Source organism: Suttonella indologenes (genome assembly GCF_900460215.1).
Lineage (GTDB): Bacteria > Pseudomonadota > Gammaproteobacteria > Cardiobacteriales > Cardiobacteriaceae > Suttonella > Suttonella indologenes.
Genome location: NZ_UHIA01000004.1, coordinates 332711 through 375000, shown reverse-complemented (window position 1 = coordinate 375000; position 42290 = coordinate 332711). Strand labels below are relative to the sequence as shown.

Below are 42290 nucleotides of genomic sequence, written 5' to 3'. Positions count from 1 at the left end.
AGCCTCCGCCGATTTAGCAGCCCTCGATCAGCTGCTTGTCAGCCGCGAAGGCATGAACGGCAACATTGACGAAGAAGATTTCTACATCTTCCCTATTTTGCGCTCATTAAGCGTCGTCAAAAACCTTCCCTTCCCCGAGCGCGTACAAAGCTATATGCAAAACATCAGCGAAAAAACAGCTATTCCGCTCTTTTTTGACCGCGCCGTCTAATGAAAACATACAGCCAAAAACTGCTGCTGAAAATTTGCGGCATACTCGCCTTGATTGCGGGCATCATCGGCTTCGCCCTGCCCGTTATGCCGACCACGCCATTTGTGATTCTCGCCTCATGGTGTTTTGCGCGCAGTTCGCCGCGTTTTCATCAATACCTATTGAATCACAAACACTTCGGCGAAGCCCTACAGCGCTGGGAAAATCACCGCCAAATCAGCCGCAAGGCAAAATGGCTTTCCAGCAGCATGATGTGCCTATCCATCGTTTCCTGCTCAATTCTCTTAGGCGTGAAATTTTGGTGGATTAGCGCCGGCGTGGCATTGATTTGCGCGGCGGTCATCTATTATTTATGGCAACTACCTGAATACCAATGAAAAAAGCAGCTTAAACAAGCTGCTTTGAATAATGGTCGGGGTGACAGGAATTGAACCTGCGACCCCTTGCACCCCATGCAAGTGCGCTACCAGGCTGCGCTACACCCCGACGAAGAACGGCTATTATATTAGGATAAACAGAATATGCAAGAAACTTTATGGCTGCCTGCCGATTGGCAAGCGCCCTCAGGCATTATCGCCGGCACTAGCCTCAGCAATTCCCCGCTTTGCACACAAGGATTTAACCTTGCCCGCCACGTTCAAGATCAGCCCGAACGCGTGGAAAGACACCGCCAAAAGTTGGCTCGGCACAGCGGATTAGAGGCGCAGCGCTGGCTGTGGCTCAATCAAATCCACAGCAATATCGTCGTCAGCGATGAGAATTACCAAACAGACATTGATGCCGATGCCGTCATTAGCCGCAGTCCTGATGCCGTGGCAGTCGTGATGACCGCAGACTGCCTGCCCATATTGTTGTGCAATGCCGCAGGAACGGAAGTTGCCGCGATTCATGCCGGCTGGTCCGGACTGTATAAAGACATCATCCGCAATACCATCATGCAATTTCATAGTCCCGCACAGCAGTGTTACGCATGGATTGGTCCCTGCGCCACACAGGCGCGATATGAAGTCGATGAGGCTTTTTATGCACGTTTTATAGAGAAAAACCCCGATTTTGTCACTTATTTCCGCGCCAATCGAGAAGGACATTATCTTGCCGATTTACCCGCAATCGCCCGACATCAATTAAGCGAACAGGGTATTGCCGCCGAAAATATCAGCGGCGGCGAGTTATGCAGCATCGGCGATGCGCGCTTTTTCTCATACCGCCGCGATGCCGGCTCCGCCGGACGCATGGCAAGTTTTATCGCACCCATAAAAAGCCCGTCTAAAACGGGCTATGATTTAATCATTCAAAAAACTTTTCAGTAATTCCGAGCGATTGGGATGGCGCAATTTCCGCAAAGCCTTCGCCTCAATCTGGCGGATACGCTCGCGCGTAACATCAAACTGCCGCCCCACTTCTTCCAAAGTATGGTCGGTATTCATATCGATGCCGAAACGCATGCGCAGCACCCGCTCTTCGCGCGGCGTCAGTGATGCCAACACTTCATTAGTGGCTTCCGACAAACCGCGCGTGGTTGCCGCTTCCAAAGGCGACATGACATTGCCGTCTTCGATAAAATCGCCTAAATGCGAATCTTCGTCATCGCCGATCGGGGTTTCCATAGAAATCGGTTCTTTGGCAATTTTCAATACCTTGCGGATTTTCTCTTCCGGCATATCCATAGCAATCGCCAATTCTTCAGGTGTTGGGTCGCGACCGTTTTTCTGCACCAAATTGCGTGAAATACGGTTCAATTTATTAATGGTTTCAATCATATGCACAGGAATACGAATTGTGCGCGCCTGATCGGCAATCGAGCGCGTAATCGCTTGGCGAATCCACCATGTGGCATAAGTGGAAAATTTAAAGCCGCGGCGGTATTCGAATTTATCCACCGCTTTCATCAAACCGATATTTCCTTCCTGAATCAAATCAAGGAATTGCAAGCCGCGATTGGTGTATTTTTTCGCAATTGAGATGACCAGACGCAAATTCGCCGCCACCATTTCTTCTTTGGCTTTTTTCGCCTGCTCTTTGCCCACAGACAATTGGCGATAAATATCTTTGATATGCATTGCCGTCATGCCGTATTGCTTTTCAAATTCTAGGAATTTTTCCTGCTCCGCCTGCACATCGGCAATCATATCCTTCAACCTTTCCGCATATTTGCGGCGGTGCTTGCTCTGCTCGACCACCCATTGCAAATCCGTCTCATGGCCGGGAAATTCCGTCACATAATCCTTGCGCGGCATGCCCGCTTTATCAATCACCAAGTGCATCAAACGCCGCTCGATTTCGCGAATCGCCTCGACCGGCTCGGCCAATCTTGCTTCCATCAAATCAAAAGTGCGTTGCGGGAAAGAAAAAGCGCACATATAGAGTTTAATCTCTTCATGCATTTTCTGCGTTTTCTTCGCGCTTAAGCCCTGTCCTTTTTTCAATGCGGCTTGGAATTTTTTAAAGACTTCGGCTAATTCCAATAATTTTTCGCGCGTTTCTTCCAAATTATTGCCATTATTTACCGCAGGCGCAGCGCCTTCGCCGTCCTCGTCTTCTTCATCGCCGTCCATACGGCTGATGCTTTCGTCGTCTTCATCAAAATCGGCATCGCCTTCTTCCGCCGCCAATTCATCGCTATTATTTTCCGCATAAGGATCACCGTAGCCGTTGACCAAATCGCCTAAACGCGCTTCGCCGCTTTCTGTTTTTTGGAATTCTTCAATGAGCGCGGCAATGGCGGGAGGGAAATCCGCCAAAGTTTGCTGCACCGCACTTAAGCCGCTTTCAATTCGCTTGGCGATCGCAATCTCGCCTTCGCGCGTCAGCAAATCGACCGCGCCCATCTCGCACATATACATGCGCACAGGGTCTGTCGTGCGCCCAATTTCATTATCGCTGAGCAATACATTATTGGCGAGCTCTTCTTCGTCTTCGCCGCTGACCACATCGCCTTCTTCGGGCGGCGCTTCCACGACGTCAATGCCCATTTCCGCCAACAGCGCCACGATTTCTTCAAACTTATCGCCCTCTGCCGCGCCTTCCGGCAAGGTTTCGTTTATCTCTTCGTAAGTCAAAAATCCTTGTTCGCGACCGCGCTCGATGAGTTCTTTCACCTCATCTTGAAAATCTTCATCTTCTTGTGTACGCACAAAAACACTCATTAGAACTCCCTCAACAAATCAACAGGCACAAACCGCTATATGCTGCTACATGCCCAATTTTTCAAGCCGCGCGCGCAACTTTTCTTGCTCCGCCTGCATTTGCGCCACCGCATCCTGCCATTCGCGCTGCAAATCTTGCGCCGACAAGGCCTGCAGATTCAAGCGTGCCTGCGAAACCTGATCCAAGATCTGCCAGTCCTGCAAACAATCGCGCAACATTTCCTCATCCGCACCCGCTCGCGCTAAATAACACAGCTGCGCCAAATGCGGCATTTTCTGCGTCATGATTTCAATCACCTGCGCAGACAATGCCGTATGCAGGCACGGAAACTGCCACAAAATCGCCAATAAACGCCATTCGCCTTTTTGCGGCAAACCCGACTGCTGCACGGCAGCACGGCGGGAGGTGCGCAGAGACGGTATGCCCTGCGACTGCGCCGCTACGCTTTGTTCCACATGCACAGGCACCGATAATGCCGCCTGCAACTCCTGCTGTAAAATTTCCCGATAGCCGCCGCTGGGCAGCAAACCCAGCCATTGCGCCGCCGAAGCCGCTCTTTGCGCACGCTCTTCCACCGTCAATTGCCGCTCGTCAGTACCTAAAATCTGTTGCAAAAACTGCGACGGCGTCAAGCTGGCATCCATCGCCTGATGAAAAGCCTCTTTTCCCTCGCGGCTCAGCAAAGAATCGGGATCTTCGCCTGCCGGCATAAACATAAACCGCCATTCGTGCTGCTCGTCATAAGCGGCAAAAATCGCCTGCAAAGCCTTCTGGGCGGCAGTTTGCCCTGCTAAATCGCCGTCAAAGCACACATAAATTTTATTCGCCCGCTTTTTTAATTGCTGCACATGTGTCTCGCCGAAAGCAGTGCCCAATGCGGCGACCGCATTCTCAAAACCGAACTGTGCCAGCTTGACCACATCCATATAGCCTTCTGTAACAATCAAAGCCTTGGCTTTTACCTGCATCGCATGATGCAGACCATATAATTCATGACGCTTGTTAAACCAAGACGAATCGCCGGAATTCAGATATTTCGGCTGCGCATCGCCCATCGCCCTTGCGCCGAAAGCAATTACCTGCCCCCTTGAATTATGAATGGGAAACATGATGCGATCGCGGAACCAGTCATAATACTGCCCGTCGCGCTCGGCGATTAAGCCCGTTTCTTGCAGCAAATCCAACGCATAATTCTTTTCTAAATGATACAGCAAAGCATTATGGCGCGGCGCATAGCCGATCTGATACTTCTGCACCATGACATTCTTAACGCTGCGCGAACGTAAATAGCCTCGTGCAACTTCTGCCTCATCTTGATAAAAACACTGATGATAAAAATCCGCCGCTTTTTGCAAGGCTTCCAGCCCTAATTCCACACGCGCTTTCTGTTCCATGCGCACTTCATATTGCAGTTGGCTTTCTTCTTCATAGCGCACTTCCATGCCATTAAAGCGCGCCAGATATTCCACCGCTTCCACAAAAGGCAAATGGTCATAATCCATGACAAAGCGCAAAGCATCGCCGGACGCCTTGCAGCCGAAACAATAATAAAATTGTTTTTGATGATCAACGCAGAACGAAGGCGTTTTTTCATTATGGAAAGGACAACAAGCCCAGCTGTTATGACCGCTGGACTTTTTATAAGACAGTTTAGAACCGATTAAAGCAACGATATCGGTTCTTCTATTTATTTCGTCGATAAACGACTTTTCAATGCGCTTCGCCATCGCTGCTCCGGCGTATCAGGCAAAGCCTAGGCTTGCAATTGCTGACGCAAATATTTGCTTACCTCGCTCATATCCGCGCGACCGTGCAACTGCGCTTTTAATTGCGGCATCAATTTTCCCAAAGAAGCGGCTTCACGCGGCAATCCGCTCTCGCCAATCAGCTTATCGACAGCAGTCTGCCATTCGGCTTGGCTCATTTGCTGCGGCAGAAAGCCTTGGATGATGAGGATTTCCGCTTCTTCTTTTTCTGCCAAATCTTCGCGCCCTGTTTCATGAAATTGGCGCGCCGCCTCTTGGCGTTGTTTTACTTGGCGCACCAATTCATTCAGCGCAACTTCTTCGCTAATCTCAATTTGCTTGTCAATTTCGATTTGCTTCAAAGCGGCGCTTAACATACGCAAGGTCTGCAATGTCAGCTTATCCTTTGCCAACATTGCTTGCTTGGTTGCGGCTTTCAGATTTTCTTGAATCGACATTAGTACAGACGCTCGAAACGACCGCGCTCTTTTTTCAGACGACGTGAATTGCGTTTTACCGCGGCAGCCAATTTACGCTTACGCTCAAGCGTCGGCTTTTCATAGAATTCACGCGCGCGCACTTCGGCAATCACACCTGCTTTTTCGCAAGCGCGTTTAAAACGGCGCAGAGCAACATCAAACGGTTCATTATCACGTACTTTTACACTTGGCATTCGTTCCTCGTTGTTTCATTGAATAAAAAAAGAAGCGCGCATTTTACGCGCAGAACAATCTGTTTGCAATTCAATAATCGGAATATTTTTATCTAATCCGCATCGATTCTGCGTGCCTGTCTTGCTTGGGCGGCAAGCTGTACATAATGTACGGCGCTATATTTAAAGAAGGTTTTTTCCGTCGCGCTTAATTCGCGCAGACGTTTGGCGGGATTGCCCGCGTACAAGCCGCCCGATTGCAAAACCTTATTCGGCGGCACCAATGCGCCCGCCGCCAGCAGCACTTGCGATTCAATTACCGCTCCGTCCAGCACAGTAGCATTCATGCCGATTAAGACTTCATTGCCAATCGTGCAGCCATGCACCACCGCGCCATGGCCGATAATCACATCTTCGCCGATAGTCGTAGCATAGCCCTTCGGCGCATATTCGCTAACATGCGTGGCGTGGACTACCGCGCCGTCTTGCACATTCGAGCGCGCGCCAATCGCAATCGGCATCACATCGCCGCGAATAACCGCCATCGGCCACACGCTGGCTTGCGCCCCCAAAGATACATCGCCGCTGACATAAGCCGCTTCCGCCACCCAAACGCCTTCCGCTATCTGCGGACGTTTTCCGTTTAATTCATAAATCGCCATTAATGCTCCCGCTCGAATCTGACCATACTTTCCACATGTGCGGTTTGGGCAAACATATTTGCCACAAGACCGGCTTTGGCGACAAAGCCCTTCTGCGCCAAAATCTGTGCATCGCGCGCCAAAGTCGCGCTGTCGCAAGAAACATAAATCATCCGACGCATTTTGTCCTTATCCATCGCGCGCAATAATTCTGCCGCCCCCGCCCGCGGTGGATCTAAAAACCACAAATCCTGCTGCTGCCATTGCTTCAGGGCTTTTTTACTCGGTTTAAACAAATCCTCGCGCCGCGCCGCCAATCTTTCCTGCACCGCATTTTGCGCCGCCACCGCCTGCATTCGCTCCACCATTTCCCGCACGCCTTCCACCGCCTGCACCTGCAAACCGCGCTTTGCCATCGGCACGGAAAAATTCCCCAAGCCGGCGAAAAAATCCACTACCGATTCCGCCTGCGACTGTGCCACCCATGCCATTGCCTGCGCCACCAATGCCCGATTCACTACAGGATTGACCTGCGTAAAATCCTGCGGTGCAAAAGCAATCCGCACCGCCTCGGCGGGCAAATCATAAAACAAACCCTGTGCATCGCCTGCCACGCATTCTGCATTCAGCCATAGCGCCCAATTGCCCTGCTGTCTGCGCTGCCAATCTTCCAGCACATCTAGCGGCAACACTGCATCGCTTTCCAACTGCAAAGCGCAAGCCGCTTCGCCGCGATGCAAAGACAGCGATTTAATCCGCTTGGGCAACAATGCCGTCAATAAATCGCGCACACCGGGAAGCACCGCAGCCAATTGCTCATCCATAATTAAACAATCCGACACATCGACTACCTCATGTGAAGCGCGTGCAAAATATCCCAAACGCACCGCATTATCATGATATTGCACCGCCAAACGTGTTCTCGTCCGATAACGCCAAGGCTTTCCCGCAATTGGCGGCAACAACTCCTGCACCGACGTCTGCCCGATTCTCTGCAATTGCTGAGTGAAAAACCGCTCCTTAGCCTGCACCTGCGCCTCAAAAGCGAAATGCTGCAAAGCACAGCCGCCGCATTGCTCATAATAAGGACACAGCGGCGCGATACGCGCAGGCGATTCCTCGTAAATCCGCCCGACCTTCGCCTCAAGAAAACGCTTTTGCCGCTTCAGCGGCTGATAATCGACCAATTCATCGGGCAAAGCGCCCTCGATAAACACAATCCGCCCCTCATCGCGCGCCACCCCGCGTCCGTAAACATCAATATCCTGTACTCGAACCGCCATCATCACCTCAAACAATTAAGCCGTAAATTTTACACAAAAGCAGGCAAAGCATCTGGCAAAATCAAATAAAAGATGCTTTTACCTTACTCATTGCAACTATTTAAAAACACAAGAAATAGACATAAAAACCCAAACAAACACAAAATATAGTGCAAAAACCCAAAACAAAAGAAAGCATTGCTAAGCAAAGGATTTTTATATAGAATTCCTCGTTTTCAATCAATCAACAAGCCGATGAAAACCAAAAACTCCCTTTTATATTCGCTCATTACAATGAGCTGCCTCTATGGCTGCGGCATGGGAAAAGTCCCTGTTGAAATATGGGAAGATTTCTCTCACACCCCGCCCACGGAATACGTGCCACCCAATCTGGCCGGCGTTATTTTCTACCGCTCGCCCGATATTCTGCCGGGCGATGCCGTCAATATTTATGCCAACAATGAATACATTGCCTCTTTGCTTTCAGGCGCTTATCAGCAAGTTGCGCTTTGCCCTGAAAATCAGCTGATTAATGCGGAATACGCCAAACAAGATCCGGCTTATGTGCGCAAACACAATCAAGGCATCAGCTACAATCTTGCGCCTGAGCAAATCGTCTTTTTCGAAGTTGTGCCTGATGCGGATTATGGCGTTGCAGTACGTCCGATTGACGCACAAACAGGATTGCAAGCTGTGATTGGACAAAAACTCCTGCGGCAAAACCACACCCTGCCGCGCCTAGACCGTCAAAGCACTTGCGGACAAAAAATACTCAAGCAATACACTTTAGAAGCCTCGGCATTATTCAAATTCGATAAATTCGACTATGCCAATATGCTTGAGCGCGGTAAGGCGGAAATCCAAGCCATCTCGCAAGACATGCGGCAGTATATGAACCAAATCACCAATATCGCCGTTATCGGGCATACCGATCCCGATGGTTCTTATGCCTACAACATGAAGCTCTCCAGAGATCGTGCCGATACCGTTAAGCAAGCCCTGCAGTCTAACGGCATCAACGGCAACCTCATCAGCACGGAAGGACGCGGCAAAAACGAACCGCTCATAACCGACTGCGCCGCCCGCCATCCGAATAACCGCGAATCGCGCCTTGCTTGTAACCAACCGAACCGCCGCGTGCAAATCAACGTTTACGGCTCACAAACCATTATTAATCAATAAAATAGAAGGAATTCCATATGAGTATCGCATTACAAATCCTAAAAGCCAATGGCGAAATTGCCAACCCGGCTGCCAGACTCTCAAACGCACAAGCCACCGTCATCAAAGCAGAATCAGGTCAAAGATTCCAATTAATCGACGAAATCACAGGCTTTGCCCCTGAAAACATCGAAGTCCAACGCGCCGGCAACGACCTTCTTGTAGCCTTTGAAGGACAAACCACTGAGCAACCCGGACTCATCATTCAGGACTATTACGCCACCGCGGGCAATAAAACGGATAATCTCCTCGTCGGATTGCATGAGAACGGTGCTATTTATCCATACGTACCTGAAACCGCGCAAGCCGGTGCCGCCATTCACCAATTGGCGGAAGGCGTTGTCGCCACCCAAGCCGTCGGCGGAAGCGTCGCCACTGCTGCTGCAATGGCGCTCCCCCTATGGCCATTAGCTCTAATTCCATTGGCCGGGCTAGCAGCTCTTGCCGGTGGCGGCGGTGGCGGCGGTGGCGGAGACGACAAACCTGCCCTGCCTAAAGCCTCCATCTCAGGTCTGGAAAAAGTCAATGAAGGCATCGGCACTGTGGAATACACCGTCACGCTCGATAAACCTGCCGCAGAAGACGTCACCATTAAATACACCATCACGCCTAACGCCCCGACCAGCGTAGAAGATTTCACCAAAGATACGCCCATGACAGGTACGGTAACCATTCCTAAAGGCAAAACCACCGCCACCATCCCTGTCGGCATTGAAAACGACCACATCTATGAAGGTGAAGAAAGCTACACCGTTAAAATCTCCGACCCAACTAATGCCACTATCGGCAAAGACAGCATAACCACTACCATCTATGACAATGGCACTACCGATGGAAAAACACCCGGAACAGATCCGGTACCGAGCGATCCGAAAATACCGCATGATAGCGATGATGACCGCCCGACTGTTTCTATTGAGGGACCAAAAAATGTAAATGAAGGCATCGGTCAAGCGAAATACACTATCAAATTGGATAAAGCCAGCGGCGTAGATACCGAAATCACCTACACCGTCGCCCATGCTGCCGATGATCCTAAAACAGATGACAAAGATTTTGGCACAAACGGTGCGGGCACCAGAACCGTGATCATCAAAGCCGGACAAACTAGCGCCGAAATCTCTGTTGATATAGAAAATGACAAAAAATATGAAAGCGCAAACGGAGGCGAAAAGTACACCGTTAGCATTGATAAAGCGGTAGGCGGTCAAACTGACAATACCGACAAATTTACCGCTATCGATAACGGCGAAACCAAATACGGCAATAAATCCGTAACCACCGCCATTTGGGACAACGGCACGACCGACGGCACAACACCCGGCAATAATCCGCCGGCTGATCCGAAAAACCCTGATGCAACACCGCATAACACAGATGACGACCGCGATTTAACATTGGGAATTAGCGGACCTACTGCTGTCAATGAAGCTGTTGGTAAAGTGACCTATACCGTTACGCTCAATAAAGTAAACAATACGGCAGACACTACCGTAGATGTTATTTTGAAGCACGGTACAACAGATGCGAAAGACTTTTCGTCCAAAATCGCTGATGGCGATATCGTTAAAAAAGTTACCATCCCTAAAGGTTCAACAACTCTCAAAGTAGATTTTGATTTAGGCATCCATAACGATGATATCTTTGAAGGCAAAGAAGACTATACCGTTACATTAGTAAATCCCAAAAATGCCGCCATCGACAAAAACAAAGGCAGCGTTACTACGGTCATTTGGGACGACGGTACGACAAACGGCACAGACCCTGCCGATCCCAAGAATCCTGATAATCCCAGCAATGTCTATGATGACCGCCCGACCGTTTCTATTGAGGGACTGAACAGCGTAAATGAAGGTATCGGTCAAGCGAAATACACTATCAAATTGGATAAAGCCAGCGGCGTAGATACCGAAATCACCTACACCGTCGCCCATGCTGCCGATGATCCTAAAACAGATGACAAAGATTTTGGCACAAACGGTGCGGGCACCAGAACCGTGATCATCAAAGCCGGACAAACTAGCGCCAAAATCTCTGTTGATATAGAAAATGACAAAGAATATGAAAGCGCAAACGGCGGCGAAAAGTACACCGTTAGCATTGATAAAGCCGAAGGTGTTAAAACTGAAAACGGCGAGACTATCAAAAAAGAACTCAAGTACGGCAATAAATCCGTAACTACCGAAATTTGGGATGACGGCACAACCGACGGAAAAACCCCCGGCAATAATCCTCCTGCTGATCCGAAAAACCCTGATGCAACACCGCATGACACGGATGATGATCGTCCATTAAGCATCACTGGCGATGGAGACGAAGTGGAAGAAGGTAAGGAATATGCAGGAACCTTTACAATTGGTCCGAAAACATCATTTACCAGCATTACGATTAATGGAAAAGAGCTTGGTTTGAATAAAATAATCAATGCCAGCAATGAATTCCCGATTGATTTAGATCCTAATAGCGATAAAGACGGCGCTATTAGATTAAAAATCACAGGGTATAATCCTGAAACAGGAGAACTTAGCTACACTTATAAAAGTAATGCTCAAGACCATAGCAAAAATGATCCTATCATCAATGAAATTCCATTTACCCTGCTGGGAACAGACGGCAATAAGCACGATGGTAAATTTACCGTTAAAATTACTGATACTGCACCTGAAGCTGTTGATGATGAGAATAAAGCCAATATTGAATCTGCAAGCGGAAGCGTTTTAGAAAAGACGGCAAGCGGAAATGTATTAGATAATGATAAAACTGGTGAAGATACGCCGACAACCGTTATCGGCGCTCAATCAGGCGTGCATGATAAAGTCAGCAATGGTGTTGGCACAGAAATTCAAGGTGAGCTTGGAACACTTAAAATTCAAGCAGACGGAAGCTATACCTATACGCCTAATCAAGGCAAAACCGGTAAAGATGTCTTTACCTATACCATTAAAGATGCAGATGGAACTATTAGTACTGCAAAATTAACTATTACAGTAAACTCTCCTGCGGATATCTCCACAACATCAAGTAATCAAATAATTAACTTGATAAACAGTTCAATCTCTAGTGTAGTAGACAGTAGCGTAAGCGTAACAATTACAGATAAAGATACAAACGAGCATTATCTCAAAGCAATCGGAGAAACGGAAAAACTTAGTAACGGAAATATTATTTCAGGTGCTTATGGAAATTTCAAAACAGTTCAAGAGCAAAAATTAGGAGAAAATGATAATTTCTATAAATTTGAATATAAACTCGACACAGAAAATACGGTAATTAAAGCCTTAAGCAAGGGGTTGGATCTTACTATTTATGATAATCTGAATATCCATTCTTATGACGGTATGACCGCAAATTCCTATGCCGCGCTTTATGTAGCCATTAATGGCAACGTAAATCCTGTTACATTTAAAAATCAGATTACAAAACATGATGATATCTATCAAGAAGCTGATGTGTCAAATGCCACAATCAACACCTTAGCTGGAAACGATGTCGTTGTGATTAATTCGGCAAAAAAAGCCACTATTAGCCTAGGCGAAGGAGATGATTATTTTTATGCCAAAGACAATATCTCCAATACTTCAATTCAAGGCGGAGACGGCGATGATGTCATTACTTTATATGGCACAGCAACAAATGGTAGCAAAATCAATGGTGGTTCAGGCAAGGATACGCTTGTTTTAGCTCAAGATACAACAATTGACGGCAATCAATTAAGTATTACCAATATTGAAATCATTGATTTACGTAGTGGCAATGGCAAAGATGCGAACATGGCGCCAAATACCGTTACCTTAACGCAATCCGCATTAGTAGATAATGGCGTAAAAAATATTAGCCTATTTGCTAACAAAACAGATGCATCAAATAAAAATCCTTTAGATGTGTTTACTCTTGATGTTGATGATGAGAGCAGCGTCAGCCGAGACGGCAATGTTTATACGGTAAACCTTGGCGCTCAAGGAACTTACACCATTACTGACGAGCTGAATATCGGCATCAATATTGTCTAAACGGCAAACAGTACAAATCCCCGCTCTGCGGGGATTTTTTATGCGCGGATTTTCGCGTATCATAAGCCCTTCAAAATAATTAGGAGAAAAAAATGCCAAATTTTCTATCCGATATGGTTGCCCATTGGTGGCAATACAAAGGCAAGCGCAAGCAGGAAAAAGGGCAGCGCAGCGGTAACTCTCAATTAATCGTAGAAGGCAAGCGCGATGAATTGGCGGGCATGATTAAGGCGCGCAGCGGCTGTCCAATCCGTCAAGCAATTAAAGAAGCAGATGAAAATAATGTCTAATCGTCTGTCATTCATTTCAAAATAGGAGCTGATATGAAGAATAAAAGACAATTAAACCGCGATTTACTTTTAAGCGGCACATACCGACAGCGGGTCGTGAAAGCGCAGAAAGGTAAAGGCAGTTATCAACGCCAAGAAAAACACCGTCGTCTTAATCAAGAACGCGGTGTTTTTTGTTTTTACGGCAATTTTTTCTGTGCAAGCTTAGCTGCATTTTAACTTCAAAAAGCCGCAAACAATATTTTCTTCCTTTACTCTGCAATTTTCTTTGCCAATGTTTCCCAAAAACGTCCTGCAATATCCTGCCCTGTGGCATTTTCGATTTCGCGCATGCAGGTTGGGCTGGTTACATTGATTTCGGTTACATGACCGCCGATGACATCCAGCCCCACCAAATGCAGACCTTCCCGCTCAATCAAGGGCTTAACCTGTTCGACCAACCACCATTCCCTTTCTGTCAAAGGCTGCACCACGCCGCGACCGCCAGCGGCAAGATTAGCGCGGAATTCGCCTTCTTTGGGCAGTCGTGCCAAACCGTGATCGACCGCTTCGCCGTTAATAATCAAAATCCGCTTATCTCCTTCCGTTACCTGTGGCAAAAAGCCCTGCACCATCAAGGTTTCCAATCCGTCGGGATTCATCGCGTCTAAAATTGCGCTGATATTTTTATCGCCCAAACTCAATTTGAAAATGCCCATACCGCCCATGCCGTCCAAAGGCTTCAGCACCGCTTCTTTATGCTCGCGTAAGAAATCCAAAATATCCTCGCGCGATTTTGTGATTAAGGTCGGCGGCGTGCATTGCGGAATTTGGCTGATGGCAAATTTTTCATTGATATTGCGCAGCGCGGCAGGCGGATTGATGACGGTAACGCCTTGACCGACCAATAAATCCAGCATATAGCTGTCGTAAATATAGCGCAGGTTAAACGGCGGATCTTTGCGCTGCAAAACCACGTCCGCACTGGTCAAATCGATTTCTTCCTCATTTAAGACGCGGCAATACTCTTCGTCGCGGTCAAAAAGCTCCACCGTACGCACATAAGCGCGCACCTCGCCGTCGCGCACGCGCCAGTCCTGCTGCTCAAATATCATCACTTGCATACCGCGGCGCTGCGCCGCCAGCATCAGGGCGAAAGTCGTGTCTTTATACGGCTTAATCTCATCAATATTGTCCATTAAAACGGCTAATGTCTGCATTGCTTTCTCCTTGTTTTACTAGCTGCCATCATAACCAAGAATGCGCTATTATGCTCAAATTCTTGAGAGGAGCAGATTATGCACATTGAGACGCTACCGCTGTCAGGCGGCCATATCGGCATCGAACGCGAAACCCTGCGCAGCAATGCCGACGGCGAACTGGCAAGCAGCCGCCATCCCGAAGCCCTTGGCAATGTTTACACTCACCCCAACATCACAATCGATTACGGCGAAGCTCTGCTGGAATTTGTCAGCGACCCGCATCACAGCCCGCAAGCCGCCTATCAGCAACTCTTGCAGCTCCAGCAATTCAGCGCGCAGCATCTCGGCGCAGAACGGCATTGGCCGCCGAGCATGCCCTGCCGTCTGCCCGACAATCCCGAACATATCGACATCGGCTATTTCGGCGAAAGCAACGGCGGCAAACTGCGCCGTCTTTACCGCATAGGCTTGGCATACCGTTACGGACGCCCCATGCAAATGATTGCCGGCGTACATTTCAACTACTCGCCGCCGCCCGCCCTTTGGCAAGCCCTAGCCGATAGAGAGGGCGTAGCGCTTAGCGACGACTGGAAAAACGTCCGCTATATGAGCATGCTGCGCAATATTCAAAAACACGGCTGGCTCATCTGTCACCTCTTCGGCGCCTCCCCCGCCGTTGACGAAAGCTTCCAGCCGGCACAAAACTTACTCGACCGTCTGCACCGTCGCAGTCTCTCATGGCGCAATGCTACCACCCTGCGCATGAGCCAGCTCGGCTATCAAAACAAAGTCGATTTCAGCGTCAGCTTTAACCATTTGTATGAATACATCCGCGATCTAGGCACCGCCGTCCTTACCCCTGCGCCCCAATACGAATATTTCGGACTCAAAGATCCTGCCGGCAACTACCGCCAAATCAGCACCCACATCCTGCAAATCGCCAACGAATACTACAGCGGCGCGCGCCCCAAACAACCGCTGAAAAAAGGCGAACTGCCAGTCATCGCGCTACACAATCGCGGCATCGCCTACATCGAACTGCGCCTATTAGACAGCAACCCCTACGACCCTGCCGGCATCAGCCTCGAACAAATCCGCTTCCTCGAATGCTTTATGCTCTGGTGTCTTATCAACCCCTGCTCCCCCTTTGACAACAGCGATTACAACGAAGCCAACCACAACCGCCTGCGCACCGCCTGCTGCGGACTCTCGCCCGACTTCCAACTCTTCAGAGAACAGCGACAAATCCTTGCCCGCGACTGGGCGGCGGAAATCCTACAAGCACTCCTGCCTGTTGCAGAGAACCTAGACCACGCTGCCGGCAGCACAGACTATCAAGACGCCATTGCTCGACAAATCGCCGCCAATCAGGGACAGAGCCTGCGTCTGCCCGAACAAGTGCAGGCGGAACTCGCCGAACAGGAATTTCTTGACTGGGGCATCGCATTACAAAATCGCCACCAAACTGCCCTATCCGCGCCAATCCCTGCTAACATAGCCGCGCAACTTCAGCAGCAAAGCCGACAATCCTTGCAAGCCTTTGCTGATATTGAAGCGCAGGCGGCGCAGCAAATCGCATTTGACGACTATCTCGCCCATTATTTCGATCCGCTCGCCGCATTATTTTCTAAAAATTAAGGAGCTACTATGAGCCAAGTCACATTTCACGAAGACCCTGTTACCCTAGCAGGACAACTTCCGCAAAACGGAGAAACCGCACCCGATTTCCACCTCGTCGCCCAAGACCTCAGCGAAAAAACCCTAGCCGACTACGGTGACAAATTCAAAATCCTCAACATCTTCCCCAGCGTTGATACCGGCACCTGCGCCAAAGCCGCACGCCAATTCAACGAAAAAGCCGCGCAACTCTCCAATACAGTCGTGCTGTGCATCTCCGCCGACCTGCCCTTCGCCCAAAAACGCTTCTGCGCCGCCGAAGGCTTGAACAACGTAGAAATGCTTTCGGCATTTCGCAGCAAAGACTTTGCCGACCAATACGGCGTCGCCATTACCGACAGCCCGCTCGCCGGACTCTGCGCCCGCGCCGTGATTGTGCTTGACGGCGATAATCGTGTGATTTACACGCAATTAGTGAAAGAAATCAGCGACGAACCCGATTACGACAGTGCGCTGAAAGCCATTCAAGCCTAAGCGGCAAATGCTAAAAAGCCGGCAGACGCCGGCTTTTTATATGCCCATAATCGAGCAATTAAACAAGTACCTAGGAATTTATAGTCGGAGAAGTAAAAAAGTATAGTCGGAGGAGTGGAAAAGTAGTACAAGGCGGCGAGCCGCAGACAGCACAAGAGCGTACAGAAAGGCAAACCAAGTCCGTAATACTTTTTTAATTCTTTGACTATACTTCTCCCTGCATGACTTTCCGCTTCTGCAAGTAAGAAGTGTGACAGCTTCCTATTTTTCAATTCTTTCTTATCCCTAAAAACAGATTTCAATCTTGCTCGCATAGCATAATCAATTATTTTTACATAACAATCAGAAACTAATCCCATTTTCTATGTCATTTTTTAGCATTTGCTGAAAAAATGTTTTAACATGAGAAAAACATCAAGATAAAGAATGTAGCCATGAAAAAAACCACGATTTTAAACGCAAAACTCTCGCATACTATCGCAACTTTAGGACATACCGATGCTTTAACCATTTGTGATGCCGGCTTGCCCATTCCCGAACGGCAAAACCGTATTGATCTCGCTTTAAGCCCCGGCATTCCCGATTTTTTAACAACGCTTAAAGCAGTATTATCGGAATTATTTATTGAGCGTTTGGTTTTAGCGGAAGAAATCAAAACGCTTAACCCTCGCATAGCAGAAGCGGCACTCGCCCTTATTGCGAAAACTGAGGCGGAACAAGGTAATCGAATTACCATTGAATATGTAGCACATAGCGATTTCAAGGCATTAAGCAATCAATCTAAAGCAGTGCTGCGCACAGGAGAATGTTCGCCTTATGCAAATGTGATTCTTTACTCAGGCGTGCCGTTTTAATCATGGAAACATTATTAACTCTCAATGGAATAGACAAATCCTTCTCAGGCGTACAGGCCTTACAAGGCGCAGGATTAACAGTATACGCCGGACAGGTGATGGCGCTTATGGGAGAAAACGGCGCAGGCAAATCAACCTTGATGAAAATTCTCACGGGCATTTACCAACGTGATGCCGGCAGCATTGAATATCTTGGCAAATCAGTGCATTTCGCCAATCCCAAAGCTTCCCAAGAAGCGGGCGTCAGTATTATTCATCAGGAACTTAATATTTTGAGCAATCTATCGATTGCAGAAAATATCTTTTTAGGACGCGAGTTTACTCATGCTTGGGGCGGCATTGACTGGAATAAAATGTATCTCGAAGCAGATAAATTGCTTGCCCGCTTAGGAATTAAGCATTCCAGCAAGCAATTGGTCGGCGAGCTTTCCATCGGCGAGCGGCAGATGGTGGAAATCGCCAAAGCTTTGAGCTTTGAATCGCAAGTCATTGTGATGGACGAGCCCACCGATGCCTTAAGCGATACAGAAACCGAAGCATTGTTTGCCGTCATTCGCGAACTGAAAGCGCAGGGACGCGGCATCGTCTATATTTCTCATCGCCTGCAAGAAATTTTTCAGATTTGTGATTATGTTACGGTATTGCGTGACGGTCAATGGATTGGAGAGTGTGCCGTAGCCGATTTAAACGAGACTCAATTGATTGAAATGATGGTCGGGCGCAGTTTAGAAGAACAATATCCGCATCTTGAACAAGAACGCGGTGCAATATGTCTAGAAATTAAAGAACTCAGCGGTTGCGGTGTGCAAAAAGCCAGTTTGACTGTGCATCATGGCGAAATTTTAGGTGTTTCAGGATTAATGGGTGCAGGACGCAGCGAATTAATGAAATTAATTTACGGCGCTCTACCCAGAAGCAGCGGAGAGATATGGCTAAACGGCAAGCGGATTAAGCCCAAAACACCTGCTCAAGGTTTGGCTTGCGGCATTGTTTATATTTCCGAGGATCGCAAAGGCGACGGTTTGGTGCTATCCATGTCGGTAAAAGAGAATATGTCGCTTAGCTCGCTCAAACGTTTTGAACGCTGGGGAAAAATCATCAAACACAATGAGCTGTTAAATGTACAGGATTTTGTCGATTGGTTTGCAATTAAAACACCCAGCGTCGATAAAATAATCGCCGAGCTCTCCGGCGGTAATCAGCAGAAAGTGGCAATTGCAAAGGGTTTGATGTGCCGACCGCAAGTGCTGATTTTAGATGAACCTACCCGCGGCGTAGATGTCGGCGCAAAAAAAGAAATTTATCAGCTCATTAACCGTTTTAAAGCCGAGGGTTTAAGCGTCATTTTAGTTTCAAGCGATATGCCCGAAGTTTTAGGCATGTCCGATCGCATTATTGTGATGAAAGAGGGAAGCGTGATGAGCGAGTTTTCGCGTACAGAGGCAAGTCAGGAAAAACTACTTGCCGCCGCTTTAGGACGACAAGACGCTTCACACACTATTTTGGCACAAACGGCACAACACCAATAAGGCTTTATATGAAAACATTAAATATCAAACAATTACTCATTGAACAACGATCGCTTATCGCACTATTTCTATTGATTGCGGTGGTTTCAAGCCTCAATCCGAATTTTTTCAATATCGATAATTTTCTCAATATTTTTCGCCAGACTTCTATAAATGCCATTATCGCTATCGGCATGACCTTTGTGATTTTAATTGCAGGTATTGATTTATCGGTCGGTTCAGTCTTAGCGCTAAGCGGCGCAGTGGCGGCAAGTTTGATTAGCAAGGATATATCGGTTTATATAGTCGTGCCGCTGATTTTGTGTTTTGGCGCAGGCTTAGGCTTAGTCAATGGTGCTTTGGTAGCCTTTGGCAAGGTACAGGCCTTTATGGCGACCTTAATCATGATGCTGATGCTGCGCGGTTTGACGATGATTTATACCAACGGCCGTCCGATTACAACAGGATTTTCCGACAATGCCGATACCTTTTCCAGTATCGGCACCGGCTTTATATGGGGAATCCCTGTGCCTGTATGGTTGATGTTGCTGCTATTTGGCATAGGCTGGTATGTGCTCAGTCAAACGCGCATCGGACGCTATATTTATGCCTTAGGCGGCAATGAAAGCGCTACGGCTTTATCAGGTATCAATATTAATCGAGTTAAATTATTTGTTTTTGCAGTAAGCGGTTTACTTGCGGCATTAGCCGGTTTGATTGTGACCGCCCGTCTAGGCTCGGCACAGCCCACAGCCGGTTCCGGTTATGAATTAGACGCCATTGCAGCAGTGGTTGTCGGCGGCACAAGTTTAATGGGAGGCAAAGGGCGTATTTTTGGTACGCTCATTGGGGCTCTTATTATCGGATTTCTAAGTAATGCCCTGAATTTATTGAATATAGATTCCTATTATCAACTGGTCGCCAAGGCTTTAGTCATCTTAGCAGCGGTCATTTTAGACAATTTCTTAGGGCATAAACGCACATAAATTTTGTCTATTTTCAAATAAGCTTTCATTCACTCAGGAGATAAATATGAAAAAACTCAGTACATTAACCATCTCAATCGGTTTGGCATTCGGCAGTATCGCTTCTGCACAGGATACGATTGCACTTGCTGTTTCTACGCTGGATAATCCTTTTTTCGTTACCTTGAAAGAAGGTGCGCAGAGCAAGGCGCAAGAACTCGGCTATCAATTGATAGTATTGGATTCGCAAAATGATCCTGCTAAAGAATTGGCAAATGTAGAAGATTCTTTAGTGCGCGGCGCGAAAGTATTGCTGATTAATCCCACCGATTCTGATGCCGTCAGCAGCGCCGTGATGACTGCCAATCAAAAAAATGTTCCTGTGATTACGCTTGATCGCGGCGCCAATAAAGGCGATGTTGTCTCGCATATTGCTTCCGACAATATTGCCGGCGGCAAAATGGCGGGCGATTTTATTGCTGAAAAAGTCGGTAAAAATGCCAAAGTCATTCAGTTGGAAGGCATTGCAGGCACTTCTGCTGCACGTGAACGCGGCGAAGGTTTTAAACAGGCGGTAGAGAGCAATGAATTTGAAATTCTAGCCAGCCAACCTGCAGATTTCGACCGCACAAAAGGTTTAAATGTAATGGAAAACTTACTTGCCGGACATCATGCGGTACAAGCGGTATTTGCGCAGAATGACGAAATGGCTCTCGGTGCTTTGCGCGCTTTGCAAGCGGCAGGCAAAAATATCGTAGTTGTTGGATTTGACGGTACAGATGATGCTATTAAAGCAGTAGAAAACGGTAAATTAGCGGCAACTATCGCTCAACAGCCCGAACAAATCGGTGCCTTAGGCGTAGAAACGGCGGTCAGCCTTTTGAAAGGCGAAACCGTCGAAGCACAAATCCCCGTGCCCTTAAAAGTCATTAGCCAATAATTCGACCTAAAATCCATAAATCTTTTATCAAACGGCAGGCTTTAGGCCTGCCGCTTCATCTGTTAAGGAGAACTTATGCAAATGCTTTGTGTGCTAGGCAGCATCAATATCGATCATGTGATGCGCGTGTCTTATTTTCCTCAAGCGGGGGAAACCATTATAGGCAAAAGCTATCAGCTTGCTTATGGCGGCAAAGGTGCAAATCAAGCGGTGGCGGCAGCACGATTAGGTGCCGATGTGCAATTTATCGCCGCAATCGGCGCAGACCAAATGGGGCAAACAATGAAAAATGCCTTCGCTGCTGACGGCATCAATACCCAAGGCATTATCACCATTGAGCAGCAAAATACCGGCTTGGCAATGATTCAAGTAGCGGATAACGGTGAAAACAATATCGCCATCCACGCAGGAGCAAATGCCGCTTTAGGTGCCGAAAAAGTCATCGCTCAGCAATCGATGATCACAGAATCCGCTATGTTGCTGACACAATTGGAAACGCCTGTAGATGCTATCCTTAAGGCAGTAACAATCGCCAAGCAAGCAGGGAAAACCACTCTGCTAAACCCTGCCCCGGCTCAAGCTCTGCCAAGCGAGCTGCTCAAGCAAATTGACATCATCACCCCAAATGAAACGGAAACGCAAATACTCACCGGCATTGCCGTACATGATGAAGGCAGCGCTGCGCAAGCTGCAAATATTCTGCATCGACAAGGCATTAACATCGTTATCATTACCTTAGGCGCCAAAGGCGCATATCTCAGCCAACAGAACACAAATGCTGAAATGATCACAGGTTTTCAAGTCGAAGCCATTGATAGTACCGCAGCCGGCGATACCTTTAACGGCGCACTGGCAACCGCTTTGCTAGAAGGCAAAGATATGCGCGATGCTATCCGATTTGCCCATGCCGCCGCCGCATTGTCCGTAACAAAACTCGGCACACAAAATGCCATCCCCTACCGTCAAGAAGTAGAAGAATTTTTAGCCCGTCATACACAGCACAATGCAGATATTGCTTGATCCCGATATTTTTTGACATATTCCGGCAAACAAACTATGCGATACTGCAATAAAAACAAAGGAAAGCCATGAGTACAGAAATCATTTTTTTCGATATTGACGACACCCTTTGCCGCTTGGGGCGTTTGACTGAAAACAATCTCCGCGCCTTGCAGGCGCTGAGCGCGCAAAACACGGTCAAACTCGCCATTGCCACAGGGCGCAGCATCGCCATGCTGCCGCCCGATATCCGCCGCCTGTTTGATTCGGGCATGATTGAAGTACTGGTCAGCGCCAACGGGCAATACAATATGATCGGCAGCGAGATTATCAGCCATTATCCCCTCGACCAAGCGGCGGCGGCGGAATTGGCGGCGGTATGCCGGCGTTTCGGTTTGGTCTATCAGCAATTGTCCGAGCATCATATCGCGTGGTCGGAGCCTTTGCCGCATTACGAGCAGACCAAAGCCGTTTTCCCCGGCTGCGTGATTGACCCCGACTATTACAGCCGCCACAGTATTTACCAATTCTCCGTTTTCCTGCCCGAGCAGGACGAAGACCCCGATATCGTGCGCACATTCGAGGATTTGGGCTTTCATTTTGCCCGCTGGCATAAAGGCGGCGCGGATTTGCTGCCGGCGCAAGGCTCGAAAGCACGCGGCATTGCCGACATTTGCGCAGCGTTGGGCATTAATCCCGCACATACCATGGCTTTCGGCGACGGCTTGAACGACATCGAAATGCTGCAATATGTGGGCATCGGCGTGGCAATGGGCAATGCTTGGGAGGCTTTGAAAGCGGTGGCGGATTATGTTACCACCACATTGGAAGACGACGGCATCGAGCAGGCATTAAGGCATTTTTCTGTTTTAAAATAAATATTTTTCCCTATAGAAATAAAGCCGTGCAAAGCAATGTTAAAAAATGCATAATATTTGCTTCATTTTCTATTAAGGGGGAAATTATGCAACTCAGCAATGAACTGATTCGCCTCGGCGCCAAGCCCGCCGACAGGCAAGAGGCGATTCGGCAAGTCGCCGCCGTTTTGGCGGAAAACGGCAAAGTCGCGCCGCAATATGTAGACGGCATGTTTGAGCGCGAAGCGCAGGAAAACACCTATCTCGGCAACGGGGTCGCCATTCCGCACGGCACGCCGCAAAGCCGCGAATTTATTAAAGAAACCGCCATCGCTATCTTGCAAGTGCCCGAGGGCGTAGACTGGGAAGACGGCGAACCGGCACATCTGATCGTGGGCATTGCCGCCAGCGATAATGAGCATTTGGCGGTATTAAAACGCTTAAGCAATGTCGTCGGTGACGAAGAGGTCGCGCAACGCCTTGCGGTTACTACTGATGTGAACGAAATCCGCATTGCGCTGTCCAGCGTTGCGCAAGCCGAAGAAAGCACCGCAAACGCCGCCGCTGCGCAAACGCAGGGCGAAGCGCCGTTTATCATCGGCATTACCTCCTGCCCCACCGGCGTCGCCCATACCTATATGGCGCAGGAAGCCTTGGAAAAAGCCGCCAAAGAGCTGGGCTATCCTGTGAAAATCGAAACCCAAGGCAGCGTGGGCGCGGATAACGTCCTCAGCGCGGAAGATATTGCCAAAGCGGCGGTCGTTATTATTGCCGCCGATACCAATGTCGAGCCCGACCGCTTTGTCGGCAAACGCCTTTACCGCAGCAGTACCAAAGCCGCCATCAGCGACGGACAGGGACTAATCAAAACCGCTTTGGCGCAAGCCAAAACCTACGGCGATGCCAATGCTGCGGCGGAAAGTAGCGTCAACAGCAAAGAAAAAACCGGCGTCTATAAACATCTGATGACCGGCGTTTCCTACATGCTGCCTTTTGTGGTCGCCGGCGGCTTATTGATTGCCTTAGGTTTCGCCTTCGCCTCCTTACAAATCGGTGAAAAAGGCATCTTTATTTATGAAGACGCTTATAAAGGCACTTTCGCCGCCAACCTCTTCTGGGCGGGCAAAGCGGCATTCGAACTCTTTATTCCCATCTTGGGCGGCTACATCGCCTATTCGATTGCAGGACGCCCCGGCATCGCCCCCGGCATGGTCGGTGCGCTCATTTCCAATCAAATCGGTGCGGGCTTTTTAGGCGCTATCTTCGCGGGCTTTATCGCCGGTTACTTCGTGCAATTTCTTGCCAAAACCATTAAATTGCCGCGCGAATTGGAAAGCCTCAAGCCGATGATTATCCTGCCTTTACTCGGCACAACCGTTGTGGCGCTATTGATGTATTATGTCATCGGCAAGCCGGTCAGCGGCATCATGGAAGCCCTGACCGAATGGCTGAAAACCCAGCAAGACGCCAAAGGCTTCGCCGCCTTCTTACTCGGCGGACTGCTCGGCGGCATGATGGCGTTAGACATGGGCGGGCCGGTCAATAAAGCCGCCTACGGCGTGTCCACCGCCCTCATCGGCAGCAACATCTTCTTCCCGATGGCAGCCGTCATGGCAGCAGGTATGACACCGCCGCTCGCCATCTTCTGCGCCACACTCATCTTTAAAAACCGCTTTACCAGCGAAGAGCGTGAAGCAGGCAAAGCCGCAGGCGTACTCGGGTTGTCCTTCATTACCGAAGGCGCGATACCCTTTGCCGCCAAAGACCCGCTGCGCGTCATTCCAGCCTTGGTTATCGGTTCGGCAGTTGCCGGCGCGCTCAGCGTTGCCTTCGGCTGTGGTCTGCATGCCCCGCACGGCGGTATCTTTGTTCTCTTCATCCCTAATGCGGTGGACAAAGTCTTCCTCTATGCACTTGCCATTATTATCGGCACCGCCGTCAGTACCTTCTGCCTAGGCGCGTTTAAAAAACGCATCGTCTAATCTGTGTTTCATCAGAACATTAAGCCGCCTAAGTGCGGCTTAATTTATGTCTTTTTGTTCAGACAACAGGTATAGTCAAAGAATTGAAAAAGTATTACGGCGTTGGCTCGCCTTGCCGTACTATCTGTACTGTCTGCGGCTCGCCGCCTTGTACTACTTTTTCACTTCTCCGACTATAAGATACAGCATTTTTGCTATCATAGCTTTTTCTCTTAAGGATTATGATGACTGCCAGCCCGATTACCGCAAAAGAAAAACGCATTCGCCTAATCGCCGTGAATCAAGTCTTAAATGTGATTCGCGGTAAAGGTTACGAACCCAGCCCGGCTATGCGCGCTGCTTATGACCGCTACATCAATGGCGAGATCGAATGGGATATGTGTAAAGAATTAGTCAAAAAAATCGCCGCCAAAGAGAGTCAGCAGAATAAAAGCATCTCCGGAAAATAACTCTCAATAAAACACTTGCCAAAAAAAGAAAAACTCTCTATAATCGCGCCTTCTTTAGGCATATAGCTCAGTTGGTTAGAGCACCACCTTGACATGGTGGGGGTCGTTGGTTCGAGTCCGATTATGCCTACCAAATTCCATAGAAAAAGCCCTGTTTTTACAGGGCTTTTCTTTTTTACCTATACCACTTCTTCTCCGACTATACGCCGATAGCGACAAAAGCTTAAATCATAACGGTTATTCGTATCCGCCTCTACAGTTTCGCAAGCGATTTCTTGCCAAATTCGGCTGTCAATAACAGGAAAAAAGGTATCGCCCTCAAGTTCTGTTTCTATCCATGTAATATTGAGTTCGTCTGCCAATGATAGACTGCTGCGATACAATTCGCCGCCGCCGATGATAAAGACTTTTTCCACGCTTTCGCAAGCAGTTAAGACTTGATCGAGGCTGTGATGGACTTCGGCATCCGGCAATTGAAATGCCGCATTGCGGCTAATCACGTGATTGGCGCGTTTAGGCAGGGCTTTGCCGATAGAGAGGTAAGTATTGCGTCCCATAATGACGGGATAGCCCATGGTTGCCGCTTTAAAATGCGCCAAATCGCGCGGCAAATGCCAAGGCATGGCATTATCGCGCCCGATAACGCGGTTGCGCGTTTGCGCGGCAATCAAATGAATTTCCGGCTTAGCCATACAGTACTCCATGTCGTTGTAAATGTTTAAAAACGCGATGAATGGCTAATGCGGCAAAAATAAATAATCCTAAGGCGCAGCCAATCCACAGTCCGATAATACCCATATCAAAGCCGTAGAATAATAAGCAGCCGACCGGAATGCCGATAATCCAATAACCGAACATGGCAAAGCCGAGAATAATCCGTGTGTCGCCAAGTCCGCGCAAAATGCCTGTGGCGGCCACCTGCAAACCGTCGGCTAATTGGAAAAACGCCATAATCAGCAAAATTTGTACCGCTAAAGCAATAATTTGCAAATCTTTTGTATAAATCGCGGCGATTTCTGCACGCAAAAAATACATAGCGACACTGGCGCTGAGCATAAATATGGTACAAAACAGTAGCCCCGCAATACTGCGATCTCGAATTGCCTGCCAATCATCACGCCCTAAAGCATTGGCGGTACGGATGGTCAAAGCGGCAGACATACCCAAAGGAATCATAAACATCACGCCGAGATAATTGCCGGCAATTTGATTGGCACCAGTCATAATCGCGCTACTGCGGCTGGCCATAACGCTAATAAATGCAAACATGCCGACTTCCATCATAATCGCCACGCCAATCGGCAGACCGACGGCAATCAGCGAATACAGAATATCTTTTCTTGGCCGGCTGATGCGCGAGAATAAGCGATAATGCCGCCAGCGTTTGTCTTTGAGCAAAATGCCCAGCAATAGAATGAAATACAGTAAATAGCAAATCGCGGTAGAGACCGCCATGCCTGCCGCGCCCCAGTCGGTGTAAGTCAAAAACACATAATTGCCCAAGGCATTCACCGGCAATAAACAAGCCTGCACGATATTAATCATGCGCGGACTGGCCATGCCTTCCATAAAATACCGCGCCACGCCGGCGAAAACAAAAATGCCTGCCGGCAAAGCCAAGATTAACAAATAAGCGTTGCTTTGTGCAGCGATATCTGCCTGACTGCCCAAGACATAAGGCAGATAAGCACAAAGCAGTGTCAGCAGAACGGTTAATAACGACATACCCCAAAACAGCCATAACCCCTGTTGAAAATAGCGGCGAACCGCCGTGCTGTCTTCTGCACCGTGGTGACGAGAAATATAAGCGGAAAAACCGATTCCCACACCGCTCATCAACAAATAAACCAATGCGAAAAGCTGATTGGCAAGGGATACGCCCGATAAGGTTAAGGCGCTGTGCCGCCCCGCCATGACCGTATCGATAATTTGCTGGCCATAATTGAGCAGCTGAGTGCCAATCATGGGAATAGCAAGTTTTAATGTAGGGATTAATTCTGTTTTTAAAGATTTCAGCAACATGAAATATTTTCAGTAAAAATAAAAAGCGCTATTGTGGCAGAAAGCGGATTTATTGCCAAATCCGGTTTTATATAGAATCCGTATCTTTACAGAGCAGGCAGATTCTTTATTCATGCGCCCAGAATAAAAATCAAGATAGCAGAAAGCATAAAAAGACTGAAGCCAAGAACGGCATTCAGTCTTTATAAAATAGGTAAACTCTTAATATTAGGCGAGCTGTACCGGGCCGTGATCATCGCAATGATCGCCATGCGGATGATGCAGGCGGCCATTAACCAAATAATCGACATGGTCGCCATGCGGTACAGCCTCATGACCGCAATTCGGACCATGCACATGCTCGCGATCATGGCAGCCTTGCGCATTTTGATGACAATCGCAATTTCCTGCTTCGCAATCACAATCGCAACCGGCTACGCAGCCGCAATCTTTCATTGCCGTGCATTGATCCGGATTTTGCGCATTCACTTCCAAATAATGCTCATCCACATGGTCGGCATGGACGTGGTGCAAATGTCCGTCATGCAAATAATCGACATGATCGCCGTGTTGGATGGCCGTATGTCCGCAATCTTTGCCGTGCACATGGTCGTGTTCTTTATGGATTTCACAAGTCATTGTCTGCTCCTATTTCAGGTTCATGGGAATGTTCATAAGCATTATGAATAATGCTCACAATATGTTCGTCTTTTAAGCGGTAATAAATATGTTTGGCATCGCGACGCTTATCAAGCAAACCGGCATCATGCAATTTCTTTAAACGCATCGAGGTGGTATTGACCTTATCTCCCAGCATTTCAGATAATTGCGACACGCATAATTCTTGATATTCATGCAAAAGCAATAAGATTCGCAACCGCATGACTTCTGCCATCGCCGCAAACATCGCTGCACTGCGGCTTAATGCTTGCAATTCCTGCTCTGTTAAGACTTTTGGCTGTTGATGCTCATGTTTGCAACTCATACTCATCTCTTCATTACAACACTTATTGAAGTGTGGAAATTTTACGCTAAGACAAGAACAATGACAAGCAATTTTTATTTTTCTGAAAAATTTTTCTTGGCTTTAAGAAACTCGTTTAGAAAGTTCATATATATTCAAATGGTTATGAAAAAAACAGACTTTCTTAATGACTTCTATTGCCGGAGAAGTGAAAAAGTAGTACAAGGCGGTGAGCCGCAGACAGTACAAGAGCGTACGGCAAGACGAGCCAATGCCGTAATATAGTCAATTCATGGCAAAGTTGCACACCTAAAAATATCAAGCTTTATTATTGGGCGGGTTAACATACAAAAACTGTGTATTTATAACCAACAAACCTTGAAATAATACCTTCCATCCCCATATCTCCATCACCATCCACCAATCACTACTTCATATATGGCTTATTCACTAGAAATCAGACAAAAAGCCTTGGCTTATTATGACAAATGCAAGAATATTGACCTTGTTATAGAGGCTTTTGGTGTATCAAGACACACCGTGTTTCGTTGGAGACGACAACTTAAAGAAACAGGCAATTTGTCTTGTAAAAAAACCACTAACAGACCCAGAAAATTTGATAGAAAAGAGCTTCTTGCCTATTTAGAAGCAAATCCTGACAAGTACCTACGTGAAATTGGCGAAGTATTTGGGTGTAGTGATATGGCAATCCATAAAGCACTCAAAGCAATGAACATTACTCTCTTAGATTCAAGCTTGAAGTGCAACGTTTAATAGACAAGAGAGAAGATGTAAGATGTGCGGTGTTGCACTTGCTTATCAACTCTTACCTATCAGAACGTTATGAAACACTATACACATCTTATACAAGAACAAAGGTATCAAATATCCGTGCTTAGAAAAGCGCTTATTCATATAGCGAAATAGCCAATATCGTGGGCTGCCATAAATCTATAGTCGGAGAAGTGAAAAAGTAGTACAAGGCGGCGAGCCGCAGACAGTACAAGAGCGTACGGCAAGGCGAGCCAACGCCGTAATACTTTTTCAATTCTTTGACTATACCATCAGCCGAGAGATCAAACGCAATACAGGTAAAAGAGCTTATCGACCGCTGCAAGCTCAAGAAATGACAGAAGATCGTAAAAAGCAAAACGCTTATCAACTCAGTGATTTTGCCAAAGCCTACATCAATCATCTGATTGAGAGAAAATATTCTCCCGAACAGATGACAGGGCATCTTAAACGACTGGGTTGGCAACATGTTCCCAGTCATGAAAGCATCTATCGCTATATTTATGCAGACAAGAAATCAGGCGCAGACTTATATCGGCATCTGCGTAGTCAGAAAACCTACCGCAAACGTGGCTTCAAAGCTCATGACAGACGCGGACACATTCCCAACAGAGTAGATATTTCAGAACGCCCGAAAATGGTAGAACAGCGTAGCCGCTTAGGGGATTATGAAGGTGATACGGTCATTGGTCATAAGCACAAAGGAGCATTAGTGACTCTTGTAGAAAGAACAACAAGAGAAGTCAAACTCAAAGCATTGAAGCATCGTAAAGCCGAACAAGTGGCACAAGCTTGTATAGAGATACTTAATGCTGAAAAGGTTTGCACGATTACTTTTGATAATGGCAAAGAATTTTCTCGGCATGAACAGATAGCTGAAGCACTCAATGCCGAGATATTTTTTGCCAGACCTTATCACTCTTGGGAGAGAGGGAGTAATGAGAACCTCAACGGATTGATTCGGCAATTTTTGCCTAAGTCTGTGAGACTTGATAATCTCTGCGCTGAATACATTAAAGAGATAGAGGACAATTTGAATAATCGTCCTCGTAAGGTGCTAGGCTTTATGACGCCATTGGAGGTTAAAGCTAGCTTTGGGTGCGTTGCACTTCATACTTGAATCTGCCTTATTGGGAATCCTCCATTTTTAACAAAACTTTTGGAGCATTAACATTAGAAATAATCGCATACACTAAATTTCCTATCCCAAAAGTAAACCATACTGTTACTAATGCACAAATAACATGACCACTTCCAGTTCCCCAAGTTTTTTTCTTAAGAAGTGCATTACGTTCTGATTGCTCTAAGATAATGTAACCTTGAGTTACAAAATCATCTATTACATTTTCCATTTCTTTTTTTGAGGTTACTTTGCGCAAACGAGGTTCTGCCATAATTTATCATCCTATAAAAATATTAATAATAACCAACACTTATTCTATATGCCAATAGTTGATTGGTACCCTAGTTTTAAGTCAAACCTAAAACAGGTTTATGATACCTTAAACCTAAAATAGGTTCAATGAAAAACGCAACTACTTTAAGAACATCGATTCATTCAGATGAGCAAATTTGGCTTAGAAGGCGCTTTGTACAAAAGCGCAATGAGTTAGGCTTATCACAAAAAGCATTAGCTGAAGAAATGGGTGTAATCGCTTCTTTTATCGGCAAGATTGAGACAGGGGATAGACGGCTAGATATTTTTGAATTTATCAGTTATTGTCATGGTTTAGGCATATGCCCTTCTCAGCTTTTTGCAGAGCTTATCCAAAGAATAAACAAAGCTACTAAGGGAAAGCGGTAGCATAGTCGTTATAAAATAAAAATGGCTCTAGACTAGGGTCTGTTGACAATCACCTTAAATTCATAAGGGTTGCAGCGAGGTAAATGTTTGCTGCAAAGGAGCTGTCTGTTTTCTCCGAACGCATGGCTATCTTCTTAAACTCCTTTAAACCACAGAAAAAATTTTCTACCAAATGACGCCATTTGTACACATACCGGTCATAAGCACGTTGCAGTTTTCGCTTGCTCGTCGGCGGAATCACCGCTTGGCAAGCTCTTTCGTTCAGTTCTTCTATAACCAACAAACCTTGAAACAACACCAACCATCTCCATATCTCCATCACCATTCACTAATCACTACTTCAAATGGCTTATTCACTAGAAATCAGACAAAAAGCCTTGGCTTATTATGACAAATGCAAGAACATTGACCTTGTTATAGAAGCTTTTGGTGTATCAAGACACACCGTGTTTCGTTGGAGACGACAACTTAAAGAAACAGGAAATCTGTCTTGTAAAAAACCCACCAACAGACCCAGAAAGTTTGACAGAAAAGAGCTTCTTGCTTACGTAGAAGCAAATCCTGACAAATACCTACGTGAAATTGGTGAAGTATTTGGGTGTAGTGATATGGCAATCCATAAAGCACTCAAAGCAATGAACATTACTCTTAAAAAAAGACCACAACTTACTTCGAGCAAGACCCAAACAAAGTCAAAGAATTCCAAGATAAATTAACACAACTACAAGCTACGTCCAAACACGGTTACGAGCTTGTCTATATAGATGAGACAGGCATTGATACTTACCTATACCGTACTCATGCAAGAAGCCTAAAAGGTCAAAGAGCCTATGATAAAGTCAGTGGCAGACGCTATCAACGAGTCTCCTTAGTGGCAGGACAAATAGGCAACAAAGCCAAAAACTTGATTGCTCCACTCATCTACAACAATACAATGGCAAGTGCTTTGTTTGAAACGTGGTTTGAACAAATGCTACTGCCTTGTCTTAACAATCACACCAAACAAACAGGCAAGCCTTGTATTATCATCTTAGACAATGCAAGATTTCACAGAATGAAACACTTGCAAGAGCTTATCAATAACACACCATATGAACACATCATCTTACCATTACCACTTTACTCACCTGAGCTAAACCCAATAGAGCAAACTTGGGCAACGATTAAAAGATGGCTTAGAAGTCATTTGTCAGAGTTTGATACAATCGAAGAAGGTTTTAAGTGTTATTTTGGGGTTTGGTGAGTATATTTGAGATGAATTGACTATATTTTTCAATTCTTCGACTATATACGTAGAAAATAAAAAACCGACCGCATGGGTCGGTTTTTAAAAACGCTAACATTTTAGTGCTTATGCGCTTCTGCGGGCTTTTCCTCGCTTTTCGCTTCTTCGGCGGCGGCAGGTTTTTCTTCCGCTGCTTTGCTGTCGCGCACTTCCACCACTTCCACTTTACCTTCTTCGATGGCAGGGGTGCTGATATCGCTAACCGCCTCAGGTTTAGGAGCGGCAACCACTTCCACCAATTTCACATCAAAGACCAAAGCCGCGCCCGGCAAAATGCCTGCCCAAGCCTGACCGAATTCGCCGTAGCCTAATTCGGAAGGGATAAAGAAGGTGTATTCGCCGCCCTCTTTCATCAATTGAATGCCTTCCACCCAGCCGTCAATCACTTGGCTCACGCCGAAGCTGACCGGCTCTTCCGATTTGTCGAAGACCGTGCCGTCAATCAGGCGACCTTCATAGGTAACTTTAACCGTATCGTCTTTGCTCGGCTGCTTGCCTGTGCCTTCGGTTTTAACCACATATTGCAAGCCGGAGTCCGTAGTTTTCACGCCCTCTTTTTTCGCATTTTCTTCTAAGAATTTTTTGCTGACTTCGACCGACTCTTTTTGCGCCGCTTCGATTTTTTCCTGCATTATTACTTGCACTTCTTTAGACAAGGCTTCCAAAGCGGCACTCATTTCATCATCGGTGAGGCGCAATTCTTTTTGCTCGAAAGCATCGCGGAATCCCACAACCACCGCATTGAAATTAATCAGTTCTTTAGCATCGCTGTTAAATTCCGACAAGGCGCTTCCAAAATCTACGCCCACTGCATAGCCGGATTTTTCCGCTTGGCTTTCCAAATTCGCCGCTTGCGCGCCGATTGCTGCCACTGCCAAAGCCATTGCCAATACACTACGTTTCATAAAATATCCTCAATTATTTGTGAACCAGTCGGCGCAGTATCGCATATTTCGCCCTGCGCGAGTTTTACATAAGATTAACGCTTGCGCATAGTCAGCGTTTCGCCCTCGGCAATGCCGTAATCATTCAGCCATTGCAAGGCTTCCTGACCGTCGCCCGCCAGCCAAGCGTATACGCTGCCTTCGCGATAGCTATATTCCCAAGCGGTCATATCTTTGAGCATTTGCTCGCGCCCCACATCCGACAGACGTTCGGCAAGCAGAATCTGCAAATAATTGACCGCACATTCTTCTTGCACCGTGCCGCCGGCGTCGGTGTGCAATTGATGGCGCCGCGCTTCATCCATGCAAATCCAATGCGAGGCTTCGTGCAAGGCGGAATGTACAGGGGTATCGGGGCGGATATAGAGCGTATCTTTGACCAATCCCGCCTCCGGCGCACCCCAAAAACTGCCGGGGATTTCCGCATCAGGGGCTAAGATTTCGGTTTTCAAGCCGTAAATACGCAACAACGCCGCCAAAGCAGCGTTGTCAATCTCAGCCATCAGCTGAACGTTTACACTCATACCGGCTCGCCTAAACGCACCACCAGCACATCGCATTCCACGCCGGGCAGAATATCGTCTGCGGTCGCGCCGAGCAAAGACGCCAAGCCCGTACGCTTATGCCGTCCGATAATAATCAAATCAGGCTTGCTGTTTTGCGCATAATCCAAAATGCCGCGCCGCGTGGATAAGGCGGTATCGATATGCACGGTGGCCTGTAAATCATGACGCTGCAACAACTCGCGGATTTTAGTCTGTGCTTGCGAAGTCAGCTCGTTTTCATCGCCGACCGGCACAATCGGCACGATTTCATAACCTGCCGCCAAGACGGTTTCTTCCACAATATGCAAAACGCTTAAATGCGCGTCCTGCGTGTGCAAAAGCGCCTTTGCACGCGCAGCGACAATATCGCTGTCTTCGCGCAAATCCGTAACCAACAAAATATGTTTATATCCCAACATTTTTTCCTCCGACTGTGTTTAATGGCAGATTTTATTGTAGCATACCCCTTCAATTCACTACATAGGAATGCGTCATGCTCTCTATTCAAGCACTATGGGAAAAACTCTGGAACAATCGCGGTCCGCGCTCATGGCGCTGGGCAAAATTTTTACCTTTTGCCATTTTCCGTGCTTATATGAAAGAAAACATTGCCAAAGATGCGCAATCCTTGGTTTATGTAACCCTATTAACCCTTGTGCCGCTCTTAGCCGTTGCCTTTGCGCTCTTGCAAGGCTTCGGCTTGCGCGGCGTCATTGAACCTTGGTTGGAAGATTTATTCTCGCCGATGGGCGCAGCGGGCGCGGAAGTGGTTTCTTATCTGATGGAATTTGTCTCCAATACCAGCGCCGGCAATCTCGGCATTATCGGCGTGATTTTTCTCTTTTTCTCCGTTTTAAACATCTCGCAAAGCATCGAACAAGCCCTGCACGATATTTGGCGTGTGGAAAATGCCCGCTCACTGCGTGCCCGCCTGATGGGGTATTTCACCACCCTTTTGCTCGCACCGCTTTTAATCAGCGCCATTATGACCATGATGCTGGGCATGAAAGACGCCTCATGGCTGCAACCTTTTCTGCATATCCCCGGCATGTCGGGTCTCTTCAAACTGCTGACCGGTTTTCTGCCGATTACCATGGTCTTCGTACTGATTGCCGGCGTATACTCATGGATTCCCAATTGCAAAGTCAGCTGGAAAGCCGCTTTTACCGGCTCGGCATTCTTCCTCTTGCTTTGGTATCCCGTCTCGAAAATATTCAGCATCTTCATTGCCGGCAGCACCAATTATTCCGTGATTTACTCTAGCTTTGCCAGCGTGATTATTCTTTTGTTTTGGCTGCAATTTCTCTGGCTTATCTTTTTAATGGGCGCGAAAGTGGCCAGTCTTGTGCAAATTCCTTCCCTACTCTCGCCCTATAATGAAAACCAGTGGTATGCCGACGAACAGATGAAACTCGGATTAATGCTCTACGCCATTACCCAAAACCGCTACAAACACAACCAAAGTGCGCCGGATATGGCTTTCTTTAATCGCTGCACAGGCTCAACGCCCTATAAAATCCGCCTGATTCTCGACCGTCTGATTCAAGCCAAGCTGATTAGCGAAGTCAGCGGCGAGCCGCCGCGCTATATGCCCAGCAAACCCGCCGAACAATACCGCCTAAGCGAACTCTATCATGCTCTTGCCGCCCCCAAAGGCACATTTCCGGAATTTTCCGGCGCTTATCAGCAATTAGAACAAGATTTTCTCAGTCGCCTTGAGCAAAGTATGCCCAATGACGACGACGAGAATCCCATCAAGCGTGACGAAGCGGAAGAATATCGCTCGCGCCGCCAAGCCCGCGAAGCCGCGCGCGCGCAAAAAGCAGCCGAACGCGAAGCCTATTTTGCCGCCAAACGCGCGGCAAAAGCGGAGAAAAAAGCGCAGGGCAAAAAACCATGGTGGCGGTGGGAAAAATAAGCGGCAGACAATCGATTATTCCAGATGAATAATCCCCATTGCGTCCGCAATCAATATCAGTACGAACAATGCGATAAATACCGCCACATAAATCCCGATACCAATCAGCACTGCCTTGGTCATGCTGCGGCGCGGATAATCATCGCCAAAGCGCTCCCGCACGGCGAGTTTATGCTTCTTGCCGACTCTCAGCCACCACAGAAGTAAGAACACCAAGCCAATCACATTAGGAATTTTATCTCCGATGCTCGGCATAAAAACGCTGAGAAAGATGATGACCGAGAAAAGCGCTATCATCGTATAAAACATACTGCGATTTTCCTTGGCGCCTTCTTCATCGCCCAAAGCCAAACAATTTTGCAGATGCAGGTAACTGCCGAAAATCGGCGAAAAAAGCAAAGACCATAAACCGGCGGCATTCGGATTGAACAAAGGCGGCGCTTCTTCTTGAGTGATTTTCTGCAAATTAGTCGTCGGCGCCTGATAGGGATTGGCTTGCGATATAGGTTTTGCCCTTGGCTCTGCCCTATGATTCTTATTTGACGCAACATCCGTTTTCTCCGCCTGCGGTGCTACGGAAATCGGCTGCTGCTTGGCAGCCAAAGCCGCATCATAATTGCGCCGCCGCTGAGGGTCGCCCAAGGTATGCCGTATCTGCAAAAACGAAGATTGCAAATGTGAAGGAATCTCTCGCGCCGCCATTTCCGCCAAACGCTTGTCAACCTCTGTCTGCGTCGCGCTTTGGGGCAATTTGATGATGTCATAATAATTTTTACTCATGGTTTTTTCCTTTCAGTCCAATAAAAAATCAATCTTTCCAACGATAAGCTTTTACGCCGAATTTATCGCCTATCTGCGCTTTCATGCGCAGCAATGCGCCTTTAGTCTCTTCTTCTACCACGCGCATATGATGACCATTAGCATGGATAATCGACTCAGGGCTTGAAGCAATCATCACATGCCCCGGCACGAAAATTAAATCTCCGGCATGTAGTTCCGTTCCTTTGACGCTTTGATGATGTAAGTGCATGAATTTCTGCTGTAAATCGCTGTCGCGCGGCAGCTGGCGTCCGGCAAAGCGATAGCATAATTGGCTTAATGCCGAGCAGTCCAAGCCGCCCAAGCCGCGTCCGCCCCAAACATAACTGCGCCCGATTTGCGCGCGTGCGGTAGCGACGATATCAAGTTTTTCCTGCATATTCATCGTATGCTGCTTATGCACCCAAGCACCGCCTAGCAATTGCCAATAATTTTCATGTTCGCCGACCAGATAAAGCAAAGAATCAATCGGCAAATAAGCCAGCAAAGGGCTTTTCATATCCGGTTCACGCGTCATAGGCGCGACAAAGCGTGTACACCACGAGGTCGCGACCGGCAATTGCTCAAGTTGGCGCAGCATCGAGCCATGCACCCAGCCGCAATAGGCATCTAACTGGCTTTGCACGAAATAAAAATCGCCCTGCTGTTCGTGGACCGTTACGGACTCGCCATAGAGCAATTGCGTCAAACGTGCCGATGCCGCTTCCGGCGCGGTAAAAACCCAAGCATCGCTACTTTTAATCAAGGCATAGGCGCGGACAGGCAAAGCCGTGCTGATGCGTTTATCGGCTAAGGTATTAGTATCAAAATTAAATATATTCATCGTCATCATCCTGATTAAGGTATTATTCAGCCATTATGCCGAAAGAATGCCAAAACTGACAATTTGTTTAGGACTGAAGCTTCACTTTCTCCACTCGGCATTGTGCTTTTCCGTCGGCAAAGCGTACGGAAATTTGCTCCTGCAACTGCACATCCTGCGCACGGCTGAGCACTTCACCCTGCGAATTCTCCACTACCGCATAGCCGCGCGCCAAGACCGCCAAAGGATTAAGCAAAGCAAGACGCTGCGCCAAAGCGGCGAATTGCTGCTGTTGTTGCGCCTGAAAATTCTCTTGACGGCGCTGCAAAGCAAGCGATAAATGCCGCAACTGCGTTTGTGCCGCCGCCACGCGCGGCGCAAGCTGTACACGTTCAAACCGCCCCTGCCGATACTGCAACTGCTGTCTTTCCTGCTGAAGCCGTTGCCGCAAAGCTGCTAGCAAACGCCGCTCTTTTTCCGCCGCCGCACGACGCTCGCTCTCCAAACGGCGCATCGGCTGATGCGCCCGCAAACTTTGCGCCCAGCGCCCTAATCTCTGCCTTTCGCTGCTTAAGCGTTTGTCAGGATGACAAAGCGCCAAACGCTGCGCTAAATGACGTTGCTGCCATGCCGCCTCTTGTAAGCGCCGCTGCATCGCCTGCTGCAAACGCCCCTGCAATTCGTCAGCGCGCTGTTGGCGCTGCTCAACCTGACGACGCGGATCTTGGCGCAGCAAACGCGCCTGCAATTGCTGCGTAGCAAGCTGCTGCTGACGGATAAGACGCGCCAAGTCTTGAGATAATTGCTGCTGCCGCCGCTGCAAACGCAAAACCTCATCAGCCACAGGCGGAGACACCATTTCAGCGGCGGCGGTCGGCGTTGCGGCGCGTCTGTCAGCGGCAAAATCCGCCAAAGTCGTATCTACTTCATGTCCCACGCCGCTAATCACCGGCAAAACACTTGCCGCCACCGCGCGCGCCAGCGCTTCATCATTAAAGGCCCATAAATCTTCCAAACTGCCGCCGCCGCGCACCAAGAGCAAAACCTCGCACTCTTGGCGGCGATTCGCCGCTTGCAAGGCGGCAATAATTTGTGCCGGCGCTTCCTTGCCCTGCACCATGCAGGGATAAATGACAATTTGCGCCGCAGGATTGCGCCGTTTCAAAGTATTTAACACATCATGCACCGCTGCACCGCTAGGCGAAGTGATCACGCCGATGCGCATGGCGCGACGCGGCGGCTCGCGCTTTGTTTCTGCGGCAAACAGCCCTTCCGCCTGCAAACGCTGCAAGCGCAATTGGTACTCGCGCTCCAATGCGCCCAAACCCGCCGGTTCCATCTGCGCGGCAATCAATTGATACTGTCCGCGCGGTGCATACAAACTCACCCGCCCCTGCAGCCGCACCTGCACGCCATTGGCAATCTCCGTCCAATCCATGCGCAAGGCAAAGCGACTACCCTTAAACAAAGCGCAAGCAATGCTTGCCTGCGCATCTTTCAAAGAAAAATACAAATGCCCCGAAGCGGGGCGGCTGAGATTGGAAATCTCTCCTTCCACGCTGATGCGGCTAAAGCCCGTTTCCAGCAAATCCCGCGCCGCCTCATTCAATTCGCTGACTTGATAAACTTTTTCACTCATGCGCGGACTCTTTTGTCGTCTGACGGGCGCGCTCTTCCGGCGTATCGTCTAATAGCGGAATCATGGAAGGCGTATCCAAATCTTCAAATTGCCTGCTTTTCAAAGCCCAACGAAAAGCAAATACCGCCGCCACAACCAAAACCAAAGAAATCGGAATCAGCAAAAATAAAATTTCCATAAAAACCTCTTGAATAAATCCATACGCATCGCGGCAAAAATGGGAAAAGCAGCATTAATCATTATTTGGCGACAGCCAATCAGATAATGAGCGCATTCCCGCTTGCGTATAAGCTACTTTGTCAAAAGTCAGCGTATATTGACAAGCGCTTTTCTCAGCGATGGCATGAATCAACAAATCCGAAAAATCCGCTTTACTCTGACGATAAGCATCTAATACCTTGAGCAATAAAGTTCTATTTTCAAAAACGAATACCGGCATTGAAAACAATTCGGCTAGCACTCCGCCAATGGCTTGGCGCGATTGTTTATAGGTAGGGCTTAATACCCAAATCAATTCCACCACCACGATATTATAGTCTCTTAACTTCAAAATGAGATTATTCTAAGCGCTTCTCCTGACAAAATGTGTATCTCTAAGTCTCATTTTGAAGTTAAGGTACTATACTGATAAAGCCCTGATGCGTTTTCGTTAAATTTTCCAAAAACATACTGGCGATTGGGGATTGTGTTTCATCATCTTGGCTAATGTAGCGCAGCAATACATTCGTATCAATACCGACTAAAAACGCTTGTGCTTTATCTTTCTCCATATAGCGCACCCAATTCAATGCCGTGATTAATATCATCCATACCGGCTTGAATTTGCGTATTAATCATGCTTTTTAAGCGCCGCACATCGCCTTGCGGATAATGATCAGCTAATAAATGCTGTTGCTTGAAGCTATTGAGCATCAACTCGCTAACGCTGATGCCTTGTTTCTGGGCGGTTTGGATAATGATGGTTTCAATATGGGCGGGTAATTCTAAAGTAAGCATGGCGGATCCTCGTTTTATGGACATGGAAAAGATGATTTTCATATCATTTCTTCTGTGCAGAAAGAAATTGATAAGCAGCTATTATTTTGCAAAAAAAATGCAGCAATTCCCCTGTAAAACTTAAAGATTATATGCTAAATCGGTAAAGCGCAAGATGCGGCTGCTTTATGCTTAAGCCATCTCTTTCGGCGCAGGCATACGGCTGATGCGTAGGGCGTTCAGCACCACCAATAAAGAACTTGCCGACATGCCCAAAGCGGCAATCCAAGGCGTGAGATAGCCGCAAATCGCCAGCGGCACAACCAAGGCATTATAAAAGCTCGCCCAAAACAGATTCTGCCGCATGATGCGCCGCGCGCGCTGCGCCAGCTCGAACAAATAAGGCAAGAGCTCCGGCCCGCCTTGCAGCAGTACAATATCCGCCTGCGTTTGCGAGAGCGGATTGGCTTTGCCCACCGCCACCGATACCGCCGCCGCCGCCATTACAGGGGCATCGTTAATGCCGTCGCCAATCATCAAAGCCTCCGTATCCAGATTCTGCAAATAATGCAATTTGTCTTGGGGCAGCATTTGGGCATGATAGTCGGCAATGCCGCATATTTCGGCGATACGGCGTACATTTTCGCTTTTGTCTCCACTGGCAATATGCAGTTGATAGCCGCTTAATTTTGCCATGATATGGGCTAAATCGGCGCGCGGCGGGTCGGCAAAGACAAATTGTGCCTGCAAACCTCGGGCATTCGCCAGATAAACCGCCACGCCTGTGTCCGCTTGCAGGCTCGGCAGTGTCAAATGCGGAAAGACTTGCCGTATCAATGCTGCATTGCCTACCGCCCATGTCTGTCCTTGGTAATCGCCGCATACGCCTTGTGAGGGCATTTGCTGCACATTATCCAGCGGCAAGGCGGCGGCAGGGCTATGTCGGCTCATTGCCCAAGCAATCGGATGCGGACTGTGCATTTGCAGGGATTTGACAATTTGCCACAGAAAATCCGCCTCTTGTTCATCGGCAAAATGCGCGTCCATCAAGCGGAAATCGCCTTCGCTCAATGTGCCGGTTTTGTCAAAAAGGATATGCCGCACCGCCGGCAGATGATCGAGCGTATCGCTTTGTTTAATCAATATGCCGTGGGCATGGGCATGGTTCATGGCGGCGGTTAAGGCTGCCGGTGTAGCCAGCGATAAGGCGCAGGGACAAGTCGCCACCAAAATCGCCAGTGCGATTTCAAAAGCGCGTTCGGGCGCGATAAATTGCCATAGCACATAGCCGAGTGCCGCCAAAATTAAGACGGTGAGAATCGTCCAATTGGCAATTTCCTGATTACGCTCGATATGCACACTTTTATGCTGCTCTGCTCTTGCCATCAGGCGGCGGATACCGGCAAGGGTCGTTTCCTGTCCGGTAGCGCTGACTTGCACGTCCACAGGACTGGCGAGATTATGACTGCCTGCCAAAACGCTATCGCCTTCCGCCTTGCTGACCGCCGTGCTTTCGCCGCTTAACATCGCTTCGTCAACCCTTGTGCTGCCCTGCACGATGACGCCGTCAATCGCTATCGTCTGTGCCGGTAAAATACGAATCACGTCGCCGTTTTGAATCACCGCCAGCGGATAGAGGCGATAGCTACCGTCGGCTTCGCGCCGTTCCACCGCTTCGGGCAGCAGTTTGGCAAAGCGGATATCGTTAAGCCGCGCGCGGCGATGGGTCATAAATTCTAAGAAGCGACTGATAGAGAGGAAGAAAATAAACATGGTCACGGAGTCAAAATAGATTTCCCCCTGCCCTATCAAGGTATGGTAAACACTGGCGAAATAAGCGCCGGCAATGGCAAAAGCCACCGGCACGTCCATATTAACACGCCGCATTTTCAGCGCCGCCCAAGCATTTTGCAAAAACGGCAGCCCTGAATAAAAGAACACCGGCGTGGTGCAAAGCAGACTAATCCAGCGCAGAAGTTGCGAATATTGGCGCTCGATGCCGTAATAATCGCCCGTATATAAGCCTGTGGCGAACATCATCACCTGCATCATGCCCAAACCCGCCACAATCAAGCGCAGCAAATGCTGGTTGCGCAGGCGGTTTTGGCGGCGCTCGGTTTCTTCGGGGCTGAATAGATTCGGCACATAGCCCAATGAGGCAATGGCGGCAAGAATTTGTGAAAGTTTGACATTCTCGCCATAGCGGATTTCCGCCCGCGCCGTACTGACATTGACGAAGACTTCTTCCAAGCCCAATTGTTCTTTCAAAACGCTGCGAATCAGCCAAGCACAGGCGCCGCAATGAATGCCTTCGATATACAGATGAATTTCCGACTGCCCGTCTTGCTGATGCACATACTGTCCGGCAATTTCGGCAATATCGTAAGCCTGCCATTTGGCATCATTTTGGGCTTGCGGACGCGGTGCGGCATTCTCGCGCACGGCATAATAACGGCTTAAATCGCAGCTGCTAATCAGCTCCGCTACCCCCAAGCAGGCATGGCAGCAAAATGCGCGTTCTTCTCCCTCAATCGAGGCGCGAACCGCCGTGCCGACCGGAATCGCTGCTTGGCAATGGTAGCAATGTTCGCTCATTTAATTGGCATCAAGGGAAATCGGCAATTTCTGCCCGTTGACTTGTCCATGCGCTTCGCCGCTGATGCGCCATGTCAGAGCCTTGTCGGAGACTTGCACATACCAACGCTGCATTTGCAAATGCTGCAAAATGGCGGGATTG

The 42290-nt window shown here is 48.1% G+C and carries 47 protein-coding genes, 2 tRNA genes and 1 pseudogene (2 of these 50 running past the window's edge); 24 read left to right on the top strand and 26 right to left on the bottom strand.

Features of this window, described 5'->3' with window-relative positions:
* Together grxB and DYC63_RS05895 are read left to right on the top strand one after the other, a co-directional pair.
* Positions 1-211, top strand: partial view of a glutaredoxin 2 gene (gene grxB, locus DYC63_RS05900; protein ID WP_115218388.1) — the 3' end only. 437 nt of this gene lie to the left of the window's left edge; only the last 211 of its 648 coding nucleotides appear in the window; its start codon lies beyond the left edge, outside the window; its stop codon occupies positions 209-211.
* Complete coding sequence (locus tag DYC63_RS05895) at positions 211-588, top strand: YbaN family protein (RefSeq protein ID WP_115218387.1); 378 nt, start codon at positions 211-213, stop codon at positions 586-588. Before grxB ends, DYC63_RS05895 begins: the two co-directional genes overlap by 1 nt.
* A 32-nt stretch (positions 589-620) precedes the next feature.
* Here the strand turns inward: DYC63_RS05895 and DYC63_RS05890 are convergent.
* Positions 621-697, bottom strand: a tRNA-Pro gene (locus DYC63_RS05890).
* A gap of 35 nt (positions 698-732) precedes the next feature.
* On the opposite strand from DYC63_RS05890, the gene pgeF reads away from it, so the two are divergent.
* A complete protein-coding gene (gene pgeF / locus DYC63_RS05885; protein WP_115218386.1) occupies positions 733-1521 on the top strand; it encodes a peptidoglycan editing factor PgeF in 789 nt (262 codons plus the stop codon).
* On the opposite strand, the gene rpoD is transcribed toward pgeF, so the two are convergent.
* From rpoD to DYC63_RS05855, 6 genes are all read right to left on the bottom strand, one after another.
* A complete protein-coding gene (gene rpoD, locus DYC63_RS05880) occupies positions 1495-3357 on the bottom strand; it encodes an RNA polymerase sigma factor RpoD (RefSeq protein WP_115218385.1) in 1863 nt (620 codons plus the stop codon). The two genes, pgeF and rpoD, sit on opposite strands and share 27 nt — an antisense overlap.
* A 45-nt stretch (positions 3358-3402) precedes the next feature.
* Positions 3403-5085, bottom strand: a complete 1683-nt coding sequence (gene dnaG / locus DYC63_RS05875) for a DNA primase (RefSeq protein WP_115218384.1) — start codon at positions 5083-5085, stop codon at positions 3403-3405.
* Between the two features lie 26 nt (positions 5086-5111).
* Entirely contained in the window at positions 5112-5561 is a 450-nt protein-coding gene (locus DYC63_RS05870; protein WP_115218383.1) for a GatB/YqeY domain-containing protein, read from the bottom strand.
* Positions 5561-5776 carry a 30S ribosomal protein S21 gene (gene rpsU / locus DYC63_RS05865; RefSeq protein ID WP_115218382.1) on the bottom strand — a complete coding sequence of 72 codons (216 nt, stop codon included), beginning with the start codon at positions 5774-5776 and terminating at the stop codon, positions 5561-5563. Before rpsU ends, DYC63_RS05870 begins: the two co-directional genes overlap by 1 nt.
* A 92-nt stretch (positions 5777-5868) precedes the next feature.
* Positions 5869-6417, bottom strand: coding sequence for a gamma carbonic anhydrase family protein (locus DYC63_RS05860; RefSeq protein ID WP_115218381.1), 549 nt, complete (start codon positions 6415-6417; stop codon positions 5869-5871).
* A complete protein-coding gene (locus DYC63_RS05855; protein ID WP_115218380.1) occupies positions 6417-7682 on the bottom strand; it encodes a class I SAM-dependent RNA methyltransferase family protein in 1266 nt (421 codons plus the stop codon). Before DYC63_RS05855 ends, DYC63_RS05860 begins: the two co-directional genes overlap by 1 nt.
* Before the next feature lie 270 nt (positions 7683-7952).
* On the opposite strand from DYC63_RS05855, the gene DYC63_RS05850 reads away from it, so the two are divergent.
* The 4 genes from DYC63_RS05850 (at position 7953) to arfA (ending at position 13398) form a co-directional block, all read left to right on the top strand.
* Complete coding sequence (locus tag DYC63_RS05850) at positions 7953-8840, top strand: OmpA family protein (RefSeq protein ID WP_172459440.1); 888 nt, start codon at positions 7953-7955, stop codon at positions 8838-8840.
* Positions 8841-8857: 17 nt separating this feature from the next.
* A complete protein-coding gene (locus DYC63_RS05845; protein ID WP_115218378.1) occupies positions 8858-12889 on the top strand; it encodes a Calx-beta domain-containing protein in 4032 nt (1343 codons plus the stop codon).
* 92 nt (positions 12890-12981) lie between these two features.
* Positions 12982-13179, top strand: a complete 198-nt coding sequence (locus DYC63_RS05840; protein ID WP_115218377.1) for a CsbD family protein — start codon at positions 12982-12984, stop codon at positions 13177-13179.
* A 33-nt stretch (positions 13180-13212) separates the two neighbouring features.
* The gene (arfA, locus tag DYC63_RS05835; RefSeq protein ID WP_115218376.1) at positions 13213-13398 is read left to right on the top strand and encodes an alternative ribosome rescue factor ArfA; all 186 of its coding nucleotides are present in this window, start codon (positions 13213-13215) and stop codon (positions 13396-13398) included.
* Between the two features lie 32 nt (positions 13399-13430).
* On the opposite strand, the gene gshB is transcribed toward arfA, so the two are convergent.
* A complete protein-coding gene (gene gshB / locus DYC63_RS05830; RefSeq protein ID WP_115218375.1) occupies positions 13431-14378 on the bottom strand; it encodes a glutathione synthase in 948 nt (315 codons plus the stop codon).
* A gap of 78 nt (positions 14379-14456) precedes the next feature.
* Between gshB and gshA the strand changes: the two genes are divergently transcribed.
* The 11 genes from gshA (at position 14457) to DYC63_RS05770 (ending at position 25198) form a co-directional block, all read left to right on the top strand.
* A complete protein-coding gene (gene gshA / locus DYC63_RS05825) occupies positions 14457-15998 on the top strand; it encodes a glutamate--cysteine ligase (RefSeq protein ID WP_115218374.1) in 1542 nt (513 codons plus the stop codon).
* 9 nt (positions 15999-16007) lie between these two features.
* A complete protein-coding gene (gene tpx, locus DYC63_RS05820; RefSeq protein WP_115218373.1) occupies positions 16008-16511 on the top strand; it encodes a thiol peroxidase in 504 nt (167 codons plus the stop codon).
* Between the two features lie 434 nt (positions 16512-16945).
* Positions 16946-17365, top strand: a complete 420-nt coding sequence (gene rbsD / locus DYC63_RS05810; protein ID WP_115218371.1) for a D-ribose pyranase — start codon at positions 16946-16948, stop codon at positions 17363-17365.
* Positions 17366-17367: 2 nt separating this feature from the next.
* Positions 17368-18894, top strand: coding sequence for a ribose ABC transporter ATP-binding protein RbsA (gene rbsA, locus DYC63_RS05805; protein WP_115218370.1), 1527 nt, complete (start codon positions 17368-17370; stop codon positions 18892-18894).
* 8 nt (positions 18895-18902) lie between these two features.
* Entirely contained in the window at positions 18903-19859 is a 957-nt protein-coding gene (gene rbsC / locus DYC63_RS05800; protein WP_115218369.1) for a ribose ABC transporter permease, read from the top strand.
* 46 nt (positions 19860-19905) lie between these two features.
* Positions 19906-20778, top strand: coding sequence for a ribose ABC transporter substrate-binding protein RbsB (rbsB, locus tag DYC63_RS05795; protein WP_115218368.1), 873 nt, complete (start codon positions 19906-19908; stop codon positions 20776-20778).
* A 75-nt stretch (positions 20779-20853) separates the two neighbouring features.
* Complete coding sequence (gene rbsK / locus DYC63_RS05790; RefSeq protein ID WP_115218367.1) at positions 20854-21798, top strand: ribokinase; 945 nt, start codon at positions 20854-20856, stop codon at positions 21796-21798.
* A 68-nt stretch (positions 21799-21866) separates the two neighbouring features.
* Positions 21867-22655 carry a Cof-type HAD-IIB family hydrolase gene (locus tag DYC63_RS05785; protein ID WP_115218366.1) on the top strand — a complete coding sequence of 263 codons (789 nt, stop codon included), beginning with the start codon at positions 21867-21869 and terminating at the stop codon, positions 22653-22655.
* Positions 22656-22741: 86 nt separating this feature from the next.
* Positions 22742-24616 (top strand): fructose-specific PTS transporter subunit EIIC, encoded by a 1875-nt coding sequence (locus DYC63_RS05780; RefSeq protein ID WP_115218365.1) that lies wholly within the window; start codon positions 22742-22744, stop codon positions 24614-24616.
* 221 nt (positions 24617-24837) lie between these two features.
* The gene (locus DYC63_RS12620; RefSeq protein WP_172459439.1) at positions 24838-25065 is read left to right on the top strand and encodes an antitoxin VbhA family protein; all 228 of its coding nucleotides are present in this window, start codon (positions 24838-24840) and stop codon (positions 25063-25065) included.
* 56 nt (positions 25066-25121) lie between these two features.
* A tRNA-Val gene (locus DYC63_RS05770) sits at positions 25122-25198 on the top strand.
* Positions 25199-25244: 46 nt separating this feature from the next.
* Here the strand turns inward: DYC63_RS05770 and DYC63_RS05765 are convergent.
* The 4 genes from DYC63_RS05765 to DYC63_RS12890 all read right to left on the bottom strand — a co-directional run bounded on the left by DYC63_RS05765 (position 25245) and on the right by DYC63_RS12890 (position 28051).
* Entirely contained in the window at positions 25245-25757 is a 513-nt protein-coding gene (locus tag DYC63_RS05765) for a dihydrofolate reductase (RefSeq protein WP_115218363.1), read from the bottom strand.
* Positions 25750-27087, bottom strand: coding sequence for an MATE family efflux transporter (locus DYC63_RS05760; protein ID WP_115218362.1), 1338 nt, complete (start codon positions 27085-27087; stop codon positions 25750-25752). The genes DYC63_RS05765 and DYC63_RS05760 overlap by 8 nt, the downstream gene beginning before the upstream one ends.
* 207 nt (positions 27088-27294) lie before the next feature.
* Positions 27295-27705 (bottom strand): hypothetical protein, encoded by a 411-nt coding sequence (locus DYC63_RS12895; protein ID WP_218564561.1) that lies wholly within the window; start codon positions 27703-27705, stop codon positions 27295-27297.
* Positions 27695-28051 (bottom strand): ArsR/SmtB family transcription factor, encoded by a 357-nt coding sequence (locus tag DYC63_RS12890; RefSeq protein ID WP_218564560.1) that lies wholly within the window; start codon positions 28049-28051, stop codon positions 27695-27697. The genes DYC63_RS12895 and DYC63_RS12890 overlap by 11 nt, the downstream gene beginning before the upstream one ends.
* A 417-nt stretch (positions 28052-28468) precedes the next feature.
* Between DYC63_RS12890 and DYC63_RS05745 the strand changes: the two genes are divergently transcribed.
* The 3 genes and pseudogenes from DYC63_RS05745 (at position 28469) to DYC63_RS05740 (ending at position 29942) form a co-directional block, all read left to right on the top strand.
* Positions 28469-28804 (top strand): IS630 transposase-related protein, encoded by a 336-nt coding sequence (locus DYC63_RS05745; protein ID WP_115218360.1) that lies wholly within the window; start codon positions 28469-28471, stop codon positions 28802-28804.
* A 69-nt stretch (positions 28805-28873) separates the two neighbouring features.
* Positions 28874-28983, top strand: a pseudogene (locus tag DYC63_RS13745) (IS30 family transposase); the annotation flags it as partial.
* Positions 28980-29942: an IS30 family transposase gene (locus DYC63_RS05740; protein ID WP_115218359.1), complete on the top strand. Its 963-nt coding sequence runs from the start codon at positions 28980-28982 to the stop codon at positions 29940-29942. The pseudogene DYC63_RS13745 and the gene DYC63_RS05740, both read left to right, overlap by 4 nt.
* A gap of 7 nt (positions 29943-29949) precedes the next feature.
* Here DYC63_RS05740 and DYC63_RS05735 read toward each other — a convergent pair whose 3' ends face one another.
* Positions 29950-30216 (bottom strand): DUF8108 domain-containing protein, encoded by a 267-nt coding sequence (locus tag DYC63_RS05735; RefSeq protein ID WP_218564559.1) that lies wholly within the window; start codon positions 30214-30216, stop codon positions 29950-29952.
* A gap of 128 nt (positions 30217-30344) precedes the next feature.
* Here DYC63_RS05735 and DYC63_RS05730 point away from each other — a divergent pair, with 128 nt between their 5' ends.
* Positions 30345-30626 (top strand): helix-turn-helix domain-containing protein, encoded by a 282-nt coding sequence (locus DYC63_RS05730; protein ID WP_115218358.1) that lies wholly within the window; start codon positions 30345-30347, stop codon positions 30624-30626.
* 49 nt (positions 30627-30675) lie between these two features.
* Here the strand turns inward: DYC63_RS05730 and DYC63_RS05725 are convergent, their stop codons facing one another.
* The gene (locus tag DYC63_RS05725; protein WP_218564558.1) at positions 30676-30924 is read right to left on the bottom strand and encodes a transposase; all 249 of its coding nucleotides are present in this window, start codon (positions 30922-30924) and stop codon (positions 30676-30678) included.
* 46 nt (positions 30925-30970) lie between these two features.
* Between DYC63_RS05725 and DYC63_RS13740 the strand changes: the two genes are divergently transcribed.
* Positions 30971-31869 (top strand): IS630 family transposase gene (locus tag DYC63_RS13740; protein ID WP_425452122.1). Its coding sequence is split into 2 segments (ribosomal slippage): positions 30971-31286 and positions 31286-31869, totalling 900 coding nucleotides; the frame shifts between segments, so codons are not numbered across the junction.
* A gap of 101 nt (positions 31870-31970) precedes the next feature.
* Here DYC63_RS13740 and DYC63_RS05710 read toward each other — a convergent pair.
* From DYC63_RS05710 to DYC63_RS05700, 3 genes are all read right to left on the bottom strand, one after another.
* On the bottom strand, positions 31971-32816 hold the full coding sequence (locus DYC63_RS05710) for an FKBP-type peptidyl-prolyl cis-trans isomerase (protein WP_115218354.1): 846 nt from the start codon (positions 32814-32816) through the stop codon (positions 31971-31973).
* A 74-nt stretch (positions 32817-32890) separates the two neighbouring features.
* On the bottom strand, positions 32891-33379 hold the full coding sequence (locus tag DYC63_RS05705) for a hypothetical protein (protein WP_115218353.1): 489 nt from the start codon (positions 33377-33379) through the stop codon (positions 32891-32893).
* Positions 33376-33819, bottom strand: coding sequence for a universal stress protein (locus DYC63_RS05700; protein WP_115218352.1), 444 nt, complete (start codon positions 33817-33819; stop codon positions 33376-33378). Before DYC63_RS05700 ends, DYC63_RS05705 begins: the two co-directional genes overlap by 4 nt.
* Before the next feature lie 74 nt (positions 33820-33893).
* On the opposite strand from DYC63_RS05700, the gene DYC63_RS05695 reads away from it, so the two are divergent.
* A complete protein-coding gene (locus DYC63_RS05695) occupies positions 33894-35318 on the top strand; it encodes a YihY/virulence factor BrkB family protein (RefSeq protein ID WP_115218351.1) in 1425 nt (474 codons plus the stop codon).
* A gap of 15 nt (positions 35319-35333) precedes the next feature.
* Here the strand turns inward: DYC63_RS05695 and DYC63_RS05690 are convergent, their stop codons facing one another.
* The 9 genes from DYC63_RS05690 to DYC63_RS05655 all read right to left on the bottom strand — a co-directional run.
* Positions 35334-36098 (bottom strand): J domain-containing protein, encoded by a 765-nt coding sequence (locus tag DYC63_RS05690; RefSeq protein ID WP_115218350.1) that lies wholly within the window; start codon positions 36096-36098, stop codon positions 35334-35336.
* A gap of 28 nt (positions 36099-36126) precedes the next feature.
* A complete protein-coding gene (locus tag DYC63_RS05685; protein WP_172459438.1) occupies positions 36127-36960 on the bottom strand; it encodes a C40 family peptidase in 834 nt (277 codons plus the stop codon).
* Positions 36961-37027: 67 nt separating this feature from the next.
* Positions 37028-38578, bottom strand: a complete 1551-nt coding sequence (xseA, locus tag DYC63_RS05680) for an exodeoxyribonuclease VII large subunit (protein ID WP_115218348.1) — start codon at positions 38576-38578, stop codon at positions 37028-37030.
* Positions 38571-38756: a cbb3-type cytochrome oxidase assembly protein CcoS gene (gene ccoS / locus DYC63_RS05675; protein ID WP_115218347.1), complete on the bottom strand. Its 186-nt coding sequence runs from the start codon at positions 38754-38756 to the stop codon at positions 38571-38573. Before ccoS ends, xseA begins: the two co-directional genes overlap by 8 nt.
* Before the next feature lie 54 nt (positions 38757-38810).
* Positions 38811-39128, bottom strand: a complete 318-nt coding sequence (locus DYC63_RS05670; protein WP_147284934.1) for a type II toxin-antitoxin system VapC family toxin — start codon at positions 39126-39128, stop codon at positions 38811-38813.
* A gap of 61 nt (positions 39129-39189) precedes the next feature.
* Positions 39190-39348, bottom strand: a complete 159-nt coding sequence (locus DYC63_RS12380; protein WP_147284933.1) for a PIN domain-containing protein — start codon at positions 39346-39348, stop codon at positions 39190-39192.
* Positions 39335-39574 carry a hypothetical protein gene (locus DYC63_RS05665; RefSeq protein WP_115218345.1) on the bottom strand — a complete coding sequence of 80 codons (240 nt, stop codon included), beginning with the start codon at positions 39572-39574 and terminating at the stop codon, positions 39335-39337. The genes DYC63_RS12380 and DYC63_RS05665 overlap by 14 nt, the downstream gene beginning before the upstream one ends.
* Positions 39575-39745: 171 nt before the next feature.
* A complete protein-coding gene (locus tag DYC63_RS05660; RefSeq protein ID WP_115218344.1) occupies positions 39746-42148 on the bottom strand; it encodes a heavy metal translocating P-type ATPase in 2403 nt (800 codons plus the stop codon).
* Positions 42149-42290, bottom strand: partial view of a FixH family protein gene (locus DYC63_RS05655; RefSeq protein ID WP_115218343.1) — the final stretch only. It continues 365 nt past the right edge of the window; 142 of the gene's 507 nt are visible here — the last part of the coding sequence; its start codon lies beyond the right edge, outside the window; it ends in the stop codon at positions 42149-42151. It lies immediately after the preceding gene.

Bases quoted from the DNA above. Each gene is read 5' to 3' on its own strand.
- DYC63_RS05895 (WP_115218387.1), top strand. From the start codon at position 211: ATGAAAACATACAGCCAAAAACTGCTGCTGAAAATTTGCGGCATACTC.
- pgeF (WP_115218386.1), top strand. From the start codon at position 733: ATGCAAGAAACTTTATGGCTGCCTGCCGATTGGCAAGCGCCCTCAGGC.
- rpoD (WP_115218385.1), bottom strand. From the start codon at position 3,357: ATGAGTGTTTTTGTGCGTACACAAGAAGATGAAGATTTTCAAGATGAG.
- dnaG (WP_115218384.1), bottom strand. From the start codon at position 5,085: ATGGCGAAGCGCATTGAAAAGTCGTTTATCGACGAAATAAATAGAAGA.
- DYC63_RS05870 (WP_115218383.1), bottom strand. From the start codon at position 5,561: ATGTCGATTCAAGAAAATCTGAAAGCCGCAACCAAGCAAGCAATGTTG.
- rpsU (WP_115218382.1), bottom strand. From the start codon at position 5,776: ATGCCAAGTGTAAAAGTACGTGATAATGAACCGTTTGATGTTGCTCTG.
- DYC63_RS05860 (WP_115218381.1), bottom strand. From the start codon at position 6,417: ATGGCGATTTATGAATTAAACGGAAAACGTCCGCAGATAGCGGAAGGC.
- DYC63_RS05855 (WP_115218380.1), bottom strand. From the start codon at position 7,682: ATGATGGCGGTTCGAGTACAGGATATTGATGTTTACGGACGCGGGGTG.
- DYC63_RS05850 (WP_172459440.1), top strand. From the start codon at position 7,953: ATGAGCTGCCTCTATGGCTGCGGCATGGGAAAAGTCCCTGTTGAAATA.
- DYC63_RS05845 (WP_115218378.1), top strand. From the start codon at position 8,858: ATGAGTATCGCATTACAAATCCTAAAAGCCAATGGCGAAATTGCCAAC.
- DYC63_RS05840 (WP_115218377.1), top strand. From the start codon at position 12,982: ATGCCAAATTTTCTATCCGATATGGTTGCCCATTGGTGGCAATACAAA.
- arfA (WP_115218376.1), top strand. From the start codon at position 13,213: ATGAAGAATAAAAGACAATTAAACCGCGATTTACTTTTAAGCGGCACA.
- gshB (WP_115218375.1), bottom strand. From the start codon at position 14,378: ATGCAGACATTAGCCGTTTTAATGGACAATATTGATGAGATTAAGCCG.
- gshA (WP_115218374.1), top strand. From the start codon at position 14,457: ATGCACATTGAGACGCTACCGCTGTCAGGCGGCCATATCGGCATCGAA.
- tpx (WP_115218373.1), top strand. From the start codon at position 16,008: ATGAGCCAAGTCACATTTCACGAAGACCCTGTTACCCTAGCAGGACAA.
- rbsD (WP_115218371.1), top strand. From the start codon at position 16,946: ATGAAAAAAACCACGATTTTAAACGCAAAACTCTCGCATACTATCGCA.
- rbsA (WP_115218370.1), top strand. From the start codon at position 17,368: ATGGAAACATTATTAACTCTCAATGGAATAGACAAATCCTTCTCAGGC.
- rbsC (WP_115218369.1), top strand. From the start codon at position 18,903: ATGAAAACATTAAATATCAAACAATTACTCATTGAACAACGATCGCTT.
- rbsB (WP_115218368.1), top strand. From the start codon at position 19,906: ATGAAAAAACTCAGTACATTAACCATCTCAATCGGTTTGGCATTCGGC.
- rbsK (WP_115218367.1), top strand. From the start codon at position 20,854: ATGCAAATGCTTTGTGTGCTAGGCAGCATCAATATCGATCATGTGATG.
- DYC63_RS05785 (WP_115218366.1), top strand. From the start codon at position 21,867: ATGAGTACAGAAATCATTTTTTTCGATATTGACGACACCCTTTGCCGC.
- DYC63_RS05780 (WP_115218365.1), top strand. From the start codon at position 22,742: ATGCAACTCAGCAATGAACTGATTCGCCTCGGCGCCAAGCCCGCCGAC.
- DYC63_RS12620 (WP_172459439.1), top strand. From the start codon at position 24,838: ATGATGACTGCCAGCCCGATTACCGCAAAAGAAAAACGCATTCGCCTA.
- DYC63_RS05765 (WP_115218363.1), bottom strand. From the start codon at position 25,757: ATGGCTAAGCCGGAAATTCATTTGATTGCCGCGCAAACGCGCAACCGC.
- DYC63_RS05760 (WP_115218362.1), bottom strand. From the start codon at position 27,087: ATGTTGCTGAAATCTTTAAAAACAGAATTAATCCCTACATTAAAACTT.
- DYC63_RS12895 (WP_218564561.1), bottom strand. From the start codon at position 27,705: ATGACTTGTGAAATCCATAAAGAACACGACCATGTGCACGGCAAAGAT.
- DYC63_RS12890 (WP_218564560.1), bottom strand. From the start codon at position 28,051: ATGAGTTGCAAACATGAGCATCAACAGCCAAAAGTCTTAACAGAGCAG.
- DYC63_RS05745 (WP_115218360.1), top strand. From the start codon at position 28,469: ATGGCTTATTCACTAGAAATCAGACAAAAAGCCTTGGCTTATTATGAC.
- DYC63_RS05735 (WP_218564559.1), bottom strand. From the start codon at position 30,216: ATGGCAGAACCTCGTTTGCGCAAAGTAACCTCAAAAAAAGAAATGGAA.
- DYC63_RS05730 (WP_115218358.1), top strand. From the start codon at position 30,345: ATGAAAAACGCAACTACTTTAAGAACATCGATTCATTCAGATGAGCAA.
- DYC63_RS05710 (WP_115218354.1), bottom strand. From the start codon at position 32,816: ATGAAACGTAGTGTATTGGCAATGGCTTTGGCAGTGGCAGCAATCGGC.
- DYC63_RS05705 (WP_115218353.1), bottom strand. From the start codon at position 33,379: ATGAGTGTAAACGTTCAGCTGATGGCTGAGATTGACAACGCTGCTTTG.
- DYC63_RS05700 (WP_115218352.1), bottom strand. From the start codon at position 33,819: ATGTTGGGATATAAACATATTTTGTTGGTTACGGATTTGCGCGAAGAC.
- DYC63_RS05695 (WP_115218351.1), top strand. From the start codon at position 33,894: ATGCTCTCTATTCAAGCACTATGGGAAAAACTCTGGAACAATCGCGGT.
- DYC63_RS05690 (WP_115218350.1), bottom strand. From the start codon at position 36,098: ATGAGTAAAAATTATTATGACATCATCAAATTGCCCCAAAGCGCGACG.
- DYC63_RS05685 (WP_172459438.1), bottom strand. From the start codon at position 36,960: ATGAATATATTTAATTTTGATACTAATACCTTAGCCGATAAACGCATC.
- xseA (WP_115218348.1), bottom strand. From the start codon at position 38,578: ATGAGTGAAAAAGTTTATCAAGTCAGCGAATTGAATGAGGCGGCGCGG.
- ccoS (WP_115218347.1), bottom strand. From the start codon at position 38,756: ATGGAAATTTTATTTTTGCTGATTCCGATTTCTTTGGTTTTGGTTGTG.
- DYC63_RS12380 (WP_147284933.1), bottom strand. From the start codon at position 39,348: ATGGAGAAAGATAAAGCACAAGCGTTTTTAGTCGGTATTGATACGAAT.
- DYC63_RS05665 (WP_115218345.1), bottom strand. From the start codon at position 39,574: ATGCTTACTTTAGAATTACCCGCCCATATTGAAACCATCATTATCCAA.
- DYC63_RS05660 (WP_115218344.1), bottom strand. From the start codon at position 42,148: ATGAGCGAACATTGCTACCATTGCCAAGCAGCGATTCCGGTCGGCACG.